Below are 53,782 nucleotides of genomic sequence, written 5' to 3'. Positions count from 1 at the left end.
TGATCGTCTACGGCGAGGTGGCCTACGGGCGGATCGTGCAGTTCAACACGATCTCGAACCTGTTCATCAACAACGCGTACCTGATCATCCTGGCCGTGGGGCTCACCTTCGTCATCCTGACCGGCGGGGTCGACCTCTCGGTCGGTGCGGTGATCGCGATCAGCAGCCTGGTCGGCGTGATGCTGGCGAACGCGGGCTGGAACCCGATCGTGGTGGTCGTGCTGATGATCCTGATCGGATCGGCCTTCGGCGTCGCCTCGGGCGTGCTCGTGCAGTACTTCAACGTGCAACCCTTCATCGCTACCTTGGCCATGATGTTCCTGGCCAGGGGGCTCGCCTCGATGCTCAGCACCACCCCCGAGCGGCTCGGCGACGACTCGCCGCTGCGGAGCCTGTCGACCGAGATCACCGTCATCAACGGAACCAAGATCAACGACCTCGTGGTGACGCCGAACGTGCTGATCGCGGTGCTCGTCGTCGCGGTCGCCGCGTTCGTGCTGCACCGCACCCGCCTCGGCCGCACGGTCTACGCGATCGGCGGATCCGAGTCGTCGGCACTGCTGATGGGCCTGCCGGTGGTGCGCACGAAGCTCACCGTCTACGTCATCAGCGGCACCCTCGCGGGACTTGCGGCGGTCGTCTACACCTCGAAGCTCGGCATCGCGCAGAACATCACAGGTGTCGGGTGGGAGCTGGATGCGATCGCTGCGGTCATCATCGGCGGCACCCTGCTCACGGGTGGTGCCGGGTTCGTGCTCGGCTCGGTGGTCGGCGTGCTGGTGCTCGGACTCATGAACGTGCTGATCACCCGCGACGGGAGCATCCCGCCGGAGGCCACCACGATCATCACCGGGGGCATCCTGCTCGTCTTCGTGCTGCTGCAACGCCTAGTCGTCTCGCGCAAGCGCAAGACCTGATCCGGGGCTGGGGTCACCCGTCGGCGGCGGCGTCGGCCTCGGTGGCGGCGGCGGCGGCGGTCTTGGTGGCGGCGGCGGCGGCGGCGATGTCGATGTCGGCGGCGTCGGACCAAGCGGCCTCGAGGACCTCATCCGATCGCCCGGACTTCAGGAGGTCGGCAGCCGAACTCCCTCCGAAACGCGGGGTCGCCGCGTTCAGCCAGAGGGCCCGTGCCCAGTCGTCGGGCGCGGCGGGACCCAGTGCCGCCTTCACCTCGCGGAGGCGAGGAAGGCCCTCGCCGTGGAGGCCGAACTGCCAGGCCGGGAACACGACCCGGCCGTCGGTGGTCTGCGGGCCGAGCAGGGCTCCGGTCTTGCGCAGCTTGTGCACCTGCTGGCGGGTCACCCCGCGCCAGGCCGCGACATCCGTCGCCGTATAGAAGGGCCCGATCAGGTCTTGCCAGCGGTCGACGACCGGGATGGTCGCGATCATCCGCTCGGCGATCGTCTCTGCCGACTCGGCGACGCCGTGCCCGAGCCTGGCCCGGAGGCGGGGGAGGAGCAGCGCGATGACCTCCGCCTCGAGCGGGGACAGGTCGTCGCCGCTGTCGGTGTGGACTTCACTTGCGCGTGCCTCTGGCTCGGCGCGGGCTGCGGCGTGTGCGGCCATGCTCGAACCTCCTGTCATCCCTGTCATCCATGGTAGCCCTGCGCTGTCATCCCTGTCATCCCTGCGACGGGAATGGGCGGGGAAACGGCGACGCGCGGCCCGGCTGGGGAGCCGGACCGCGCGTCGCGTGGTGGTGGAGGGTGTGCCCCGGTTTAGCGGAGGCTGAGGCGACGGCGGAGGAGCAGGGCTGCTCCGGCCAGGAGGCCGAGGCCGGCCAAGCCCGCCAGGGGCCAGGTGTTCTCGGCTCCCGTCGCGGCCAGGTGGCCGGTGCCGGTTGCGCCGGTACCCGTGCCCGTGCCGCCGGTGCCCGCCGGGACCGAGCCGCCGCCCGTGCCGGGGGCGGCCGGGTCGGTGGGGGCGGGGGTGCCCGTCGCCGCATCCGTCACCACGACCGCGACCTGCACGGTCTGCGGCGCGAATGGGTCTGGAGCGAAGGCCGGCACGTCGGTCGGCGCGATCGTGACCGTCGCGGTGTGCGTCCCGGCCGCGGCGAAGGTCGTCGCGTTCGAGATCGTCCACCGGCCGTCGGCCAGGGTCGCCGTCGCGGGTGTCGCCGCTTCGCCGTCCCAGCTGACGGATGCCGCGATCGGCACCTCGGGCGTACCCGGGGCCGCCGTGGCGAGGATTCCGCTGAACTCCTGGCCGGTGACCGCGGTCAGGCCCTGCGCACCGCTGAGCGCGATGTCGGAGACGGCGGGGTCGGAGACGCTGGGGATCCAGTCCTTCTGCGCGGTGCCCCAGGTGAGGCCGGTCGCGTCGGAGGCCAGGGAGAAGACGACGGTCGCGCCGTCCTGCAGGTCGGAGGCGTCGAGCCAGGTCTTCGTGTGCTCCTGGCCGTCGACCGTCACGCCCGAAATGTACGCCGGGGCGTCACCCGTCGCATCCGGAGCCTGGATCGAGACCGTCGAACCGTTGTCGAGCGCGATGGCCGCCGAGGTCACCCGCGGGGCGTTCAGCGCCATGATGCCCGAGCCCGGCTGCACCGGCTCCATGCCGAGCGAGGCGAGCACGTACCACGACGACAGCGTGCCGAGGTCGTCGTTGCCGACGCCGCCGCCGGGGCTGTCCGGGAACCGGTTGAGGTTCGCCGCGAGCACGTCGTTGGTCTTGGCCGGCTCACCGACGTAGGAGTACAGCCACGCGTCGCCGAGCATGGGCTCGTTGCCGGGGTTGTAGCCGATGCCGCTGTAGTAGTCGCTGCCGCCGCTGGCCCAGTGCGCGGGGGACACCCCAGGGTTCGCCTTGAGGGCGGGCATGTCGAAGTAGTAGTCCAGACGGGTGAGGAACGCGTCGCGGCCGCCCATCTTCGCGGTCAGGCCGGTGACGTCCTGGGGGGCCATCCACTGGTAGTTCCAGGGGGTGCCCTCGTGGAAGCCGGACTCCTGCACGGGCGCCAGCTCGGGAGCCGAGACGAAGGCGCCCTGCGGGTCGACCGCGTTCACGATGCCGGTGAAGCCGCCCGAGAGCTGCACATCCGGGTTCCAGAGTCGCTGCCAGTTGGTGCCGCGGGCGAGGAAGGTGCTCGCGTCGGCCGTGCGACCGGTGCGCTGGGCCGCCGCGCCGATCGAGGCGTCGGCCAGGGCGAACTCCATGGTCGCCGAGCCGCCGTGGCGGTACTCCTCGTACTGGCCGCCGAGCCCGCCACCGTTCTCGGGGTAGTAGGGCACGTGGCCGTTGGCGAGGTAGTAGTCGGCGCTGCGACGGCCGAGGGATGCGACGTCTGCCGGGGGCGTGGTCGTCGCGTTCTCGATCAGGTAGTCCCAGAGCTGGTCGCGGATGTCGTCAGGCACGGTGCCGAGGGCGAAGTTCTCGGAGAGCCACGGGGTGACGGGGTCGCCCGCCATCACGTTCGTCTCGATCGAGCCGAGCGACCACCGGGGCAGCCAGCCGCCCTCGACGCGCGCCTGGTACATCGAGCGCACGATGTCGGTCGCGCGGTCGTGCTCGAACAGGGCGTGAAGGGTGGCCTGCGTGCGGTAGGTGTCCCAGAGGGAGAAGCGCTGGTAATAGGTCCAGCCGTCGGCGGTGTGCACCTGCTGGTCCATGCCGCGGTAGCGGCCGTCGACGTCGCTGCCGATCGTGGGGGAGATCACGCTCTTGTAGAGCTGGGTGTAGAACACGCGCAGCTGGTCCGGGGTCTTCGTGGTCACGTCGAAGCGGCCGAGCTGGGAGTTCCAGGCGTCGGTGGCGCGGGCGCGGATGGTGTCGAAGGTGTCCTGGGTGGGGGCGGCGGTGGCGTTCGTGCCGGTGGTGCCGCTCGTGCCCGCGGTGCCTGCATCCGCATCCGGCCCTGTCTCGGTCTCGGCGATGCGGTTCGCGCGGGCGCCCTCGGTGTCGACGAACGAGACGCCGACGCTCACCTCGACCGTGGTGTCGGTGGTGGTGTCGAAGGTGGCCGCGGCGCCGTTCGCGCCCGAGGTCACGGTGCTACCGGTCGAGCCGGCGACGAAGGCGCCATCCGTTCCCCAGGTGCCGAAGCTCTGGGCGGGGCGGTCGAAGTGGGCGCTGAAGAAGAAGGGCGTGGTGGAGGTTCCGCCGCAGAAGCCGCCGCTGTAGACGTAGCCCTCGAGGGTCGAGGAGTCGACCCAGGTGACCGAGCTCTCGGCCGCCGTGTTGAGGGTCTCGCCGACGTTGAACGAGATGTTGCCGGGGGTGCCGGAGGGGAAGGTGTAACGGTGCTCGCCGACGTGGGTGGTCGCCGTGAGTTCGGCGGTGACCTGGTTGTCGAGGAGGGCCGTGTAGTAGCCGGCCGAGGCCTTCTCGGTGGTGTCGGGATCACTCAGGCCGATGAAGGCGCGCGTGGTCGCGGGCACGGCCGAGGTGGTGGGGGTGACGAGCACCTCGCCGGCGGCGGGGCAGCCGGCGCTGTTGATGTGCTGGTGGCTGAAGCCCCAGACCCGCTTCGCATCCTTGCTGTAGGAGGTCGAGGAGTAGGTGTTCGTGTTGTCGGGGCTGAGCTGCACCATGCCGAAGGGCACGGTGGCGCCGGGGTAGGCGTTGCCCTCGCTCTCGGTGCCGACGAACGGGTTGACGAGCGAGGCGTAGTCGCCGTCGGCGACGGCGGCGCCGGGTGCGGCGGCCGGGGCTGCGGCTGGCGCGCTTCCGGTCGTGGCGGCCATCGCCGGGGCGGCGGCGCCGACCCCGAGGATGCCGGGAACCACGAGGGCTCCGGCGAGCAGGATGCCGGTGGCCCGGCCCCGGGACGAGCCCCGGTCGCGGGCGATCGGGCTGGTTCTGGCGGTCTTCATACGGTGGTGCGCTCCCTTGCGAGCACCCGGCATCGGCGCGCGGGTGCGGTGTGACAACGTTGACACCCGTTGCTGCACCGAGACTACCTGACCCCCGAAGGGGGGTGCAAACGCGAGCCGCGGGCAGGCGGCTCCCGAATCGAATGAGAATCGCACCCCTTGTCGACGTATTGCAGATGAACCCCCGCTTTTTCATTCCGTTCGTCGCTGCCGCCGTTCCGAACGGGCTGAGGATCGCACTCATATCGACGTAGTGCACGCCTGAACGCGATCTTCAGCCCGTTCGGCGCGCACCCCACGCCCGGCGGTACCGCGCCGCCGGCCGATCGCTCCGGCGCCCCGGCGCGGTCGTGCCCTCGGCGCGCTGAATCCCCGGCCGCAGAGGGCCGGCTCTGGGGTTACTCACGGCTGGCACACTGCGAGGGGGTGCACGCTTCGTCTTGCCCTGCCGGCCGGCGCCGCGCGGACCGGCCGGCGCACCCCGCACGGAGAGACGCGAGGAGACCACCCCGTGGGGTGACGAATGAGGAGACCGCGCGCGGCGACGCGCGAGGCGACCACCCCGCGCGGTGACGCACGGACGAACGAGGAGACGACCACGCCCGACATCCTGACCGCCCTGTCGATCTGGCGCTTCGACCCGGTGGCCGCCCTGATCATCCTCGCCCTGGCCGCCGCCTACCTCGCCGCCGTGCGGCGCTTCGAACGGAGCGGCGATCGCTGGCCCCGCCGCCGCACCCTCGGCTTCGTGCTGCTCGGCCTCGGCTCGTTCGCGGTCGTCGAGTTCGGCTTCCCGGGCGCCGAGAGCGCCGACCTGCGCTACGCCTTCAGCACCCGCATCGCGCTACTGCTGTTCCTCGTGCCCGCGATGCTGGCAACCGGCCGCCCGCTCGAGCTCGCCGCCGGCACCCTGCGCGGTCGCCCGCTGGCCCTGCTCACGGGCGCCTCCTCGTCGCGGTTCGCGCGGATCACGGGCAACGCCGTCTTCGGCACGATCCTCGCCCTGGTCGTGTTCGCCGGCTTCCTCACGCCGCTCGCGGGCATCGCCCGCACCACCCCGTGGATCTCCGAATCCCTCGGCCTCCTCATCCCCCTGCTCGGCGCGATCGTCGTCATCCCGCTCGCCGGCGCCGCCGCACTGCAGACCGGCCTGTTCATCGCGGCCGAGTTCCTGCTCGCCTTCGCCGAACTCGTGCTCGACGCCATCCCCGGCATCGTGCTGCGGTTGAGCGGCACGGTGCTCGACGGCGTCGGCCCCCTACTCGGCGGGCCCTCCTGGTTCCCCGACGCGCTGCGCGACCAGCAGCTCTCCGGCGACCTGCTCTGGTTCATCGCCGAGATCGCCGACATCCCGGTGCTGGTGTTCCTCTTCATCCGCTGGTCGCGGCACGACCGCCGCGAGGCCAAGAGCCTCGACGACCTGAGCGACGACGAGATGGATGCGCTCACCGCCGCGCACCTCCGGTCAGGCCGCAGCGGGTCGGGTGACAGCGGGGTTGGCTTCAGTGGGGCGCCGACCGAAAGCCCTTGACAGATCCAGGCCCTCTCCAGCGCGCTCACAGCAGTTCGGGACTAGCTTCCCAGCATGAGCCCATTCCGACGGCGGCGCCCCGCCGCATCCACGCCGCCTGCCCTGCCCGTGATGCCCGCCACGCCGCCGCCCGCCGCGGCAGCCACCGCAACCGCCGACCCGATCCCGCCCGGCCTCAAGGTCGGTGCCGGCTTCGCGTGGCGCCTGCTCGTGATCGGCGCGGCCATCGCCGTGGTGCTGCTGCTCGTGACTCGGCTCTCCGAGATCGTGATCCCGTTCCTGATCGGGCTCATCCTGTCGGCGCTGCTCGTGCCGCTCTCGGCGTTCCTGCAGCGCCACCGCTGGCCCAAGTGGGTCGCGATCATCACGGCCTGGGTGGTCGTGTTCGCGGTGCTGGCGACGCTCGCGCTCGTGGTGACCGAGCAGATCCGCACCCAGCTGCCGTCGCTCAAGACGCAGACCGGCCAGGCCGTGCAGTCGGCGCAGTCGCTGCTCGACACCCAGCCCTTCGGCCTCACGACGGATGCGATCAACGGCTACGTCACCGACGCGACCACGTGGCTGCAGCAGCACGCCTCCGATCTCGGGGCGGGTGCCCTCAAGGTCGGGGATGGTGCGATCCACGTGCTCGAGGGCCTGTTCATCGTGATCTTCGTGACGCTCTTCACGCTGATCGACGGCAAGCGCATCTGGCAGTGGACCACCCGCCTCTTCCCGCGCCGCGCCCAGCCCCGCATCGCCGTCGCGGGCGCGGCGGGCTGGACCACCCTCACCGCCTTTGTGCGCGTGCAGCTCGTGGTCGCCGTCACGGATGCGATCGGCATCGGCGTCGGCGCCGCCATCCTCGGCGTGCCGCTCGCCCTGCCGATCGCGGTCGTGGTGTTGTTCGGAGCCTTCGTGCCGGTCGTCGGCGCGATCGTCGGCGGCGCGATCGCCGTGGTCATCGCCCTGGTGTTCAACGGCTGGGTGCAGGCGCTGATCATGCTCGGCATCGTCATCCTGGTGCAGCAGCTCGAGAGCCACGTGCTGCATCCGCTGCTGACCGGGTCGGCCGTGAAGGTGCATCCGCTCGGCATCGTGCTCGGGGTCACCGCCGGCACCGCGATCGCCGGGGTGGCGGGCGCGTTCTTCGCCGTGCCGCTGATCGCGACGGCCAACGCGATGATCACGGCGGCGAAGCGGGCGCCCGCCAGCGGAACGATTCCGGTCGAGGCAATGGAGTTAGACGACCGGTCTATTCCGGCGTAGGATGGTGCTCATGACCCTGACCGCCAAAGCCGAATCCACCCGTGGGGCGATCCTCGCCGCGGGGGAGGACCTGATCCTCGCCAAGGGATTCACGGGTGTGGGGCTGCAGCAGATCCTCACCGCCTGCGGGGTGCCGAAGGGCTCGTTCTACCACTACTTCTCCTCGAAGGAGGGCTTCGGGGTCGCGGTGCTCGAACGCTACGTCGAGACGTATCTCGAGGCGGTGGAAGGGTTGCTGAGCGGCATGGGCAGCCCGACCGGCACCACCGGCACGGGCGCCACCGCCCGCGACCGGCTCCGGATGCTCGGCGACGCCTGGGCCGGCCACGCAGGCGAGGCGTCAGCCGACCGCTGCCTCGTGGTCAAGCTCGCCGCCGAGGTCTCGAGCTTCTCCGAGCCGATGCGGCTCGCCCTCGCCGACGGCGTGGCCCGGCTGGTCGCGCTGATGGCTGGCGTGGTCGCCGAGGGTCAGCAGGACGGCTCGATCACCTCGCCCTGCCCCGCGGCAGAACTCGCCGAGTCGCTCTACGAGCTCTGGCTCGGAGCAGCCCTGCTCGACCGCATCTCCCGCGACGGCACGCCCTTCGTCTCCGCCCTGCGGACGACGTCCCTCCTCCTCGACTGAACCTTCCATCCACCCGCACCACCCCCAAGGAGCATCATGCGCACCCTCACCCACCCCGTCTTCGGCGAAGCCACCGAGGTCCTCGAGGTCACCGAGCACCCGACCCCCGAGCCGGGCGCGGGCGAGGTGCGCGTCCGCACCCTGCTCTCCCCGATCCACAACCACGACCTCTGGACCATCCGCGGAACCTACGGCTTCAAGCCCGAGCTGCCCGCCGCATCCGGAACCGAGGCCGTCGGCGTCGTCGACGCGCTCGGTGAGGGCGTGACCACCCTGCAGGTCGGCCAGCGCGTCGCCACGGGCGGCACCTTCGGCGCCTGGAGCGAGTTCTTCGTCGCCAAGGCCGCCGGCCTCATCCCTGTTCCCGACGGCATCGACGACCAGACCGCCGCCCAGCTGATCTCGATGCCGTTCAGCGCTTTGAGCCTGCTCGACTACCTCGATGTCGCCGAGGGTGACTGGATCGTGCAGAACACCGCGAACGGCGCGGTCGGCCGCCTCGTCGCCCAGTTCGCCCGGGCCCGCGGTGTGCGCGTGCTCGGTCTCGTGCGCCGCGACGCCGGGGTCGAGGAGCTCGCCGCCATCGGCATCCACGACGTCGTCTCGACCGAGAACGACGGCTGGCAGGATGCCGCGGCCGCACTCCTCGGCGACGCCCACCCCGTGGCGGCCGTCGACTCCGTCGGGGGCTCCTCGGCCGCCGACCTCGTGTCGCTGCTCGGCGAGGACAGCCTGTTCGTCTCCTTCGGCGCGATGGGCTCGGGCGACCTGCAGATCCCGTCCGGTGGCCTGATCTTCAAGAACGTCACCGTCAAGGGCTTCTGGGGCAGCCGGGTCAGCCGCGAGATGGATGCCGCCAAGCGCGGTGCTCTGTTCGGCGAGCTGATCCAGCGCATCGGCTCGGGCGAGGTCGAACTGCCCGTCGAGGCCGTCTTCCCGTTCGAGCAGGCGCGGGATGCGGCCGCCGCGAGCGCGAAGCCCGGTCGCGCCGGCAAGGTGCTGTTGAGCTTCCAGTCCTGATCCCCCGAGGCGCTGTCGGACCTTCGGACTAGGGTCGGAGCATGCAGCAGCGAATCCTCGGCCGTACCGGCCGCCCCGTCTCCATCATCGGCCTCGGCACCTGGCAGCTCGGCGCCGACTGGGGCGACGTCGACGAGAGTGCCGCACTGGACGTGCTCGCCGCATCCGTCGACGCCGGCGTCACGTTCTTCGACACGGCCGACGTCTACGGTGACGGTCGCAGCGAGACGCTGATCGGCACCTTCCGTCGCGAGCATCCGGATGCGGAGGTGTTCGTCGCCACCAAGATGGGCCGCCGCGGCCCGCAGGATCCGGGCGAGTTCACGCTCGCCAACTTCCGGCAGTGGACCGACCGATCGCGCAAGAACCTCGGCGTCGACTCGCTCGACCTGGTGCAGCTGCACTGTCCGCCCACTCCCGTGTTCTCGAACGACGCCGTCTACGACGCGCTCGACACCCTGGTGGAGGAGGGTGCCATCGCGAACTACGGCGTGAGCGTCGAGACGGTCGACGAGGCGCTCGCCGCCATCGCGCGGCCCGGCACGGCGTCGGTGCAGATCATCTTCAACGCCTTCCGCTTGAAGCCGCTCGACGCGGTGCTGCCGGCGGCGCGCGAAGCCGGTGTGGGCATCATCGCCCGGGTTCCGCTGGCCTCGGGCCTGCTCAGCGGCAAGTACACCCGCGACACCACCTTCGCGGCGAACGACCACCGCACCTACAACCGCGACGGCAGCGCCTTCGACGTAGGCGAGACCTTCTCGGGCGTGGACTTCGGCACCGGGGTCGAGGCCGCGCAGGCCTTCGCCGCCGCGCTGCCCGAGGGTGTGGCGCCCTCCGCTGCCGCACTCGCCTGGGTGGCTGCCCAGGATGGCGTGTCCAGCGTCATCCCCGGTGCCCGCAACCGCGCCCAGGCCGAGTCGAATGCGGCCGCGGGCCTGCTCGACCTGCCCGAGGGCCTCGACGAGACGGTGCACGAGATCTACGACCGCTCGTTCCGGGCGGCTGTGCACGACCGCTGGTGACCGGTGCCCCGTCCCCGTCGGTCGACGGGGACGCCGGCGCCTCGTCGTGCGGTCAGCTCGCGCAGGGGGTCAGCGTCTGCACCGTCGCCGTGAGGGTGTTCGGGCCGCCGAGCAGGGTGGCGTTGCTCGCGCGCTCCTGAGTGATCGCGGCAAGGGTGCCCTGCGGGACGCAGGTCGTGTTCACCACGAACAGGGGAGCATCCACGAGGCCCGCCCAGGCGGAGCCGGAGAGCGCGTCGGGGAAGTTCTGTCCGGTCGCGATGAAGGCGTGCGTCGCGGTCGGGAAGGCGCGCAGATTGATGTTCACCGAGGTCGAGTACCGATCGGCGCCGCCGTCGCGCAGCACGGACGTGACCGTCGGCAGCGATCCCAGATCCGACTGGATGCCGGAGGAGACCGAGTTCGGGCCACCGGCGATGATCGCCGTCTTCACCTTCAGGGTGCTGAGGGTCAAGGCCGAGGCCGCGTCGAGAGTGCCCGACGTGCCGTTCACGAGCAGGACGGGGCCGTCGTTCGTCGCCGCCGCCGCGCCGGCACTGAGCGCGTCGGGGAAGTTCGACCCCGTCGCAACGTACGCCGTGGCCGCGCCTGATTCGCCGAAGGCATACACGGCCAGGTTTCGAGACGCCTCATAGCGGTCCGCCCCGCCGATTCGGACGGTGTTCGTCTGCAGACCCTTGAGCTGGTCGAACACGCTCGGGGAGATGGAGTTCGCACCTCCCACCACCACGATCGTCTCTGGGTTCAGACGCTGGATCTCACTCTTCACCGCGGGGTAGAGGGTGTCGGTCGCGGTCAGGAGGAGCGGGCCGCCGAGGCGCGCGGCGGCCGGACCCGCGGAGAGGGCGTCCGGGTAGTTGGCGCCGGTCGCGATGACGACCGTTTCGGCCCGGCGCTCGTACGAGTTCTGGGAGACCTTGACCGCGCTCTCGTAGCGGTCGGCACCGGCCACCCGGTCGACGCCGAAACCTCCGGTGGCGCCGAGGACGGCGCTGGCGTAGAGGGCGTCGGACCCACCGCACCCCACCGGGCCGCCGGTGTTGTCGCAGCCTTGTGTGGCGTACAGGGCGAGGACGTGCGACTCGGCGCGGTCGAGAGCGAAGACGTGGGAGTAGTGGCCTGTCTGTGGTGTCGCCGAGGTCTCGGGGAGGCCGGTGTCGAGGGTCTCGTAGAAGTCGGGCAGCGGGCCGAACACCGGGCTAGCCGGAACCGGTGTGGCGCCCGTGCCGACATAGCCGGTGAGGATGAGGTCGCCGCCGTAGTAGGTGCCGGGAATGGTCGGGCTCGCGACGGACGAGACGTCGAACTCGATCGAGAAGCCGGAAGCCAGCTTCCGCACCTCGAGGTTCTGGATCGTCGGCGTGACGTAGTCCCGCGGCCCGAGCACGGGGGCGTCGGCGTAGTGGAGAGCGACGGTGTCGCCGGGGACCGGTGCGCCGGGAACCGCCGCCCCGGCCGCCGGGCCGGCTCCGATGACGAGAGCGGATGCGACGATGACGGATGCGATACCCGCAGCAGTGCGTGTGAACATGAGAATCCCCCTGATTCGGCCCTACAGTTGTCGAGCTTAGGGGGAAGGGTCATCCGGTTGCTGCCCCCCGTCGAGGGGTGGACGACGACCTCCTCGCGAGGATGCTCTTCAGAAGAGGGCGGCGGGGCCCGATAGGAGGCCCAGGAGGGCTGCTGCCGTGATCACGGCGGCGAGTGTGGCGAGCACTGTTGCGCCGAAGACGAGGTCGAGCGGGGTGACCCGGATGGGGTGCCAGACCGTTCGGGGGGCGAGGCCGAGGCCGCGGGACTCGAGGGACTGCGCCATCCGCTCGCCGCGCCGGATCGAGAGGACGAGCAGCGCGAACGCCGCGCGACCGAACGCGGCGGGGGTGCGGCGGACCGTGCCGTCGCGGCGGAGGGGAGCGCGCACGGATTGGGCGGCGCCGATGGCGGCCCAGTCCTCCGGCAGCTGCTGCAGGAGGCGATACCCCGCCATCAGCGCGTAACTGGGGCGCGCCCCGAGCCTGGCGTTCTGGTGGAGGCTCGTCATGAGGTCGAGGCTGTCGGTGGTGAGGACGAAGCCGATGGCGAGAATACCGATCGCGAGCGTTCTCAGCGCCAGGGCGGCACCGACGACAAGCCCCTCGACGGTGATGCGGATGAACCCCTCCTGCCAGAGCACCGTGCCGGGCCGGCTGAGCACGTTGACCGTGAAGACGCCGAACGCGAAGACCAGGAACGGCAGCTGGGCGCGCAGCACGGTGCGCACGGGCACCCGCCCGCCGACGACCACGCCGATCAGGCCAGCCGCACAGATCAGCGCCGGGGTCACGGGATCGAGCACGAACAGCAGGGCGACGGAGGCGACGAAGAGCACCACGAGCTTCACGGTCGGGTTCCGTCGCGCGAGTGCCGAGTCGCGCACCACCCCTGGGCCGAGCATCACCGTGCCACCGCCGTGTGCGGGTCGCCGACGCCGTCCGCGCCGACAGCGCCGGCAGTGCCGCCAGTGCCGCCAGCACCGCCAGCGATCGATTGATGCGACGTCGCCACATAGAGACTCCGAAGCGCGCGCGCCATGCCGGCTCCCGCATCCGGCTGTGTGCCGAAGGGTGGCTCGGGGGTCGTGAGGAGCCAGGCGACGAGGGGCGGCAGCTCGAGGCCGGCGCGGCGGAGCAGGGCCGCATCCTGGAGCACCTCGGCGGTCGGACCGTCGGCCGCCACGACCCCGTCGGCGAGCACGATCACGCGGTCGGCGACGGCCGCCACGAAGCGCAGGTCGTGGCTCGAGAAGAGCACGGCGCGACCCCGCGCGGCCTCGTCACGGAACACCCGCGCCGTCGCCACCGTGTCACGCCGGTCGAGGCCGAAGGCCGGCTCGTCGGCCAGCAGCACCGGGCGGTCGTCGTGCGCGAGCATCGCGGCGAGGCTGAGCCGCCGCTTCTCCCCGCCCGAGAGGCGGTGCGGGTCGCGGTCGGCGACATGCTCGAGACGATGGATGCGCAGCTGCCGGTCGACGATCCCCGCCACCTCGGCGGCGGGCGCGGTAAGCCCCACAGCGATCTCATCGCGCACGCGGTGGGCGAGGAACTGCAGCTCCGGGTACTGGAACACCATGCTCGGCCGCGGCCCCACGATCTCGCCGGCGCCGGCGGGGAGGAGGCCGGCGAGGGTGAGGAGGAGGGAGGACTTGCCGGATCCGTTGGCTCCGAGCAGGGCGACCACCTCGCCGGCACGCAGCTCGAGGTCGCCCCCCGACACCACCGGTTCGACCTCGATCACGGGTCGCTTCCGGCCGTTTCCGCGTCGCCCGATCCAGCGGCGCCCGATCCCGTCTTGCCCGGTCCCGCGACGCTCCGGCCGTGCGCCCGGGGCCGGCCGCCCCACGGTCACGCCCTGCGCCGCTAGCACCACTTCGCGGTCGTGGGGTGGCATTCCGCCACGCGACCCGCGGTCCTCGTGAGAGGCGGCGTCCGCTCCCGAAGTGGTGGAGGGGAACGCGCTGAGCCGGCGGGAGCGCTTGGAGGTGGGCGAGGGACGTGAGGACGGAGCGGGGGCGGCCTTCACGTCATCCGCGGGCGCCGGCGCGGCCGCCGCGGCGCGGAGCCATTCGCGCACGGCGGGAGACGCGAGGCCACCGGGGTGGCCCGTGATCGCGAGGAGCTCGGCGTCGAGCGGCAGCCAGCAGCCCGCGTCGTGCAGCCGCACCGCGTTCTCGGACAGGACCTGCGCGGTCGGGCCGCTCGCGAGCATCCGCCCGCCCTCGTCGAGCACGATCGCCTGGCCCGGGAGGCGCGCCGCGCCCTCAGGCCCCGCGAACTCGTCGAGGCGGTGCTCGACGAGGAGGACGGCGGTGCGTCCGTCGGCGACCACCGCATCCACCGCCGACCGCACCGCGCGAACGCCTGCCGGGTCGAGCATCGACGTCGGCTCGTCGAGCAGCAGCACCGCGGGCCGGGCGGCGAGGGCCGCCGCGAGGGCGACGCGCTGCACCTCGCCGCCCGAGAGCCCGGCGGTGGCGCGCTCGCGGAGGCGGCCCGCGGCGGCCAGGCCGAGGGCCTCGTCGATGCGCGCCGAGATCTGCTCGGGCGGAACGCCGTGGTTCTCGAGCGGCAGCGCCACCTCCTCGTCGACGCGGGCGAGGCAGATCGCGGCCGACGGATCCTGCGCCACGACCCCCAGCGACCGCGACCGCTCGATCACGGGCCGGTCGGTCACGTCGTCTCCGTCGAGGTGCACCGTGCCCTCGGCGTCGAGGTTCTGCGAGAACGGGATGACGCCGGTGAGCACCTGCAGCAGGCTCGACTTGCCCGATCCGGAGGGGCCGAGCACGAGCATCCGCTCGCCCGGAGCGAGGCGCAGCGACACGTCGGCCAGGAGGGGAGCCTCCCGGCCGGGGGCGCGCACGCCGACGCCGGCGGCCTCGACCGCCGCGCTTGCGACTGAAGCGTCCGCAGCAGCCGAAGCCGCAGGCGCACCCGCCGCGCGCGCATCCGCGGCGTCCGCGCCGCCTGCGTCCGCCGCATCCGCACCGCCCGCATCCACCGCCCGAACCCCGAACACCTCAGGCACCGACGCGGGCCCGACCGATCGCGAAGTTGTCGACGACGCCGGTGCGGGCCAGCGCATCCACGATCACCTTCGCCAGCAGCCCGCCGAGCACCACGCCCGAGACCAGCTGGATGGCGAGACGCACGAGGAACAGGTCGGTGCCGTACCAGCCCGACCGGAACGCCGAGTAGAAGAACACCAGCCCCGCCCCGAGCAAGCCCGAGAGTGCGTAGACCGGCCAGCTGAAGCGGCGGTAGCGGGTGAGTGCGAACGGCAGCTCGCTCCCGGCCCCCTGGATTGCGGCCGCGACGAACAGCAACGGCCCCACCGCCGAGCCGAGGAACACCACCTCGATCACCGACGCGATGATCTCGGCGATCACGCCGGCGAAGGGCCTCCGGATGATCGCCACCGCGATCGGCGCCACCAGCAACCAGCCGCCGAGGAGCACGTGCTGGGTGAGGTCGCCGAAAGGTCCGGTGGCGACGGAGAGGGCGATCCAGCCCTGCACGAGCGCCCAGTAGAGGAACCCGAAGACGGCGCCGAGCACCACGACGAGCATGATGTCCTTCAGCTGCCAGGCGAAGAGCGATCGGCTGCGGGGGCCGGGCGTCGTGGGGGTCGAGGTGGGACGGGTGTGGATGCTCATGGTTCAGACCTCCGTCGGGCTGGCGATCGAGATCACGGCGTGGCTCGTGACGTGCTGAACGGTGCGCCCCACGAGCACCCAGCCGGCGGCGATCGTGGCGAGCACGTCGGCGAGGTCGCCCTCGAGCAGGGTGGCGTAGTGCTCGCCGCGCACGTAGGTGCCGAGCTCTTTCGCGTGGTCGATGGCGGCGTAGATGTCGCGCAGGTGGTCGGGGGCCATCCCGGGCCGGCCGGTGTCGTCGAGCGGGTAGAGCGACCAGTGCGCCGAGGCGCGGATGCCGGTCGGCGCCAGCACGGGCACCTCGGCCGCCTCGGCGAGCAGGCCGGGGGTCGTCGTGCAGGTGACCTCGCCGGGGCAGCCGCGCGAGAGCAGAACGGATGCGCTGACGTGGTGCCCGCTGCGGGCTGCGGCGGCGATGGCGGCGGTGAGGTACTCGAGCACCTGCTGCTCGGGGCCGCGGACGAGGGTGCTGACGGGGTCGGTCTGGACCTCGAGGGTCGGGTCGGTCGCGTCGGTGTCGGCTGCCGCGTCGGCTTCGGCGAGGGCGCCGAGGATGATCGCCGCGAAGTCGCTGTCCATCACCGAGAGCGTGAAGCGGGCTCCGACGCCGAGGTCGGCGGGGGAGAGGGCGGGCTGGGCGGATGCGGCTGCTTTCGCTTGGGTTGCGGCTGTGGCTGCGGCTGATGCCGGCTCTGCGGCTGGGGTCGTCGTGGTGGGTGGCGCGGTCGTGGACATCGGGGCGTTCTGCCTTTCACTGCGGGTGCAGGCGGGCGCGCTCGCCGGCGGCGGGCGCAGAGCTGCCGACCGATCAGGGGCGATGCCGGGGCGTGAAGACGATCCGGGATCCTCCCGGCACCGACCCGCCACAGCGCGTCGCGACGACCTCGCCGACCGGCTCGGCCGCGGGGGCCGATGCGGTGGGGCGGTCGCGGCGGATGCTGCGGTGATCGACGATGAGCATGACGCTCTCACTCTCCCTGCGCTGGCATTATCCAGATCAAGTTCGACGGTCGAAGCGTGGTTCGCTTCCTCTCAGCCCGGCTCACCGGGCTCCCGTGTGTTTGCTCCGACTCTACCTCGGGGCGCCGGTCTGGGCGTTGCTCGTTCGGTCGGAAGTCTTGATCGGGTCTGCTCGGGGTGCCGAGGCGGGGCTGGGTTTTCCGCTCGAGTCATATCCCGCATCCGCTGCGCGGACGCCCGCCAGGCCCGGCCAATGACTCGAGCGAAAAACCCAGCCCCGCCTCGGCGGATCGCTCGGGACATCCGAGCTCGTTCCGAGCCGGACGCAGCAGTCGCTGGTGGGCGGGGGTGGGGAGTTGGGGGGGCTAGAGGATGGCGGAGGCGCTTGCCAGGCCTACGATCAGGCCGCCGAGGGCCAGAACGAGGGCCGTGATGGCGCCGACGCGGAAAGGGGTGCTGTCGATGATCCGCTCGCGCCGGCTGTAGAGCTCGGGGCGGTAGAAGCGGCCTTTCGGGTGGTGCTTGGCGGCCGCATCCGGTTCGACGAACTGCCCCGGGCGCACGCTCTCGAGATTGATGCGGAAGGCCTCGTCGCTGTCCACCGTTGCACCCGCCGTTCCCCTACGCACCTGCAGCCCCCGAAAGAGGGGCATCCCGCCACTTTATCCTGACTTCCCACATCTGCACCGCCGCAGGCCCGGCTCGGTAGAACCTCGGTAGCGCGCTCTGCACCGGACAGCACCAAAGCGGATGATTAAATCTCAGTTACGGTACGCTGACGTGATGCGCGTGGGAGTCTATGTCGACGGCTTCAACCTCTATTACGGGGCGAAGAGTCAGCTCGGGAGCATTCCCGGGTGGCGCTGGCTCGATCTGCGCGCGCTTTCGTCGTCGTACGCGAAATGGGCGGGCTCGTCGGTTGAGCGAGTGATTTTCTGCACGGCTCGAGTGAACGATCCGGCTGATCCGGGCATGACCCAGCGCCAGGACTTCTATCTGCGGGCGCTTCAGGAGTCGAACTCGGTGGACGTGATCGAGGAGGGCTATTACGCGTCGTGGTCGAAAGGGGCGGTGATGACTCCGGACCGCTCTGGTACCCGAGCGCCTAAGGCGCTCGTCGATCTGCTCGCCAGGTTGTCGTGGTCGCCGGGCCTGCCCGTGCGCCGCACTGCCGACGGTCTCGTGCTCGCCACGGTACGCAAGAGAGAAGAAAAGGGGTCCGATGTGAATGTCGCGACTCACCTGCTCACCGATGTACTCCAGGCGCGGGTCGACGCCGCGATCGTCGTCTCGAACGACTCCGACCTCGCCTTGCCCGTCCGGGTCGCACGCGAGCATGTTCCAGTGGGGCTCATCAATCCCCAATCCAAGCCGCTGAGCGACGCACTGAAAGGCGTGTCGACGGATGGGGTCGGTGGTCACTGGTGGCGTCGGCTCGACCCCGCCGACCTGCTTCGCACGCAGCTGCCCGAACGGGTCGGATCGATCTCGAAGCCGCTGGGGTGGTGAGGCGGTCGCGTGTTATCGTTGTGGCACCAACCCGTCCTCCATGTGAGGGCGGGTCTTTTTTTGCCTCAAATGCTCGTGTTCTGGCCGAAGTCGGCTCCGTCAGTCGCTCGACACGGCGGCGGATGTGGGCCAGGGTGGCTGCAGGGGGACGGAGTGGTCCCGAGATCGGCGCGGGGGCGCCTCGACAGGCAGGATCACGATCGCCATGAGCCCCCGTCCTCGCTCCACCCCGGCCGGCCCTCCGAGCCCAGAGACCCCCGCCGCCCCGCCGAACCCGCCCAGCGAGAACGCCGATGCCGGCCGCGAAGAGCCGTGGTGGGAGAGGCCGCTCGTCGCCCGGCGCGGGTGGCGGTGGCTCTCGGTGCGCACCGCCTACCGGGGCGGCGCCATCCTCATCACCCTCGTGGTCGCCGCCTTCGCGGTCGGCAACTGGACGAAGGGCGCCTTCGACCAGGTCTTCCCGAACGAGAAGGTCTACACCCAGCTGCGCGAGCTCTCGGCCGGCATCGCGGTGTCGAACTTCGAGGCGGCGCTCGGCCCGGCGAGCATCGAGCGGATGCAGTCGGTCACGCAATACTCCGGCAGCGGGTTCGTCCGCGAGCAGTACGTGCTGCGCATCTACCTCGAGGACCAGTTCGTCGTCACCACCCTCGCCACCGAGGCCGGGTCGACGGTGCTGTACACGGTGCTCGCCTGCAATCCGCAGTTCGAGCCGGCGTTCGTCACGCCCGCCCGCTCGACGCTTCGGCTCCAGCGCGAGCCGCTCGAGATCGCCGACGTCGGGGCCCTCCCTCCCGAGGACCTCTCGAACGTCTACCTCTTCGCCGCCGGAACCGTCTCGTCTCCTGACCTCTACGTCGAGATCCCGATCACCGTCCCCTCGAACCAGACTGGCGGGCGGACCTACGGCTTCGGGGTGAACGGCGCCTGCGGGGACGTATCCATGACCACATCGAACGACACCCCGGTCTACCAGTTCAACACCTCGGCCCTGGGTGCGTCGTCGTCCGACCAGCCGTCGGGTGAGGATGCGGCCGCGGCCGTGAGGCGGTACCGCGCCGCCACCGCGCCCGACTTCTACTTCGAGACAGCCTCGGACTTCACGCCGCCCAGCAGCTTCGCGGGCAACCCCGACGTCGATTCGGCCGGGGTGTTCATCGAGATGCTCTCGATCGTCTCCCCCGTATCGGCCGAGTTCCCGCCCCGCTACGCGGTCGACGAACTCGACTGACCTGCGACGAGACGGGGACATCCTCGCAGTCGAGTCATCGGTGATCGCGCGGATTCTCGGGCTTCGCGAGACCTCGCCAGTAGGTGTCGTTCGAGGCATAGCGCTCGGAGAGCGTCGGCAGGATGGGCGTCGCGCCCATGCCGCGGGCGAGGACGTCATCGAGTGAGGCGATGACGTCCACGATCGACCTCGGGTCGAACTGGCCCGCGAGACGCTTCGCCTTGACACGCACGTTGTTCGGGGTGGGCCCGGCGTCGATCACCGAGTGATTCCAGAGCCGGCTGTGGTGCGCGCATCGGTTCCGCAGATACACGAGCGAGCGCACCCGGTAGGGAAATCCAGCGAGCGCGACCCCGAGGCTGGTCGCCACCGCTTCGGAGAGAGCACCCCGGGCGCCTCGCTCGATGCACTTGGAGAGGGTTCCGAACGACCACGCCTCGACCGCCGACCAGACGGGAAGCCTGTCAAGCTCCGCCGATCCCGTATCCCCGGCGTCGGTTCGGAATCGCAGGATGTGGCGTTCGCGGCTGCGCGCGATGTCGCGCACGCACGACGCCGCCGTGGGTTCGGAATTCGGCGCATCCGAGTAGAAGTCCTCGCGAAGGTACGTCGCGTACGGCCCATGTGTCGCGGCGATGGTGTGTGCGACATGGCTCCTCAGCAGGATCTCCGCTCGGGCGAGTTGAGGGATGAGCGATTCGCGCACCTCCCGATCCGCGTCGTAGACGGCCCGGATCTCGTCGAAGGATGTCCCAGGATGAAACGCGTCGTCCCCGTCATGCGGCGCTCGCTGGAAGTAGCGGGCGTAGCCGGAGAACCGGTAGTAGTTCTCGGCGGCCAGAAAGCGAGAACACTCGTCGTCGTTCGGCACGTGGAGGCCGCGACTTCTCAGGAGTTCGACCTGCCGCCCCCACGACAAATAGGGCTTCATGCCGACCTCGACCCCTCACGATTCCCGAAAAGAAAAAGGCCCCTCCCATTTGAGCATCGTGGAGAGGCTTGGGAGGGGGTCGATTGGTTCTGAGTTTACCCGATTTCGGGGGAAAGTCCCTGGCTTCGGCTCGACCTCAACCACTTCAGTGAATATGGCGGACTAGGGGCGGGGGTTGAGGTGGTCGACAAGCAGATCGGCGACCGCCGCCATGCCTGCGGCCGTGGGGTGGAAGGGCGCACCACCGCGGAGGGAGAGGTGAAAGCGCCTGGTCCAGGGCTCGGCCGACCAGGCGTGGTGGTCTCGTGAGAGCTCACCGACGGGCAGGAAGTCGCAGCCCTCGGCGGTGGCCGCCGCGGCGAAGGTCGAGCTCAGGCGTTGTGCGACGTGCCGCCCCCACGCGGTGAGGTCGGCCGCCGGGGATTCGCGCAGCACCGCGAGCTGCCGGTCCGTAGCCAGAGCAGCGGATGCCGCGGGCGGGAGGATCGTCAGGTAGTCGACGAGCACGATGGTGGCCTCAGGGGCCCGGCTCCGTAGGGTGCGCAGGAGGCCGGCGAGGTCGTGCGCGAGCTGGTCGAACCTCTGCTCGGTCGCGTTCGGATCCGTGAAGGCGGCGACCCGGCGGCGTAGCTGGGGCAGCATCCGGATCGGGCGGGGCAGGCTCGCGAGGGTCAGCGCGGGCAGGTAGCCGACGTCGTTGCCGCCGGCGGTGATGGTGACCAGCCTGGTCGACCGCCCGACCGCATCCACTTGTGCCGCTCGCGCCCTGGTGCCCTTCAGGATGTCGGCCGTCGTCGCGCCGGAGAAGGTCACGTCACGCAGGTCGAGATCGAGGTCCAGGCCGAGCCGGGTCGCGGCGAGGTGCGCGTAGTTGCGGTCGGACCGCCCCGAGGCCCGTGGTGCCCCGGCGGCCCTCGGCTTCAGGCCGGGGCCCGCACCGAAGGAGCTGCCGAGGGCGACGTATTCGCCGCCTGACGTCACATCCATCCGACTGCCCTCCTCCTCCGAACGAACCGGTGGGCGAAAGAACCCGTGGGCCCGCGGACCGAACCGGCCCCGCGAGCCCACGCGCTCACTCCGCTACTTCTTGATGAACTCCAGGATGTCCCGGTCGAGCTCGACCTGGTACGCCCCGTGGATCCCGTGGGGCGCCCCCGGGTACACCTTCAGCGTCCCGTTCTTCAGCAGCTTGATCGCCTTCTCGGCCGCCGCCACGATCGGCACGATCTGGTCGTCGTCGCCGTGCGCGATGAAGAAGGGCGCGTCGATCGCCTTGAGATCCTCGGTCAGGTCGGTCTCCGAGAAGACGGTGATGCAGTCGTACGCCGCGGCCACGCTCGCCTCCATGCTCTGCCGCCAGAAGTCCTCGACGAGGCCCTCGGACACCGACGACCCCTCGCGGTTCCCGCCGAAGAACGGCTGGGCGAGGTCGCGATAGTACTGCGAGCGGTCACCGAGCACACCCTCGCGGATGGCGTCGAACACCTCGATCGGCGCCCCCTCGGGGTTGGCCGGCGTCTTCAGCATCAGCGGCGGGATCGCTCCGGCCGTGATCACCTTCGCGACGCGGTCCTTCCCGTACTTCGCCGCGTAGCGCACGACCTCGCCGCCGCCGGTCGAGTGCCCGATGAGGATGAGGTCGCGCAGGTCGAGCGCCTCGACCAGGTCGTTGAGGTCGGCGGCGTAGTGGTCCATGTCGTTGCCGGTGTAGGTCTTGCTCGAGCGGCCGTGGCCGCGCCGGTCGTGGGCGATCGCCCGGTAGCCGGCGTCGGCGAAGAGCTTCAGCTCGAGCGCCCAGGCGTCCGAGTTGAGCGGCCAGCCGTGACTCAGGATGATCGGCTGCCCCTCTCCCTGCTCGATGTAGTAGATCTCGACTCCGTCGGAGGTGGTGATGTACGGCATTGTCTTCTCGCTTTCAGTGGGGTGGTGCGGTGGGTGAAGAGTGGGTGGTGGTGGTGGGGGTGTGGATGTCGCGGCGCGCGTCACTCGCCGAGGAACGCGAGCGCATCCCGGGCCGCCTCGTCGGCGTGCTGGAAGATCGAGCCGTGCGAGGCATCCGGGTAGATGCGGATACGGGCGTCCGGCAGCAGGCCGGCCAGCGTGTAGCTCGCCTTGGTGGGGATCATGATGTCGTCGTCGCCCTGGAGCACGAGCACGGGCTGGCGGAGCTCGGTGAGCCGCGCCACCGCATCCCAATCGCGCACGCCCCAGTTGAGGACTGCCTCGTATTGGGCGTTCTTGGTCTCGAGCGAGGGCTGCTCGTCGCGGCCCTCGGCCCAGCCGTAGATGCGGCCGAGCGACTCCTGGCCGGCCGCCTGGCTGCTGTCGGTGTGGGCGTAGAAGACGTAGAGCACGCCGGCCGGGCCGGTCTCGTCGGCGACCACCGCATCCTCGACGTCCTTCGTCCACCGCTCCATGCCCGGTGCACCCTTCGGGCCGGTGCCGGCGAGCACCACGCGGCGCACGAGGGAGGGCTGGGAGAGCGCGATGTCCTGGGCGACGAAGCCGCCGAGCGAGAAGCCGAAGAGGTCGACCTGGTCGAGGCCGAGGGCGAGGATGAACGCGATCGCGTCGTCGGCCATCTGCTCGACCGTGTTCGGGGTGGTGCCGGTGGTGGCGCCGACGCCGGTGTTGTCGAAGAGGATGACGTCGCGTGCGGCGGCGATGCGGTCGACGAGCGCCGGATCCCAGTTGTCGATGTTGCCGCGGAAGTGCTGGAGGAAGACGAGGGGGACGGCGGTCGAGGTGGCGGTGCCGGCTTCGGTGCCTGTGCCAGCTTCGGTGCCTGTGCCTGTGCCTGTGCCGGATGCCGTGCCTGTGCCGGCTGCAGCGCCGAAGCGGCGGTAGGCGTAGGTCACGCCGTTCGCCGCCTCGACGAAGGCGAGGGGGGTGTCGACGAGGCCGGGATTCGTGGTCATGATGAGGTGCCTTTCGAAGAGGAGTGGGTCGTTGGTGACGGTCTCCACATTCCTCTCAGCGAGGCACCCTCGGCCCCGCTGGGGCGGCCGTCAATGCCACGGATCCGGACCTGTCCGGCCCACGGCTCGGCGCGGTCGAGAGGAACCGCCGCTGGTACCGCTGCGGCGACATCTGCAGCCGGTTCACGAAGACGCGACGGAGCGACTCGGAGGAGCCGAACCCCGCCAGCTCGGCCGCCATCGTGACCGACAGGCCGGCATCCAGTCGGGCCTTCGCCAGCTCGAAGCGCACGAGTTCGACGTAGCGCCCGGGGGTCGTGCCGAGCTCTTCGTGGAACAGGCGGGTCAGGTGCCGGGGGCTCACGCGCGCGATGCGGGCGAGGGCGTCGAGCGAGTACTCGCCGGTGGGGTCGGCGGTCACCTGATCGATCACGGCGCGCAGGGCGGGGGTGCGGGGGCCCGGGCCCTCGAGGGCGGCCGAGAACTGCGACTGCCCGCCGGCGCGCTGCAGGTAGACGACCAGCGAGCGCGCGACCGTGCGGGCGAGGTCGGCGCCGTGATCCTCCTCGACCAGGGAGAGGGCGAGGTCGATGCCGGCGGTGACACCCGCGGAGGAGTACGTGGCGTGATCCTTCACGAAGATGAGGTCGGGTTCGACGGTCGATTCGGGATGACGCCGGGCCAGCTCGGCGGTGTGCTTCCAGTGCGTCGTCGACCGCCGTCCGTCGAGGAGGCCCGCCGCGCCGAGTACGAAGGCGCCGGTGCAGATCGAGGCCACTCGTCCCGCACGCTCGGCGAGGTGCCGGGCGGCCCGGGCGAGCTCGTCGGGCACCGGATGCGCGGGGAACGGCTCGCCGCCGGCGATCAGCACCGTGTCCCAGTGCGTCTCGTCGAAGGCCGAGGCGTCGGGGGTGATGCGGACGCCGATCGAGGTGCGGACCTCACGACCGTCGGTGGTGAGCATAGCGATGCGGTAGTCGGCGCCGGAGAGGTTCGCCTCGGCGAAGACCTCGGAGGGGCCGGCGATGTCGAGCATCTTCGCGCCCTCGAAGATGAGGAAGCCGATGGTGTGGGGACGGGTGGGGGTGGTGGGCATCGGCGGGTTCCGTTGCGGGTCGGGCGTGAGGTCGGCGGTGCGGCTGCGCTGGTGGGCGGTATCGGTGTCGGTCGTGGCGGTCTCGACGGGGTGACAGGCGGCCGGCCCGCCGTCAGTTCCCGGCCTGCAGCCGGCCGATCTCGGCGCGGGCGGCCCCCACGATCTCGTCGTTGGTCTGCGCGTGTCCCCAGAGCCCCCATCCGCCCGGAACCGCCTCGGTCAGCAGCACCCAGGTGCGCTCGCCGAGCCCGGGGTCGCCCGCGGCGGCGGCGACGATCGCCGTGACCTGCGAGACGACGGCGAGCTGCTTCTCGCGATCGAGAGCGCCCGCGTTCGTGAGGACCTGCACGCGCACGTAATCCGTGTCGCCGTCGACGTTCGAGAGGTCGCCCGCCGGGAGCTGGTGGATGAAGGCGGCGGTGTTCTTGTGGAACATCGGGATGTCGGGCACCTCCTCGATCTCCTTCACGGCGGTGGCGAGGTCGATCGCGAGCTGGTGGGTGTCGGCGAACGTTCCGGTGGTGGCGTAGACGTCGATCATCGGCATGGTGGGGCTCCTTCGGGGTTGCGGTGCGCCCAGCCTGGACTATGCAGGTCGTCATAGTCAAGGGCGATTTATGATGGTTTTCATACCCGCCGCACGAATCGTCGCCGGCGGGGGAGAGGTCCGCCGTGGCGAATGACACCCGTCAGCAGATGATCGACGGCACCGTGCACCTGCTGGCGCGCGGTGGCCTGCAGCAGACCTCGTTCGCCACGGTGCTCGAGCGCACCGGCGCCCCGCGGGGGTCGATCTACCATCACTTCCCGGAGGGTAAGGATCAGCTGGTCTCGGAGGCGGTCGCCGCATCCGGAGCCCGTTCGATCGCGATGATCGAGGCCTGGCGCGGCGAGCCGGCCGACGTGATCGCCGAGCGGTTCTTCACGGCCTGGCGCTACCTCCTGACCGTGACCGAGTTCCGGGCCGGATGCGCGGTGCTGGCCGTGACGACCGCGACCGAGTCGGCCGACGTGCTCGGCGACACGGCGAAAGTCTTCCGTGACTGGCGTGCGGTGCTCGCCGAGCTGCTCGCCGAGGGTGGCCTGCCGGGTGCCCACGCAGACGGGATCGCGGCGATGCTCATCGCGGCGGCCGAGGGTGCGGTCGTGATGAGTCGTGCCGAGCGCCGCATCGACCCCTTCGACCTCGTGGCGGGGGAGGTGCTCGCCTACGTGCGAACCCTCGTCCCGCCCCCGTCCGCGCCTGCTCCCTCGAATGCGACGGGCGCAGAGAGCCCGACCGGCCCGGCCTAGTCGGGCGGCGCCGCCTAGTCGGGCAGTGCCGCCTGATCCGGCGATGCCGCGTCGGCCTGCGGGTCGGTGAGGGTTTGCAGGAGGCGGAGGAGGGTGGCGCGGTCGGGCTCGGGGAGGGGGGTGAAGAGGTCGTCGAGCACGTCGCCGGCGATCGCGTGACCGTCGGCGAGCACCTGCCGGCCATCATCCGTCAGCACGTGCTCGAGGCGCCGGCCGCGCCCGGCCGTCCGCGCGACCAGCCCGCGATCCACGAGTCGGTTCGCCAGGGTGCCGAACGCCTGATCGCTCTGGAACGTCACCACCGCGAGGTCGTGACCGGATGCCCCGGGCATCCGCTCGATCGCCCGCAGCGCATCCCACTGCACGAGCGAGACCCCGATGTCACGCAGGGCCGCATCCATCGTGCGGTGGTTGCGGTACTGAGCGCGCTTGATCGCCTGCCCGAGGAGTTCCAGTGGGGTCGCCATCGTGCTACCGTATCAACGTTCGTATATAAACATGTTGAGTTAGGCGGTACGCCATGAATTCCCTCCCCACCGACGCCCGGGTCGCACTCGTTCTGCACGGGGGCGGGGGGCCGCGGACCGTGGCGCCGATCGTCGCGCATCTCGAGCCGGCGTTCCGGGTCGTGGCGCCGACGCATCCCGGGTGGGACGGCACGCCCCGCCCTTCCGAGATCGATTCGGTCGCCGCTCTGGCGACGCTCTATCTCGATCGTCTGGTGGCCGATGGTGATCACGGCGTCGTCCTGGTCGGTTCCTCGATCGGAGGCTGGATCGCCCTTGAGATGGCGACGCAGGCCGCCGCCTCGCCGGCCGTCTACGCGGGCGTCATCGCCGCCGTGATCGACATCGACGGCGTCGGTGCCCTCGTCGATGGCGAGCCGATCGCCGACTTCTTCGCCCTCGATGCCCGTGGCCTCGCGGAGGTCGCCTGGCACGACCCCGACCGCGGCTACCTCGACCCGGAAGGCTTCACCGCCGAGCAGCGCGCGATCCAGGCCTCGAACGGCCAGACCATGGCCGCGATCGCGGGGCGCGGGATGAGCGATCCGACCCTGCTCGGCCGCCTCGCGACGATCGACGTGCCGACCCTCGTCCTCTACGGCGAGAGCGACCGGGTCGTCACCCCCGCCTACGGCCGCGCCGTCGCGTCAGCGGTCCCCGGCGCCGAGTTCGCCGAGGTCCCCGCCGCCGGCCACCTCCCCCACCTCGAGAACCCCGCCGCGACCTGGCTCCTCCTCGACCCCTTCCTCGCCCGCCTGCCCTGACGCGCGCGCCTCCATCGAAGCGCGAGTCAGTCTCGCGCGGGATCGAGGCGATCCGCGAGCATCGGCAATCCGGAGGCCTGCAGGCGTCTGACGAGTTCGGCGACTGTCCGGTGGGGATTCCTGGTCGCCGCTGAGATCCGATCGAGGGCCTCCGTGACGACCGCCGGGTCCTCATCGAATCGCTCGGTCAGGAAGGCATCGGGATGCTGCGCCACGACTCCCCGGGCACGCAGGGCGTCGTCGGGGAAATCCTTGAGGTTGAAGGTGACGATCACCTCCGCGTGCGCGTGCACCGCGGCGGCGAGCACGTGGCGATCGTTCTCATCCGGTAGCTGGAGTTCGTCGATGAGGTGTTCGAAGTCGCTGACCAGCACATCGCGGATGGCGTCGTTCATCAGCGAACGGGTTCGGATCAGCAGGCCGAAATCGAGATCGGGGCGGTCAGCGCGGAGGTTGCGGAATACCTCGTCGAGTATCAGGTCCGTCCATCGGGCGCGCACGGCGCCGGCGACGGCGATCCGAATGAGGAGATCGCGGAGGAGCGAGGGGTAGAGGACGTTCGCGTCATAGACCGCGGTGACGGTCACTGATCGATGCCCATCTCCTGACTCAGCTGCACGAGCGCATCCGCCGAGGTGTGCGCGCGGGCATCGTCCTGCGCCTTGAATTCCAGCAGGGATCCGGTGCTGATCCGCCGGTGCGTGCCCACCATCCGGTAGTCGATCCGACCCTCCTCGAGGAGTTTGATCAGATAGGGACGGGACACGTTCAGGACCTCGGCGGCCTGCACAGTCGTCAACTCCGAGTCTCTCGGCAGGACGCTGACGTGATGACCCGCGGCGAGATTCACGAGCGCAGCCATCACCACGTCGGAGAGTTCGGCCGGAATCTCGACCGGCGTCTTCTCGCCCGCGATCGAGAGGGCGACGACGTTCGTGCCGGGGGCTGCTTCGGCGGCACGCCTGACCCGCTCGAGTGCACGCTGCGCGACGCGCTCGGCCTCTGCTCCCGGGCCACCGCTCATAGCAATCGACATGCCACCAGTATCCCGCACCAAGTGCAATAGGTGCAATAAGTGAAGCGAAACATGTAGCTCAATAGCGCGCCCGGGCGGGCGACGTCGCGCTCGGGGGTGGGGGTTAATCGGGGGATGGACATCCTCGCGATCTGGGCCGGCACCGTCGGAGCGTGGCTGCTGTTCGCGGGGCCGCTGTTCCAGGGGTCGCTCGAACTGTGGGAGGTCGCCCGCACGGGTCCGGCGTGGCCCGACCGCAAGCGGATCGACAGGGCGCTCTGGCTGGTGCCGCCCGTCATGTACCTCGTGCAGCGGGCCCGGTTCCGGCGCGCGGGTTCGTCGGCGACGGCGGTCTCCACGGCGTTCGCGAGCCGCGCCACGGGGTGGTTCGGGGTGGCGGCCGGTGGGCTGCTCGTCGCGGTCAAGGAGACGTGGGAGCTCGCCGAGACCTACGAGCTCCCGGCTCTTGCGTACTGGGCGATCGTCGTCCTGGTGTCCCTCGCGAGCCAGGCGAACGTGACCATCCGGATGCTCCGCCTCAGCAGAGAGCCCGTTTAGTCCTTCGGAGTCGAGCCGGGCGTAACCGCGTCGGCACTGCCCCCGCCCGAGCTGCTCAGTGGGTGCCGCCCCTGCCCGTCGCCTCGACCGCGGCCACGTTGCATCCTGCGTCCTGCCTGCGATAGGCGGCGCCCGCGCCGGTGGCCCCGACCAGGGCGAGCCAGGCACCATCCTGCGGTAGCGAGCACGAGAAGCGCCGCCCGCGAGGGGCGCATGCCTATTCGGATGCCCACAAGCCTTGCGCGTGCAGGTCGGAGACCAGCGCGTCCGGGAATCAGTGATGCTCACGGCGGAACTACTCCGCAATATTGAAGCCAAATATTTCAACTGAGCACGTGAGTATAAGAGCCGGCAAGTCTGGCATCACCGGGCGAACGAGACTCTTTGTCTCGAATGTGATCCTAGACAACTGTAGATAAGAAGGTCTAACGTGGCCCCCAAACTAGGTACGGTGCCTACGGAGGAGGGAGCGTCATGAACAAGACCGCAACAAAGGGTGGGGCTCGACGCCGGCTATTCGCATCGTTGATGCTGGGAGCGTTGCTCGTCGGGGGATCAGTAGCTGCGGCCGCTCCTGCCTAAGCGGCAGTGATAGGCGTGTGCACTATGCAGGCCCAAAATCCGCACCCCTCTACTCACGTCGACGGCACTATCAATGGCGTTGGCACAGCGTCATGCTCAGTCGTCATGGACGAAATCTACGTGCACACCGTACTGGAACGCGCCGACGGCGCGACCTGGGCCGGAAACACGAATGACTACTACAACACCAACTACGAATCGAGCAATTCGGCGGCTCCGCGCAGCGCCGGCCCCGCGACCTTCCGTCTCCGGTTGAGCTACGTGCTTCGCGCACCAGCTGGCGTTGACCCGGCCTATGCGGCAAACACGGTGTACTCGCCCTGGATCTCGGTCGCTTGTGGCGCGTCCAAGTCGCTCACCCCCGATGAGCAGGCCGTCATCGAACAGCAGCTGTACCCGACCACCGAGACCGTGACCTTCGAAACTATTCAGTAGAACGTCAAAGCACCACCTGGCGCGGCCCCTCCTCGAGGGGCCGCGCGTTACTCGTTCGTCGTGAGAACCACCGTCTCCATCGAACCATCATCGTGAGCAGGCTGACCGTACAGTCTCGTAAATCGACGTCGCACCACCGTCTCGCCGTCGCGATTTTCCGCGTGGTCATCCCATTGAAGGAAGACCTCAACGCTGTCGGCAACTTGCGCCTCGGCCCAGGCGATCACCGCGTCAACGCCCGGAGCGTCGGAGACATCCCACTCGTCTACCATCCACGCGTTTTCCGGAGATGCGGGCCTCGTCCAGGCCCGCACTCGATATCGAGGAATCTCTCCGAAACGCACGGAAACGGCGTCGAGGGGTTCCGCTTGAGACACGTCCATGATGCTCCTAGGTTCTGAGTAGATGAGAGCCTCGACGGCCCTGTGCCGGACCGGGAAAACTCGGCTACGTCCCGCTACTTCTGTCGCCTGCTCATGACCCTATGGCAGTCCCCCTGGCACTACAACGCAGGTGGGTGGGCTCGGATTTACCTGATGAGATGCGTAGGCGATCGGACACTCGAAGCGACAGCGGTGACGACGACGATTCAGCCGCGACCGGCTCGGCGAAGCGGATGCACCGCGATGCCCGCCGCGACCGCGGCCTCTCGGTACGCGGCCGCGAGTGACGCCACGGACTCGTGCGCGTTGAGGCCGCTCGGGTTCGGGACGACCCACAGCTCCGCCCCCTCGAGGCCGTCGGGCTGCCGCCCCACCAAGGCCCGCGGCCGCGCGAAGGCGACGCGGAAGCTGGTGATGCCGAGCATCGCCACGACCTTCGGCTGCAGCGAGCGCACGCGCGCCGTCAGCGAAGCGGCGCCGTCCTTCAGTTGCAGCGCGCTCAGCTCGTCGGCGCGGGCGGTGGCGCCCTCGACGAGCGTGGTGATCCCGATGCCGCGCGAGATCAGCTGGTCGCGGTCTTCGTCCAGAAGCCCGTCCGACGCGTCGATCACCCGATCCACGATCCCCGCCTCGAACAGCGCGGGGTAGAACCGGTTGCCCCGCCGGCCGAACGGCGCTCGCACTGCGGCGCTCCAAAGGCCCGGGTTGATGCCGACGAACAGCAGTCGTGGGTGCTCGCCCACCACGTCGGGAACGGGCTGCCCCCGGTACCCCTGCAATTCATCCCGAGTGAACGAGACGGCAGCGGCAGCGGCAGGTGCGGCGTCCGGATCCATCGTCCTCAGCCGAGCTCGGTGACGAAGCCGATCGCGTTGCCGTCGAGGTCGGTCAGCTCGAAGAACTCAACGACCCCCTCGATGCGCTGCACCTCGGTGACCCGCAGCCCCTTCGACGAGAAGCCCTGCTGCACCGCCGAGGCGTCGTCGACGCTGATGTTCACCGAGATGCCCTCCTGGCCCGCGAGCCGGGGATCGGCGGCCAGCTGCAGCCAGAACGCGCCCAGATCGAACTCGACGAGGCCGTCCATCGGAACCTGGTCCGCCTCACCGAGGTCGAACGCCGCCTGGTACCAGGCGATGGCGGCGGGCAGGTCGCGGACGGGGACCCCCACGGTCACGGCTTTCGCTCTCATGCCACCACGGTACTGAATCTCCGGCTGTCGCCCTAGGCCGCGACGCGGTCGTGCGCCTGGGCCAGCAGCTCGACCGAGCGGAGGCGGGCGGCGGTCGCGAGCGACGCGTGCGCCACGATGACCTCGTCGACCTGGGCCGCGCGCGCGAAGTCCTCGACGTAGTCGGAGACGTCGGCGCCCGTACCGATCCCGGTGTACGTGGTCATGCTCTGCACGTGCGCTCCGGCCGGCGTGGTCAGCAGGTAGTCGAGCTCGTCGTCGCCGAAGGTGCGCTCGAGCGAGACGCGGCCGCTCTGGCGCAGCAGCATCATCAGCCGGGCGCGCTTGACCTGCACGAGCTGCTGCTCCGCATCCTCACGGTCGTCGGCGGCGATCGCGTTCACGCCGGCAATGACATACGGATGCTCGAGCTGCGCCGACGGGGTGAACTCGCGACGGTAGGTGGCGACCGCGTCGTGCAGCGCATCCGGAGCGAAGTGCGAGGCGAAGGCGTAGGGCAGCCCGAAGGCGGCCGCCAGGCGGGCCCCGAACAGCGACGACCCCAGGATGTACAGCGGCACGCGCGACCCCGCACCCGGCGTGGCGTTCACGCCGGGTATGCGGGACTCGCCCGCCAGGAAGCCCTGCAGCTCGAGCACGTCGTCGGGGAATCGCTCCGAGGAGGCCGGATCACGGCGCAGCGCCCGGAAGGTCGCCTGGTCGCTGCCGGGCGCGCGGCCGAGCCCCAGGTCGATGCGGCCGGGGTGCAGCGCCTCGAGGGTTCCGAACTGCTCGGCGATCGTCAGCGGCGCGTGGTTCGGCAGCATCACGCCACCGGCGCCGAGACGGATGCTCGAGGTCTGCGCGGCCACATGGGCGATCAGCACCGCGGTGGCGCTCGACGCGATCGACGGCATGTTGTGGTGCTCGGCGTACCAGACGCGGCGGTAGCCGTTCGCCTCGGCCTTCTGCGCCAGGGCGACGGAGGCGGCGAAGCTCTCGCGCGCCGTCTCGCCGGGTGCGATCGGGGCTAGGTCGAGAATCGAGAGGGGAACAGTCATCTAAAGGACAACGCGCACACCGGGCTCCGTGTTCCCGGCTCGTTCCCGCTACCATCTACCCGGTCTCCTGCTGCCGCAGCGACGCCTCCCAGCACCGGCGGGTAAGCTGACTGCACTTGAGATTCGGGCCTGGATTTGGGCTCGCGGCATCCGATCAAATGCCACCCCTCCGTCGAGCCCGAAAGCTGCGCCGTGACGTCCACCGAATCCTCTGCCGTTCCTTCTCCCCGCGAAGCCCTCGACCTGATCGAGGGCGGCGAAGCCGTCTCGCTTGCCACGGCCACCGCCCTGATGGGCGCCCGCGGTGACGACCTCGAGCGGATGCTCACCCGCGCATCCGAGATCCGCGACGACGGGCTGCAGCGGGCCGGGCGCCCCGGCGTCATCACCTACTCGAAGAAGGTGTTCCTGCCGATCACGCGGCTCTGCCAGGACCGCTGCCACTACTGCACCTTCGTCGACACCCCGGGCGGCCTCGCGAAGAACGGCATCACCACCTTCATGGAGCCCGACGAGATCATCCAGATCGCCCAGGTCGGCGCGGGCATGGGCTGCAAGGAGGCGCTGTTCACGCTCGGCGACCGGCCCGAGAACCGCTGGCCGGCCGCCCGCGCGTGGCTCGCGCGCCACGGCTACAGCTCGACCCTCGACTACGTGGCGGCGATGGCCCAGCGGGTGCTCGACGAGACCGGCCTCATCCCGCACCTGAACCCGGGCGTGATGTCGTGGAACGAGCTGCAGCGGCTGCGCCCGCTCGCGGGCTCGATGGGCATGATGCTCGAGACCACGGCGACGCGGCTCTGGTCGGAGCCGGGCGGCGCGCACTTCGGCTCACCCGACAAAGACCCGGCGCTGCGGCTGCGGGTGATCGAGGATGCCGGGCGTTCCCGCATCCCGTTCACCTCGGGGGTGCTGCTGGGCATCGGCGAGAACCACGCCGAACGTGCCGAGGCCCTCTTCGCGCTGCGCGAGCTGCACGAGCGCTTCGGGCACCTGCAGGAGACGATCGTGCAGAACTTCCGCTCGAAGCCGCGCACGGCGATGCAGAACGACCCCGACCTCGGGCTCGACGAGTACATCGCGGCCGTGGCCACGGCTCGCCTGATCATGGGCCCGGATGCGACGGTGCAGGCGCCGCCGAACCTCACCGACCTATCGGAGCTGGGCCTCCTCCTGCGAGCGGGCATCAACGACTGGGGCGGGGTCAGCCCGCTCACCGCCGATCACGTGAACCCCGAGCGGCCCTGGCCCGACATCGACCTGCTCGCCGAGCTCACCGGCCACGGGGGCTTCACGCTGAAGGAGCGGCTCACCGCCTACCCCGAGTACCTCGGCGACGCCGACCGGTGGCTCGACCCGAACGTGACCCCGGCGCTGCGGGCGCTGATGGACCCGGCGACGTTGCTCGCGGACGAGTCGGCGCGGGTCGCGCCGCGGGGTTCGGCGGTGGCAGGTTCGGAAGGCGCCGCTCGCGCTGGCGGCGCCATCCGCACCGGCCGCGTCGGCAGCGACCTCCGTGCCGCTCTCGACGCCGCGGCCCGGGGCTCCGGCGACGCGATCAGCGACGACCACGCCATCCTCCTGCTCGGGGCCCGCGGCGAAGCCCTCGACGAACTCGTGCAACTCGCGGATGCGGCGCGCGAGACGAGCGGCAACCGGGCCGTCACGTACGTGGTCAACCGCAACGTCGACACGAGCCTGCTGAGGATGGGCGACGAGAGCGACGACGGCGACGAGGGGGACGTGCGCGACGAGCGCGATGGATCCCCGGCGAAGCCCGCCCGCGAGCTCACCCTCGACCTGGTGCAGGAGCTCGCCGCCGAGGCGGCCGCGCTCGGCGCCAGCGAGCTCTGCCTGCAGGGCCGGCCCGCGGCGCATCTGCCCGGCACGATCTACCTCGACGTCGTGCGCGCGATCCGCGATGCGGCACCCGAGTTGAGCATCCACGGCTTCCGCCCCACCGAGCTGCAGGACGGCGCCCGCCGCACCGGCCTCAGCCTCCCGCGCTACCTCGACGAGCTGCGCGAGGCAGGTCTCGGCAGCGTGCCCGGCACGGCCGCGGTCGTGCTCGACGACGGCGTGCGCGCGCTCTACAGCCAGGGTCAGCTGCCGCCGGCCGCCGAGTGGATCGCCACCATCGAGGCCGCGCACCGCGCCGGCCTGGGCTCCACGTCGACCCTCGTCTTCGGCCACGTCGAGACGCCCGCCCAGATCGTGGCGCACCTGCGGACGCTCGCCGCCCTGCAGGAGCGCACGGGCGGGTTCACCGAGTTCATCCCGATGCCGTTCGTGCCCGGCGACGCTCCTCGCGAGCTGGCCGCCCTGGCGGGTCGCGGCCCCTCGCCCGAGGCCTCCCGCGCGGTCATCGCGGTCTCCCGGCTGCTGCTGGCCGGCCGGATCGACCACGTGCAGGCCGCCTGGACCAAGCTCGGCCTCGGCACCACCGGCCAGGTGCTCCGCGGCGGTGCCGACGACATCGGCGGCGTGCTCCTCGACGGCTCGATCTGGCCCGAGGCCGGTCCCGAGGCGCGCCTCACGCTCACCGACGCCGACGTCGAGTCGCTGGCCCGTGCATCCGGTCGCCCCGCCCGCCGCCGCGACACCGCCTACCGGCCCCTCGCGGAGGCGCCGGCCGTGGCCGGGCGATGACAGCGGCGTCGCCGGCACCCTCGCCGGCACCGTCGGGCCGGCAGCACGCGCCGGTGGCGGATGCCCCGTCGGGCCGGCAGCACGCGCCGGTCGCGGATGCCCCGCCGCGCGAGGTCGACACGATCGTGGTGGGGGCCGGCATCGCGGGCATCGCGGCCGCGGCCCGGCTGCGCCGCAGCGGCGTCACCGACGTGCTGGTCGTCGAGCGTGCCGACGACGTGGGCGGCACCTGGCGCGACAACGTCTACCCGGGCGTGGCCTGCGACATCCCGGCGCACCTGTACTCGTATTCGTTCCGGCCGAACCCGGGGTGGAGTCGTCGGTTCGCGCCCGGGTCCGAGATCCAGGAGTACCTGCGGAGCGTGGTGCGCGACGAGGGTCTGACCCCGCAGCTGCTGCTCGGCACCGACGTCATCGACATGGCCTGGGACGACGACGCAGAGCGCTGGCGGCTGTCGACCAGCCGGGGCGGGCTGGTCTGCCGGGTGCTGATCCTCGCGGCGGGCCGGCTCTCCGAGCCCGTGATCCCGCAGTTGCCGGGGCGCGAATCCTTCGTCGGCCCGGTGATGCACAGCAGCGCGTGGATGCCCGGGTCGGATTTCGCGGGCGCGCGGGTGGGCGTGGTCGGCACCGGGGCATCCGCTGTGCAGTTGGTGCCGCGGCTGGCCGAGCAGGGCGCCGAGGTGACGGTGTTCCAGCGCTCTGCGCCGTGGGTGGTGCCGCGGGCGGATGCGCCGATCCCGTCGTCCGCGCGCGCGGCCTTCGCGAGCGACCCGGCGGCGATGCAGGCGCACCGGGAGTCGCTCTTCCGCGAGTTCGAGGCCGGTCACGCCGCCCGGGTCGCCGACGGACCCGAGCGGGAGTCGCTGCGGCAGCTGGCCCTCAGCCACCTTGCGGCCCAGGTGTCCGACGAAGCGCTGCGCGCCCGCCTCACCCCCGACTACGAGATCGGCTGCAAGCGCGTGCTGCTCTCGGACGACTGGTACCCGGCCATCGCGTCGGGCGCCGTCGCCCTGGAGCCCTCGGCGATCGTGGCGCTCGAGGGCGGTCGCGCCGTGGCGGCCTCCGGTGCCCGCCACGAGGTCGACGCCCTGGTCTTCGCCACCGGCTTCGCGGCGACGCGTCCTCCGTTCGCCGACCGGGTGCGCGGCCGGGGCGGGCGCCTGCTCGCCGACCACTGGGCCGAGGGGATGACGGCGTACGCGTCGATCCTGATGGCGGGCTTTCCGAACCTGATGGTGCTCGACGGCCCGAATGCGGCGCTCGGCCACAACTCGGCCTTCGCGATGATCGAGGCGCAGGCCGAGCTCGCCGCAACGCTGGTCACGCGGATGCGCGCCGAGGGCGCGGACGTGATCGAGGCGTCGCCGCTTGCCGAGCAGACCTGGACCGCCGAGCTCGACGCCGCTAGCCGCGGCACGGTCTGGCTCAGCGGCTGCCGCTCCTGGTACGTCGACGACCGCAGCAACCGCCTCACCCTCCTCTGGCCCGGCAACGCCACGGCCTTCCGTGCGGCGCTCGGTGCCGTGGGCGAGCAGCCCCTGCCCCTCCCGTCGCCCGTCCCTGCGTCAGCCCTGCAGAGCTAGGCCGCGAGAGGCGCGATCCTCACCGCCCCTCAGGCCGACAACGCCCGAACCGTGAAGACCACGAGCAAGATCGCTCCCATCACGAGGGAGCAGCAGCCGACGGCCGTCATCCCACGAACACTGACGTTCTGTGACTGCTGGCGAGGGTTCCAGCCGCACTACCGAAGGTCGAGGAGGACTTCTTTCTCTTCGCGCGGGGTGAGACCGGACCGTCGCTGTCGATCCATACCGCGGAAGCGCTCGTCGGCAAGCACGTCGGTCACCGTGTCCTTCCACGGTCGCACCCGTCCCCCCGCGTTCCGGAAGGCGCGGCCGGAGCGTTGCGCGAATGCCGCATCCGAGAGCGGAAGCCACAGCGGAAGAGACCGTGGGCCCGCCCAATAGCGCACGCCACGTGCGAGCAGCACATCATCCTCGACCTCGACTGATTCACCATCGAACTCCGTGACCTCGGCCACGGTGCGGAAGAAGTCCGCCATGGGCAGAGCATCTCCCACCGCATTGACGATGCCGACCCGCTCCGCGTGCGCCGCTCGTGCGATCCAGGCAGCCAGGTCGACCACGTCGATGACCTGAACGAAGCGATCCTCGGTCGTCGGTACCAAGACCGGTCCACTCCGGCCGAACCGTGCCGGCCAGTACCCGAACCGGTCGCTCGGATCCCCAGGTCCGACGATGAGCCCAGGCCGCACGATCAGAAGGCGCGGCCCGAGTTGGGCAGCGGTGGCACGCTCTGCGGTAACCTTCGCGTCGGCGTACTCCGACACATCAGACGGCTCCACGAGGGTAGCTGATTCGTCAGCGCCCGGCTCATCGTTGCGGGCGTAGACGGAGACGCTGGACACAAGGGTCCAGTGAGCCGCAGTGTGCGCAAGCGCCTCGAGCGCGGTCTCGACGAAATCGGACTCGTACGCGAGCTCTATCACCTCGTCCCAGTCGCCGCGGACCTCGTCGTATGCACCAGTGGTTCGACGGTCGACCCGCACCAGGCGTGCGCCGTTCGGGACAGCACCGGAGTCTCCTCGAGCCAGGCACGTGACCTCGGCGCCCTCCGCGATCAGGTCACGGACAATCGCTCGTCCCAGCCATCCAGTTCCACCCAGCACCAAGACTCTTCGCATTCGGCCAGTCAACCGGTCGCGGCGTGGCACAGCATCCCCTGTCCGCTTCAAGCAGAGCACTCGACTCCTTTGGCCGCGCCCACCAATCTGCTCGCGCGGAGATCGCGTGCCGCGGCTTCGCTATCGTGAGAGCGACGATCGGAGCAGGCCCATGTTCGTGAGACACCGTGACCACGAGCCCTCGATTCACGCGACGGCGTACGTGGCGCCGTCGGCGGTGATCGCGGGTGACGTCCGGATCGGCGCGGGCGCGCGCATCCTGCACGGAGCCGTGCTCACCGCCGAGGACGGCGCCGTCACGATCGGCGAGAACACGATCGTCATGGAGCACGTCCTGATCCGCGGTCGCGGGGGTCACCCGGCCATGATCGGGTCGTCGGTCATGATCGGACCGCACACCCACGTGAACGGCGCCGTCGTCGAAGACGAGGTCTTCATCGCGACCGGCGCCTCGCTCTTCCCCGGCAGCCGGATCGGCCGCGGGGCGGAGGTGCGGATCAACGGCGTCGTGCAGGTCAATACGACGCTGGCGCCGGGAGCCGTCGTGCCGATCGGGTGGGTGGCGGTGGGCTCGCCCGCGTCGATCCTCCCGCCGGAGCGCCACGAGGAGATCTGGGCCATCCAGCGCGACCTCGACTTCACCGGCACGGTCTACGGCGTCGGTCGCGATGTCTCGATGCCCGAGCTCATGCAGGCCCAGTCCGACTACTACGGCGCCCACGCCTCCGACCAGCCCCTCGAGTCCTGACCGGGACGCCTGCCTCACGGAGTCGGCCCCGGCCTCACCGAGCGGCGGCCGGCTCCGACTCGGCGCGGTCGCGGGCACGGAGCCAGTCCTCGAAGCGGGTGCTGAAGCGGTAGGCGTCCGGGCCGGGCAGCAGCTCGTCGGGCGCGAGGGTGTTGCCGAAGTAGCGGGCCAGGGGGTCGGCCTCGACCTCCCGCGGATCCTGCCGGGCACGCAGCTCCAGCCGCACGAGGTCGCGCAGCGCGAAGATCTCAGGGCCGGTGAACTCCCGCGTCGCATTCGTCGGCTCGCCGAGTGTCGTCTCCGTCACCGCCGCCGCGACGTCGTCGCCCGCGATCGGCTGCACCGACGCCTCGGCGAGCCGCAGCCGGCCCTGACGAGCGGATGCGGCGGACCGGCCACGAGACAGCGACGCAACCGACGCATCAGGCCCAACCGACCCGCTCGACCCGCCCGCCGCATCCGCGATGCTTCGCACGAACTCGAAGAACTGCGTCGCGTGCACCAGCGAATAGGGCACCGACGACCGGCGGATCAGCGTCTCCTGCGCATCCTTCGCGAAGAAGTAGCCGCGTTCGGTCTGGGCCAGGCGATCTGTGCCGACGACCGACAGCGCCACATGGTGGCCCACCCCGGCGGCACGGCCGTAGGTGAGCAGGTTGAGGGTCGAGGAGTAGAAGAACTCGAGCGCGCCGGCCTGATCGGTGTACGACGAGTTCGAGAGGTCGATCACGGTCTCGGCCCCGTTGAGGGCCGCCTCGAGTCCCTCTCCGGTGTAGGAGTTCACGCCGGTGCTGCGGGCGGCCGGGGTCACCTCGTGCCCCGCATCCTGCAGCCGGGCGACGACCTTCGATCCGATCAGTCCGGTTCCTCCGACGACGACGATTCTCATGACGGTCCTCCCGTTGTGCGCGGCCCGACGGGCGGCGTCTCGGCAGCTACGACCGGGCGCGGAACCTTTTTGTGACATCGGTCACAGAACGGATGCCTCGCCGGTCACAGCTGTCGACGGGTCTGAACCGGCGGCCCGCAGCTCGAAGGGAGACCCATGTCGCACGTCATCCGGGACACGGATGCCCGGCCCGGCCTACTGTGGAGCCACTCCGACCACCGCACCGATCTCTCCCGCGCGCAGAAGGGCCCCGCCGTGACGAAGCGAACCGCTGGCCCGGACGCCGACGACGCCGCCGACGCCGCCGCACCCGTCAGCCCCGCATCCGCCGACGACCTGGCCCAGGCCACCGAGGTCTTCTCCGCCGTCCGCCGCCGCCTCTTCGGCATCGCGTACCGGATGCTCGGCACCGTCTCCGAGGCCGAGGACATCGTGCAAGACGTCTGGCTGCGCTGGCAGACCTGCGACCGAAGCGCGGTCCTCGACCCGCCCGCCTTCCTCGCGACCGCCACCACGCGCCTGGCCATCAACGTGCTGCAGTCGGCCCGCAGCCGCCGCGAGACCTACATCGGCCCCTGGCTGCCCGAACCCGTCAACACCGACGACGACCCTGCGCTCGGTGCCGAACGCGGCGAGGCGCTGGGCTTCGCGATGTTGCTCCTGCTCGAGAAGCTCACCCCCACCGAGCGTGCGGCCTACGTGCTGCGCGAGGCCTTCGACTACCCGTACCCGCAGATCGCCCAGATCGTGCAGCTCAAGGAGCCCGCGACCCGCCAGCTCGTGAGCCGTGCCCGCAAGCACCTCGCCGGCGAGAAGCGCATCGCCGTCGAGTCGGCCGAGCAGCGCCGGCTGCTGACCGCGTTCCTCCAGGCGGCGCAGCAGGGTGACGTCACGGCCCTCGAGGCCCTGTTCGCCTCGGATGTCGTCAGCTACTCCGACGGCAACGGGGTCAAGCTGGCCGCCCGCATCCCGATCCTCGGCCGCCACCGCGTCGCCCAGTTCATCGCCGCCTTCTCGAGCCATTTCTGGCAGGGGAAGACGATCGAGTGGGTGGAGCTGAACGGCCAGCCGGCAGTGGCCCTCGCGGAGGACGGGGTCGTGACGACCGCCCTCACGCTCACCCCCGGCGACGAGGGCATCCGTCAGGTGATGTGGATGATGAGCCCCGCGAAGCTCACGCGCGTCACCGCGGCCTCCGCGTGAGCCGGGGGAGTGGGTCTGGTCGTATCGGGCTCTGCGGCAGGCGTGTGCTCGGGCCGCGGATGGAGCGCATCACCATCACCCGCGATGACCAGCGCATCACCCCCGATGACCAGTGGATGGGCCCCGGCCACGAGCGCGTGGACCCCGACCACCGCCGCCTCGTCCTGGCGCTCGGCGCAGCGTGCGAGTCCGGCGATCCGGTTGCTGTCGCGGCGACCCTCCATCCGGCCGTCACGCTCATCATCGACCGAGGCCGCCACGCCGATCCGCTCCCGGCCACGGCGCGCGGTGTCGCCGCCTCGACGGCTCTCCTGCTCGCGCTGTTCGACGACCTGGCCGCGGGCGGTCCCGCGACTCGGCCCGCCACTCGGCCCCCGACTGTTCCCGCGACTCGGCCCGCCCTGTCGATCCGCGAGCGGTCGGTGAACGGATGCGCCGGCCTACTCGTCACTCGCGACGCCCGCGCGGTCGCGGTCCTCACCGCCGCAACCGCGCCCACCGCTGCCGGCCCCGCGATCCGCACCCTCTGGATCGTCACGTCCCCCGCCAAGCTCCAGCACTGGAACGCTCCCTGACCCCTTCGGGCTGTTGGCTCAGCGTGCCTGTCTCATCCGAAGCAATTCGATGACCTGCGCCAACACCGCCGCCAGTTCGCCCCAGGTATGGAAGCCCCGCGCCATCTAGTGGTTGCCGAGAAGCTGCGTTCTGACGAGAGCCGCAGCTTCGTCACCAGTGATCTCACCCGCCGCGACACGACGGCTGATCGCTCGCAATTCCGGGTCGCTGACCTCGTGGCCGGCCGCGCCGAGCGCGGCATCGCCGAAAGCCATCCGACGCTCGATCTCGGTTTCGGACTCGGCGACGGAGGGTGAGGTGCGTGCATGGGCGATGCTCATCACGTCTTCGATCTGGTCAACGACAGTCTATCCGACCCACCCAGGCGGCTCGAGGAAATGATTCCATCGAGCGCGGCTGGGTGGGCGAGTGGATCGTGACGCAGTCGTGGTCACGCAGTCGACGTCACGCAGCCATCGTCACCGGCCGGCGGGGGCGGGGGTCGTCGCGAGCCACTCCTCGAAGCGCGTCGTGAAGAGCGTGGCGTCGGCACCCGGCACCAGCGTCTCGGCGGTCGGCCGGCCTCCGAAGTAGGGCGCCTCGGGGTCGGCGACCACCGTGCGCAGGTCGCCGTGGAAGGCGAGCCCCGTGCGCACGAACTCGTCGAGCCCGAACCGCTCCGGCCCGCCGACCTCGATCGTGCGGTTCAGCGGCTCGCCGGCGGTGGTGCGCGCGACCGCGGTCGCGACATCCTCGGCGGCCATCGGCTGCATCGGGGCGTTGGGCAGGCGCACGACGCCGTCGATCGTCGCGCTGTCGGCGATGCTCCTCGCGAACTCGAAGAACTGGGTGGCGCGCACGATCGAGTAAGGCAGCGAGGAGGCGAGGATGAGGTCCTCCTGCGCGACCTTGGCCCGCATGTAGCCGCTGTCCAGCATCCGCTCGGCGCCGACGACCGAGAGGGCGACGTAGTGGCCGACGCCGGCCGCCTTCGCGGCGGTGAGGATGTTGGTGGTCGCGGTGGTGAAGAACCGCATCACGTCGTCGTCGGCGAACGACGGCGAGTTCGAGACGTCGAGCACGGTGGCGGCGCCGATGAGCACCTCGGCGAGGCCTTCGCCGGTGAGCGTGTTGACGCCCGTGTTCGGAGACGCAGCGACGGCCAGGTGGCCGTGCTCGGAGAGCTTCGCGACGACCTTGGATCCGATGAGGCCCGTGCCTCCGACGACGACGATCTTGGACATTGTCAACCTTCCGTAGAGTGCGGCCGCGGTCCGTCCCGCGCCCGTCCCCAACTACGACCGGATGCGCCGCCGCCCTGTGACGTCGCGCCTGATCGGGAAGCGATTCAAGGTCGTACCAACCTCACCACCTCAGCCGCGATGAGGCTGAGTTCTTCGCCGGGTTCACAGAAATGGTCGAGCGCGCACCCCAGCCGTCGACTCCGGCAGCGTTATCTCAGCCTGACGGATGGGTCAGCCATCGACCTTTGTGACCGAAGCTCGATAAAATGGAGAGCATGACCGAGGCGACGCGCGCGACGGAGGATCCCCGGGTGTTCTACCGGGACATCAAGCCGTACGAGGCGCCCGCGGAGCTCGACGAGCTGCGGGGTCCGCGTGACGGCAGTGTCGAGCTGCCGATCACCGTCTACTGGGGCCCGGCTCACACGTTCGATCTCGCAAACGAGTCCGATGTGGTCGAGGCCTATCAGGCCACGCTCCGCGAGGGACGCACGGTCGACCAGGTCGAGCTCCTGAACCGTGATCTGCTCATGCGTGTCTGGCCCGAGCTGCTGTTGCCCGTGCGCGTCCGCTCGCTCTGGGAGGGGCGCTTCCCCGAACTGAGCGCCGCTTGAGCGACGACCGTGAGCTGCAGCGGGAGCTCACTCGGTTAGCTCTTGAGGTTCTCGACGGCCGCTCCTTCGCTCTCGCCGGCTCCGGTGCCATCCGTGAGCACGGAATCGTCGACCGGGCGACCCAGGACGTCGACCTGTTCACCGACGATCTGGACCCAGTGGCGTTCGATGCGGCTGTGGATGCGCTGGTCGATGACCTCCTCCGCTCCGGTTTCGGCGTCGAACCGGTGCGCCGCAGCCGGCAGTTCGCGCAGCTGCGAATCACCGCCGCCGACGGGCGCTCCGTCGACATGGACCTCGCCGTCGACTGGCGCGAGCGCGAGCCGGTCATGCTCGCCGTCGGCCCCGTCCTGAGCCTCGGTGATGCCGTCGGCAACAAGATCAGTGCCCTGTACACGCGAGCCGAGGCGCGCGACTATCTCGATGTCGACGCGATCCGCGCCTCAGGCCGCTTCACCGACGAGCAGCTCGTCGATGCGGCGGCCGACCGGGATGCGGGATTCGATCGCTCCATGTTCGCCGGCCAGCTCGACCAGGTTCATCGCATCCGTCCCGAGCGCGTGGCTCGCTATGGCGTCGATGCCGAGCAGCTCGACGCCATGAAGCAACGGTTCACGGAGTGGGCCTCGCGGCTGCGTGATCCCGAGGCGGGGTCGACAGGGCGATGAACCTTCAGGCGACTACGCGTTGCTCGCGCCGCGCTCGAAGGTGACTACCTGGGCGTCGAAGGGGCCGCTGATCGAGCAGAAGGTGCCCACGGAGAGGTCGCTCGTGTCGGACTGCCAGAAGACGTGCATCATCAGCGCATTCGGGTCGTCCGCCACACTCGAGTTGATCTTCTCCTCGGCGATCGGGTTGGTGTCGGCGGGGTCGAACGGCTTGAACGTGCCGGTCAGGCCCGCCAGGTCGTCGATCGCGTACTGCTTGCAGATGGAGTAGGCCGCCTCGAGGTCGTACGCGGCCGGAGCCGCCGGCTCGGCACCGGGGGCGGGCTCCGGGGCGGGCGTGGCCGGAGCAACGGGCGTGGGCGTGGCGGTGGGTGCCGGCGTGGCGGACTCCGTCGGTCGCGGGGTCACGGTGGCCGAAGTGGTCGGCGTGGGCGACGGCGTCGGCGCGGCTGTGCAGCCCGCCAGCAGGATGCCCGCGGTCACGATCGCGGCGACGAAGGCGGGTCGAGCGGCACGTCGAGTTCTCATGCTGCCAGCGTACGACGACTGTCGATCTCCGCCCGGCCGGCCCGATAACGATCACGACCTCAGCTGGCTCCCGACGGCTCAGTCGGTGATCCCGGCCACCACCGTGATGTGGCTCAGCCACTTCGAGGGGAAGATCTCCAAAGGCTCGATCAGCACCGGGCCCTGTCGCATCTGTAAGAGTGCGAAACCGTCTCGGGTCCAGATCTTCGTCACGTCGTCGTAACGGATCGTGGCCTCCCTTCCTCCGACGCCCAACCAGAAGTGCTCCGGGCCGAAGCCGGAACTGATCTGCGTGCGAGGCGGGACCTGCCTCGTCATCCGGATGGCAGTCGGAGCGAAAAGGAGGAGCGCACTCAGGAGGCAGATCCCCAGGAAGACGGCTTCGATCGCCAGCACGATCGTATGGACGTCATAGAAGGACAGGCCGAACATCCCCTTGTAGTCGAAAGAGGCCGACCTGACCTGCCCCGCCACCAGCCAGATCCCGAGCATCAGGAGGAAACCGAGCATCAGGCCGAGGAGCGCGGATGCTTTCGGGCCGCGGGCGCGAACGTGGGCACGTGCCGCCCGCACTCCGTAGCCCCTGGTGGCGACGTAATGGTACTTCGGCGCGTCGCGCGCAGCGGCGATCAGAAGGTCTTCCCCCGAATCCATGACCCGAGCGTAGCGGCCGGTGTGCTGCCGGTCAGGGCAGGTCCTTCGGCGTGCGGAACGCGACCACTCCCGAGATGACCGTCGACGCTAGCAAGCCCACGAACATCGCGGTGAGCGCCCACAAGAGCGGGTACCCGGCGATCGCGAGAAGCGCACAGACCGAACCGCCGAGGATGCTCGCGAGACCGGTGACGACGAACATCGCCGCTGACAGTCGCGGCTGCGCATTCGCGGAGAGCCATTCGTCCCGGCGCCGTTCACGCGTCCGCAGCCTTCGCACGGTGAGGATCGGCGCGACAACCGCGACGACAATCGCAAGCATCACGACGATCACCACCGCGAACTGCTGCCCTGGCTCGGTCACAGACCCAACCCAAGCACAGCCCGCTGCACTCTGCTCCCGCGTCGCGTTCGACGATCGTCGCAAGAGGGGGCGACAGGCGGTCGGCGGCGGGCGCACCTGCGACGATGGATTCGACGGCTGGAGGACGGATGGCCCGGAGCGAGAAGCACGCGAACAGCGGGAAGAGCACGAACGGCGCGAAGCGCAGCACGAGCGCGACCAGGAGTCCGAGCGAAAGCACGAGCACGAGCACGAGCACGAGCACAAGCCCCCCACCCCACCTCGCCCGCGCCGGCGCCTACTGGACGGCGGCCGCCGTCGCCCTCATCGCCCTCTGGACCAGCGGCGCCCCCAGCACCTCCTACCCCCTCTACTCGGCCGAGTGGGCCCTGACCCCCGTCGTCATCACCGCCGTCTTCGGCACGTACCCCGTCGCCCTCGTCATCACCCTGCTGGCCACCGGCAGCCTCAGCGACTTCGTCGGCCGCCGCGTCGCGATCCTGCTCGGGGTCGGCGGGATGCTCGTGGGCACCCTGCTCTTCGCCCTCGCCTCCGACGTGGTGATGCTGTTCATCGGCCGCGCCTTCATGGGCATCGGCGTCGGCCTCGCCCTGAGCCCCGCGAGCGCCGCCGTGCTGGAGTTCAGCAAGCCGGGGCGCGCCCGGGTCGCCGCATCCACCACCACCGCTGCGACCGCGCTCGGAGTCGTGCTCTCGGCCCTGACCGGCGGCGCCCTCGTGCAGTACGGGCCGCTGCCGCTGGCCCTCGACTACTGGGTGCTCGTGGCGGTGATCACGGTCGTCGGGGTGCTCGCGTGGTTCCTGCCCGAGCCGGCAAAGAGCGCGACGAGCGCAACCGCACGCCCCGCCCGCTGGCGCCCCGAGATCAACATCGCCATCCCACCCGGCCAGTCCCTGATCTTCGCCACCGCCGCCCTGGCCGCGAGCATCGCGTACATGACCGGCGGCATCGTGCTCGCCCTCGGCGCGAGCATCGCCCGCCAGCTGCTCGAGACCCAGAACTCCCTCGTCGTCGGAGCCCTGCTCGCCACCATGTTCGTCGTCGCCGGCGTGCTGGCCGTCGCGACCCGCCTGCTGGGCCCGCGGCTCTCGATGCGGCTCGGCGGGTTCCTCGCGATCGGCGCCTTCGTGCTCTTCGCCGCCTCGGCGAGCCTCGGATCGGTCATCCTCTTCCTTCTCGCTGCGGCCTTCGCCGGCGGAGCCTACGCGACCGCGTTCTCGGGCGGCCTCGGCTACGTCAGCCTGCACGCCCCGCCCCACCACCGCGCTGGCGCGATCTCAGCCTTCTACCTCGCCGCCTACGCCGCGCAGGGGGCGATCGCCGTCGCGCTCGGCCTGATCGCGACGCTCGCGAGCCTCCTCACCGCAGTCATGATCGGCTCGGCAATCATGATCGGGCTCTCGGCGGTGCTCGTCGTGCTGACCTTCCTCCGCGGCCGCCGCACGGGCGCTCCCACGACCCGGGCCCTCGCCGCCGCGCGCGACAGCCCAGCGGATGCTCCGCCGAGGACCGCGAAATGACCCTCCCGTCCGGCGCACCCGACACGCCCATCTCACCCGGCACGCCCATCCCATCGGCCACGCCGTCACAGACCACGCCGCCCCCGGCGAAGCGGATGCCCGCCCCGCCGTCCGTCCACGTCCGCGCCTTCCTGACGTGGCTGGTCATCTTCCCCGAGGTCGCCCTGGTCAACTGGGCCCTGTCGCCGACCGACCCGCTCGGCCCGATCGTGCTGCGCTCGCTGATCGTCACCCTCGTGGTCATCCCGCCGGCGGTCTACCTCTTCGTCCCGGCCCTCCTCCGCCTCTGGACCCGCCACATCCCGCCCCATCCGAAACCGGATGCACCCGCGCCGCAACGAGAACCCTGACGTCGTTCTCGCGTGCCGACCCGGCGGAACCCGGCTCGTCGTGCAGGGAGAGGCTCGCGGCATTCTCGCGGAAGATGCTCGATTGGACGATCCAGACCCCGGCGTCCTGCACGCCACCCAAGAACGCGTCGACCAGCCGGCGACCGAAGCGCATTCGGATGGACATCCTCACCCGCCCGCCCGCCCGCCCGCCCGCCGCCGCGATCGCCGTCTGCGTCGCGGTACTCAGCTGACAAGGGTGCGCGTCGTCTTTCGTTGGCCAATCGGCTAATGAAATGTATTATGGAGTCCATGACGCGAGCTGAACAGGCGGCACGAACACGGCAAGCAGTGCTGGATGCCGCGCGGGCGCTTTTCGCGGAGCGAGGTTTCGCCGCCACGTCGCTGCAGGACATCGCCGACGCAATGGGGGTGCGCAAGGCGAACGTGTACTACTACTTCCCAACGAAGGCCGCGATCCTCGATGCTCTTCTGGACGAGCGGACGAGTCGTCTCGACGCGTTGCTGGCTGCTGCCGAGTCGGAGGCCTCGGTTGAGGCGCGTCGAGATCTGGTCATCGCGGGATTCACGGAAGAGGTCGTCAGGGCGTACCGCACCGTTGCGCCGATCGACTTCGCCGACCCCTCGGTGCGTTCGGTACCGGGGGTGGCCGAGCGTCTGGAGGCGTTCACGCGCAGAGCTGCGAAAGCGCTGTTCGGTCCTCACCCCAGCGTCGATCAGCTGGCCGGCCTAGCGGTCATGCACGACCTGAAACCCGTCATGCGAACGCTGGATCGATTGCCGGACGACGAACTGGTGCGAGCGCTCCAGCGGCTCTGTCGACGGTTGATTGCCTGACGGCCGAGTTGAGAGCACGACTGAGAGAGAAAGAAGGACGATGTCCAACGCAATCGTGATCACTGAGTTCGGCGGCCCTGAGGTGCTGCAGTGGCGTGCGGTGCAGGCCCCGGTGCCGCGGGAGGGGGAGGTCCTCATCCGCGTCAGGGCCGCCGGCGTCGGGCCGACCGACCTCCACATCCGGGCCGGCCACCTCGCGGCGGTGTTCCCGCAGCGCCCCGGCGACGTGCTGGGGTTCGAGGCAGCTGGTGTCATCGAGGAAGTCGGGGAGGGGGCTGATGCCCAGGTGGGTGACGAGGTTGCCGCGCTACTCCTCGCGCAGGGGGGATACGGCGAGCTCGTCACCGCTAACTCGTGGTATACAAAGCCCGCAGCCGTGACCTGGGAAGCGGCGGCCGCTCTCCCGGCAGCTGCCGAGGCCGCAGTGGGAGCCTTGCGCCAAAGCGGCGTGAAGTCAGGGCAGACGTTGGTGGTACTCGGCGCGGCAGGGTCGGTCGGGTCCGTGATCGTCCAAGTCGCGCGTTCGCAAGGCATCCGCGTCATCGGAGTGGCGAGTGACCGAGACGCGGGTCTCGTGGCAGAACTCGGGGGCGAGTTCGTCGCCCACGGAGATCGGGTCTTCGACCGGATCGTCACATCCATCGACGCGGTCATCGATGCCGCGGGGCACGGGGGGCTGGTCGAGGCGGTTGCGGCGGCCGGCGACCCCAGCAGGGTCGTGACACTCACCGGAGGCCCGGAAGTCGCATCATCTGGTGCACTCATGTCCGTGCCGAGCCCCGACCGGGCACCGGATGCCCTGGCGATCGCGATGCCCTTGCTCGCCAGTGGGGAGCTGCGCCTGAAAGAACGCCGTAGCCTGCCGATCCGCGACGCTGCCGAAGCGCACAGGCTCCTCGAATCGGGGGAGACGCGCGACAAGATCGTGCTCACCTTCGAGTAAGCATCTGGAACGCCGCCGCCGCGCTGTCGTGAGCGGCAGCATTCCGTTCACCCCACACCCGCGCTCAGTCGAAGAATGGATAGTGCAATGACCAACTACCAGGTGCTCGTCACCGGCGGTACCGGCTTCCTCGGCACTCACGTGATCGCCCAGCTGCTCACGTCCGGATACGACGTCCGGACCACCGTCCGCGACCTTGAACGTGAAGGTGAGCTCCGCGGCGCCCTTTCTCGCGCCGGTGTGCATGGCGATATGCACCTCACTCTCCTGCGTGCCGATCTGTCGGACGACGCAGGCTGGTCCGACGCCGTCGCGGGCACCCGCTACGTCGTGCACGTGGCGTCCCCGTTTCCGCCGGCAATGCCCGACAGTGATGACGACGTGATCCGCCCGGCCCGCGAGGGCGCGTTGCGGGTGCTGCGCGCATCCCGTGACGCGGGCGTTGAGCGAGTGGTGATGACCTCGTCGTTCGCTGCAGTCGGCTACGGGCACCCACCGACCGACGAAGAATTCGACGAGCGCACCTGGACCAACGTGGAGGCGCCGCTCAGCGCCTACATTCGCTCAAAGGCCATCGCGGAACGAGCGGCGTGGGACTTCATGGATGCCGAGGGCAGCGAGCTCGAGCTCGCGGTCGTCAATCCCGTCGGCATCTTCGGTCCACCCCTGACAGTCGATCTATCGGCATCCGTCGGATTGGCTCACCAGATGATCACCGCCATGCCGGCCGTTCCGCGACTCGCGACGACCGTGGTCGACGTCCGAGACGCCGCAGACCTGCACCTGCGTGCGATGACGAATCCGGCGGCAGCGGGGGAGCGGTTCCTGGCGTCGACGGGCGAACCACTTTCCTTCCAGGAGGTCGCGGCGGTGCTGCGCGCCGCCGTCGGCCACGAACCCGTGAAATTGCCCATCTTGCCCGACGAGGTGGTGACAGAAGCCGCCAAGACCGACCCCGGGATGGCGGGAATGGTGGGCGAGCTGGGCAAGGTCCGCCGTGTGTCCAGCAACAAGGCTCGATCCATTCTCGGGTGGGAGCCGCGATCCAACACCGAAGCGCTGCAGGCGACCGCCCGCGCGCTCAAAGACCTTGGCGCGGTGAAGTGACCCCAGCGGGCTGACGTCGCTTCGGTGATCACAGGGCCCTCGTCGGCCGGCCGAACTCCGCGGTCTAGTCCGCCCGTCGGTACTCGATGAGCACGGTGTCGCGCCACCGGCCGGCCCACGGGCCGTAGGTCATGAGCGCGATGCGTTCCCGCGTGCCGACGCGGCGGAATCCGGCCCGGTCGTGCAGGGCGAGGCTCGCAGCGTTCTCCGGGAAGATGCTCGACTGGATGGTCCAGACCCCGGCGTCTTGCACGGCACTCAGGAACGCTTCGACCAGCCGGCGACCGACGCCCCGCCCGGCTGCAGCGGGGTCGACATAGACGGAATGTTCGACCACGCCCCGGTAGACCTCCCGGGTCGACACGGGCGAAGCGGCCACCCACCCGGAGATGACGTCACGATCGTCCACGGCGACGAGCCGCCCGACGTCGAGCTTGCCCGCATCGAACTGCCCCCAGCTCGGCGGCTCCGCCTCGAATGTCGCGTTGCCGGTCGCGATCCCGGCGCGATAGATGGCCTCGACCGCGGCCCAGTCGTTCGCCCTCATCGGCCGGATGCGGACGTCCGAGGTCACGGCCGGAGTGCCTGAGCGGCGCGGTCGAGTGCGGCGTCGACGACACGGAAGTACGCCCAGCGGCCACGCTGCTCTCGCTCCGCCAGGCCGGCGTCGACCAGCTGCTTCATGTGGTGCGAGACGGTCGGCTGAGAGAGTCCCACGGGCTCGGTGAGGTCGCAGATACAGGCCTCGCCGCCCTCGCTCGCCGCGATCAGCGACAGCAGGCGGATGCGCGTCGGGTCGCCCAGCGCCTTGAATGTGCGGGCGAGCTGCTCGGCCTCCTCGGCGCTCAGCACGCCGTCGGTCACGGGGCTGCAGCACGCGCCGGCTTCGGCGTTCAGGAGCGGAAGAGCGATGGTCATGCGCCGATCATCTCACGACGTATTGACTTCTGTCGATACATCGATCACTCTCGGTACATCGAAGACCATCGATCGATCAGGAGTACCCGTGCCGAACATTGAGCTGCCCGTCGTCGTGATCGGAGCGGGCCCCCAGGGTCTCGCCGCCGCCGCTCACCTGGTCGAGCGCGATCAGGCCGTGCTGGTGCTCGAGGCCGGCGCGAGCGCGGCCGCCGCGGTCAGCGAATGGGGGCACGTCCGTCTGTTCTCCGAATGGAGCGAGCTCGTCGACGCCGCAGCGGCCCGGATGCTCGAGCCCACGGGCTGGGGTGCCCCGACGACGGGCTACCCGACCGGAGCCCAGTGGATCAGCGGGTACCTCGCGCCCCTCGCCGCAGCCCTCGGCGACCGCATCCGGTACGAGTCTCGCGTCGTGGGTGTCTCCCGCAGAGGCCGAGACCGCCTGGTGGACGCCGGCCGGGCCGAGCAGCCCTTCACCGTCCACGTCGCATCCGCCGACGGCACCGAGCACCGTGTGGATGCGCGGGCGGTCATCGACGCGTCCGGCACCTGGTCGACCCCGAACCCGGCCGGCGCCGACGGCCTGCCCGCTCTCGGAGAACGTGCGGTCGCAGATCTGCTGGACTACCGCATCCCGGACTACCGGGCTCGCACGAAGTACGAGGGCTCGCACAGTGTCGTCGTCGGGTCCGGCCATTCGGCGGTGACTGCGGTGATCGCCCTCGGCCGGATCGCCCGACGCGACCCGTCGACGAAGGTCACCTGGGTGCTGCGACGGGGCGCGGTCGGAAACACCTTCGGAGGCGGAGCGGCCGACGAGCTGCCGGCGCGCGGCCAGCTCGGGATGAGGGCCGAGGAGTTCGTCGACGCCGGCCTGATCGACCTGGTCACCGGATTCCGGGTCGAGAAGATCGATCGGGATGGCGAGCGCATCGTGCTCACCAGCGAGGACGGACGCACCCTCGCGCCCGCGGATCACGTCGCCGTGCTGACCGGGTTCCGGCCCGATCTCTCGTTCCTGTCCGAGCTGCGCCTCGAGCTGGATGCGACGCTGCAGGCCCCGGTGCGGATCGCGGCCGAGGTCGACCCGAACCTGCATTCCTGCGGTTCGGTCGCCGCAACCGGAGCCCGGGATCTCGCGCAGCCCGAACCCGACTTCTACCTCGTGGGCGCGAAGTCCTACGGCCGTGCACCGACCTTCCTGGCGATGACCGGGTACGAGCAGGTGCGTTCTGTGGTGGCCGAGCTCGCGGGCGACCACGAGGCCGCGGCGCGGGTCGAGTTGCAGCTGCCCGACACCGGCGTGTGCGGGGGAGCGGGCCTGTTCGACTCAACCGGAACCGCGATCGGCGCGAGCTGCTGCGCCCTGCCCGATCGGCAGCTCATCCAGATCGGTCGCCCAATCGCGAGCGTCTGACCGCGTCCAGATGGGCCGCGGCGGGTCGGGCCCAGAGCCTCATCGCCGGCGTTCTCGACGCTTCGAAAAGGGGCTCGGCCTCGGTGCCGTCAGAGCCGGTCGCGAAGCTCCACCACGCGGGAACGGATGTCGTCCCGGACCAGCCGCATCCGCTCCATTCCCTCGATGCCCCGTTCCGACGGTTCGTCCGTGATCCACGTCTCGAAGCGCACACCAGGAATCCGATCCACCTGGGCTTCTGCGCCCAGCACGACGACGATGTCGGCCGACTCCACCATGTCTGCCGTCAGAGCTTTGGGGTGCTCGTCGCCCACGTCGATGCCCAGCTCGTCGAGCGACTGAACCGACTGCGCATTCAGGCTCGTGCCCGGCTTCGTCCCGGCAGAGACGACATCGACCGTACCGCCGGCGAGCTCACGCATGAGTGCGGCAGCCATCTGCGACTTGCCACCATTCTTCTGGCAGACGAAGACGACCGTGGGGCGAGATGCGCTCATGCCGCGAACTCTACCTCGCCTTCCCACCACGGCACTCGCGACGAGGAGGATGACGGCCACGGCGGCGAGCCACGCCGACGCGGCCGGCACCGAGGTGGCCTGGATCAGCACACCGGCGACGGCGCTCCCGGCCGACGCCCCGACGTTGTGGCTGGTGTTGACCCAGGTCGTCGCCGAGTTCTGACGGTGCTCGCCTCCCGCATGGTGGGCGGCGAGGTAGGCGACGATCATGACGGGGGAGAAGAACAGCCCGGCCGCGGCCAGCACGATGCACACCGCGACGGCTCCGGTGACGACGGCGACGAGAGAGCTGACGACGACGAGCGCGGCGGCGAGCGCGACGAGCTGACGAAGTGGGGAGCCCGGGACGCGCAGCGCTCCGAAGAGGAGCCCTCCGAGCGCACTCCCGCCGGCGAACAGACCCAGGGCGATCCCGGCAGTGGCCGGCCCGCCGTGCTCGCCCAGCACGACCGGCACGCTGATGCTGATGCTCCCCGAGATCGCCCCGGCGACCAGTGTGGGCAGAAGGATGCTGACGAACCGAGGATCCAGGAGCAACGGCCGGCCTCGAGCCGAGTCGGTCGCGGCCGCGTGGCGGGGTCTCATCTCGCCGACCGCGCGGGTCGACACGAAAAGCAGGCCACCCACGAGCACGAGGCCGGCGGGCACGAGCAGGGCTGCTCCCGGTTCGATGAAGGCCAGGGCGATGCCGGCGACGGCCGGCCCCGCGAGGTAGAGGAGTTCTTCGACGACGGCGTCCAGGCTGAGGCTCTTGCGCACGAGCTCGTCCGTGGGCGCGAGCTTCCCCCAGGCGACGCGCATGGTCGGGCCGAGCGGTGGCGCGAAGGCGCCGGCGACGGCCGCGAGCACGATGAGGACGGTCCCCTCAGCGCGCAGGAGCGACGCAACCGCGATCGCGGTCAGTACTGCACCGAAGACGATGACGAGCACCGAGAGCGCGCGGCGGGCGCCGAACCGGTCGATGAACCAGGCGCGGACGGGTGCGAGGAAGCTCGCCCCTGCTCCGTAGAGGCCGACGGCGAGACCGGCCAGCGCGACCGAGCCCGTCGCATCCGTGACGGCGTAGAGAAGGGGGAGGAAGACCAGCGCGTAGGCGCTCCGGCCGATGAGCGCGGTGCCGAAGGTGGCAGGGACGCGCGGCAGAGTGAGCACGTCGAGATAACGTGCCGACTGCATGGGTGAATGACTCCAGGCGAAAGGGCGCGCCGACGGCACGCAGGTGAGAGGGATCGGGAGAAGCGCGACGCAGAAGTGTCGCGTCTACCGATCAGTCACGGCCATGAAGCATGCCCACACCCTATTGGACGGTCAGGGCCGCGACGAAGTCGGCAGCCAGCTCCTCGACGAAGGCGCCGTGGTCGAGGCCGGGGGTGGGGGTGACGGACGGGGGGAGCGTGGTGAGGAAATCGAGGTGCCCGACGCCCGGATAGGTGTGCACGCTCACCTCAGCGGGCGCCGCGCGGAGGAGCTCGGCGGTCGCCGGCG

At 70.4% G+C, this 53,782-nt stretch carries 59 protein-coding genes, 1 pseudogene and 1 riboswitch (2 of these 61 only partly in view); of the genes and pseudogenes, 26 read left to right on the top strand and 34 right to left on the bottom strand.

Annotated features, from left to right (window positions below):
- A protein-coding gene (locus tag HSO01S_RS04015) for an ABC transporter permease subunit (RefSeq protein WP_084361284.1) crosses the window boundary here: on the top strand, positions 1–917 show its 3' portion. It extends 163 nt beyond the left edge of the window; the window shows 917 of its 1,080 coding nt (coding positions 164–1,080); the start codon falls outside the window, past its left edge; it ends in the stop codon at positions 915–917.
- 13 nt (positions 918–930) lie between these two features.
- Here HSO01S_RS04015 and HSO01S_RS18985 read toward each other — a convergent pair whose 3' ends face one another.
- Both HSO01S_RS18985 and HSO01S_RS19415 read right to left on the bottom strand, forming a co-directional pair.
- Complete coding sequence (locus HSO01S_RS18985; RefSeq protein ID WP_066039290.1) at positions 931–1,566, bottom strand: hypothetical protein; 636 nt, start codon at positions 1,564–1,566, stop codon at positions 931–933.
- Between the two features lie 152 nt (positions 1,567–1,718).
- A complete protein-coding gene (locus tag HSO01S_RS19415) occupies positions 1,719–4,814 on the bottom strand; it encodes a GH92 family glycosyl hydrolase (protein ID WP_066039289.1) in 3,096 nt (1,031 codons plus the stop codon).
- A gap of 523 nt (positions 4,815–5,337) precedes the next feature.
- Between HSO01S_RS19415 and HSO01S_RS04000 the strand changes: the two genes are divergently transcribed.
- The 5 genes from HSO01S_RS04000 to HSO01S_RS03980 are packed head-to-tail and all read left to right on the top strand — an operon-like array spanning position 5,338 to position 10,260.
- A complete protein-coding gene (locus HSO01S_RS04000) occupies positions 5,338–6,345 on the top strand; it encodes a cytochrome c oxidase assembly protein (protein ID WP_084361282.1) in 1,008 nt (335 codons plus the stop codon).
- A 54-nt stretch (positions 6,346–6,399) separates the two neighbouring features.
- Positions 6,400–7,593: an AI-2E family transporter gene (locus tag HSO01S_RS03995; protein WP_066039288.1), complete on the top strand. Its 1,194-nt coding sequence runs from the start codon at positions 6,400–6,402 to the stop codon at positions 7,591–7,593.
- Between the two features lie 10 nt (positions 7,594–7,603).
- A complete protein-coding gene (locus HSO01S_RS03990; RefSeq protein ID WP_066039605.1) occupies positions 7,604–8,218 on the top strand; it encodes a TetR/AcrR family transcriptional regulator in 615 nt (204 codons plus the stop codon).
- Between the two features lie 36 nt (positions 8,219–8,254).
- Positions 8,255–9,238: a zinc-binding dehydrogenase gene (locus HSO01S_RS03985; protein ID WP_066039287.1), complete on the top strand. Its 984-nt coding sequence runs from the start codon at positions 8,255–8,257 to the stop codon at positions 9,236–9,238.
- A gap of 41 nt (positions 9,239–9,279) precedes the next feature.
- On the top strand, positions 9,280–10,260 hold the full coding sequence (locus tag HSO01S_RS03980) for an aldo/keto reductase (RefSeq protein ID WP_066039286.1): 981 nt from the start codon (positions 9,280–9,282) through the stop codon (positions 10,258–10,260).
- A gap of 52 nt (positions 10,261–10,312) precedes the next feature.
- Here the strand turns inward: HSO01S_RS03980 and HSO01S_RS03975 are convergent, their stop codons facing one another.
- The 7 genes from HSO01S_RS03975 to HSO01S_RS03950 form a co-directional block, all read right to left on the bottom strand.
- The gene (locus HSO01S_RS03975; RefSeq protein ID WP_066039285.1) at positions 10,313–11,791 is read right to left on the bottom strand and encodes a cell wall-binding repeat-containing protein; all 1,479 of its coding nucleotides are present in this window, start codon (positions 11,789–11,791) and stop codon (positions 10,313–10,315) included.
- Between the two features lie 108 nt (positions 11,792–11,899).
- A complete protein-coding gene (locus tag HSO01S_RS03970; RefSeq protein ID WP_066039284.1) occupies positions 11,900–12,694 on the bottom strand; it encodes an energy-coupling factor transporter transmembrane component T family protein in 795 nt (264 codons plus the stop codon).
- Positions 12,694–14,823: an ABC transporter ATP-binding protein gene (locus HSO01S_RS03965; RefSeq protein ID WP_169799926.1), complete on the bottom strand. Its 2,130-nt coding sequence runs from the start codon at positions 14,821–14,823 to the stop codon at positions 12,694–12,696. Before HSO01S_RS03965 ends, HSO01S_RS03970 begins: the two co-directional genes overlap by 1 nt.
- Positions 14,816–15,451, bottom strand: a complete 636-nt coding sequence (locus tag HSO01S_RS03960) for an ECF transporter S component (protein WP_066039282.1) — start codon at positions 15,449–15,451, stop codon at positions 14,816–14,818. Before HSO01S_RS03960 ends, HSO01S_RS03965 begins: the two co-directional genes overlap by 8 nt.
- Before the next feature lie 3 nt (positions 15,452–15,454).
- The gene (locus tag HSO01S_RS03955; RefSeq protein WP_084361281.1) at positions 15,455–16,186 is read right to left on the bottom strand and encodes a YkoF family thiamine/hydroxymethylpyrimidine-binding protein; all 732 of its coding nucleotides are present in this window, start codon (positions 16,184–16,186) and stop codon (positions 15,455–15,457) included.
- A gap of 73 nt (positions 16,187–16,259) precedes the next feature.
- Entirely contained in the window at positions 16,260–16,412 is a 153-nt protein-coding gene (locus HSO01S_RS18620; protein ID WP_157078895.1) for a hypothetical protein, read from the bottom strand.
- Positions 16,409–16,518, bottom strand: a riboswitch (TPP riboswitch). Its footprint overlaps the gene before it by 4 nt.
- A 258-nt stretch (positions 16,519–16,776) precedes the next feature.
- Positions 16,777–17,013: a hypothetical protein gene (locus HSO01S_RS03950; protein WP_066039281.1), complete on the bottom strand. Its 237-nt coding sequence runs from the start codon at positions 17,011–17,013 to the stop codon at positions 16,777–16,779.
- Between the two features lie 181 nt (positions 17,014–17,194).
- Between HSO01S_RS03950 and HSO01S_RS03945 the strand changes: the two genes are divergently transcribed.
- Both HSO01S_RS03945 and HSO01S_RS03940 read left to right on the top strand, forming a co-directional pair.
- The gene (locus HSO01S_RS03945; protein ID WP_066039280.1) at positions 17,195–17,920 is read left to right on the top strand and encodes an NYN domain-containing protein; all 726 of its coding nucleotides are present in this window, start codon (positions 17,195–17,197) and stop codon (positions 17,918–17,920) included.
- 205 nt (positions 17,921–18,125) lie between these two features.
- A complete protein-coding gene (locus tag HSO01S_RS03940; RefSeq protein ID WP_066039279.1) occupies positions 18,126–19,151 on the top strand; it encodes a hypothetical protein in 1,026 nt (341 codons plus the stop codon).
- A 34-nt stretch (positions 19,152–19,185) separates the two neighbouring features.
- On the opposite strand, the gene HSO01S_RS03935 is transcribed toward HSO01S_RS03940, so the two are convergent.
- From HSO01S_RS03935 to HSO01S_RS03910, 6 genes are all read right to left on the bottom strand, one after another.
- On the bottom strand, positions 19,186–20,022 hold the full coding sequence (locus HSO01S_RS03935; protein ID WP_245635881.1) for an Abi family protein: 837 nt from the start codon (positions 20,020–20,022) through the stop codon (positions 19,186–19,188).
- Positions 20,023–20,244: 222 nt separating this feature from the next.
- Positions 20,245–21,069, bottom strand: a complete 825-nt coding sequence (locus HSO01S_RS03930) for an SGNH/GDSL hydrolase family protein (protein ID WP_066039277.1) — start codon at positions 21,067–21,069, stop codon at positions 20,245–20,247.
- A gap of 93 nt (positions 21,070–21,162) precedes the next feature.
- A complete protein-coding gene (locus HSO01S_RS03925; RefSeq protein WP_066039276.1) occupies positions 21,163–21,984 on the bottom strand; it encodes an alpha/beta fold hydrolase in 822 nt (273 codons plus the stop codon).
- A gap of 80 nt (positions 21,985–22,064) precedes the next feature.
- Positions 22,065–23,000 carry an alpha/beta fold hydrolase gene (locus tag HSO01S_RS03920; protein ID WP_066039604.1) on the bottom strand — a complete coding sequence of 312 codons (936 nt, stop codon included), beginning with the start codon at positions 22,998–23,000 and terminating at the stop codon, positions 22,065–22,067.
- 55 nt (positions 23,001–23,055) lie between these two features.
- Positions 23,056–24,096 carry a GlxA family transcriptional regulator gene (locus HSO01S_RS03915; RefSeq protein ID WP_066039275.1) on the bottom strand — a complete coding sequence of 347 codons (1,041 nt, stop codon included), beginning with the start codon at positions 24,094–24,096 and terminating at the stop codon, positions 23,056–23,058.
- A 112-nt stretch (positions 24,097–24,208) separates the two neighbouring features.
- Positions 24,209–24,643: a tautomerase family protein gene (locus HSO01S_RS03910; RefSeq protein WP_066039274.1), complete on the bottom strand. Its 435-nt coding sequence runs from the start codon at positions 24,641–24,643 to the stop codon at positions 24,209–24,211.
- A gap of 125 nt (positions 24,644–24,768) precedes the next feature.
- Between HSO01S_RS03910 and HSO01S_RS03905 the strand changes: the two genes are divergently transcribed.
- The gene (locus HSO01S_RS03905; RefSeq protein WP_084361280.1) at positions 24,769–25,389 is read left to right on the top strand and encodes a TetR/AcrR family transcriptional regulator; all 621 of its coding nucleotides are present in this window, start codon (positions 24,769–24,771) and stop codon (positions 25,387–25,389) included.
- 14 nt (positions 25,390–25,403) lie between these two features.
- Here HSO01S_RS03905 and HSO01S_RS03900 read toward each other — a convergent pair whose 3' ends face one another.
- On the bottom strand, positions 25,404–25,856 hold the full coding sequence (locus HSO01S_RS03900; protein WP_066039273.1) for a MarR family winged helix-turn-helix transcriptional regulator: 453 nt from the start codon (positions 25,854–25,856) through the stop codon (positions 25,404–25,406).
- Between the two features lie 53 nt (positions 25,857–25,909).
- On the opposite strand from HSO01S_RS03900, the gene HSO01S_RS03895 reads away from it, so the two are divergent.
- Positions 25,910–26,659 carry an alpha/beta fold hydrolase gene (locus HSO01S_RS03895; RefSeq protein WP_066039272.1) on the top strand — a complete coding sequence of 250 codons (750 nt, stop codon included), beginning with the start codon at positions 25,910–25,912 and terminating at the stop codon, positions 26,657–26,659.
- Between the two features lie 26 nt (positions 26,660–26,685).
- Here HSO01S_RS03895 and HSO01S_RS03890 read toward each other — a convergent pair whose 3' ends face one another.
- Both HSO01S_RS03890 and HSO01S_RS18980 read right to left on the bottom strand, forming a co-directional pair.
- Positions 26,686–27,246 (bottom strand): VapC50 family PIN domain-containing toxin, encoded by a 561-nt coding sequence (locus HSO01S_RS03890; protein ID WP_066039271.1) that lies wholly within the window; start codon positions 27,244–27,246, stop codon positions 26,686–26,688.
- Positions 27,243–27,695 carry an excisionase family DNA-binding protein gene (locus tag HSO01S_RS18980; protein WP_169799925.1) on the bottom strand — a complete coding sequence of 151 codons (453 nt, stop codon included), beginning with the start codon at positions 27,693–27,695 and terminating at the stop codon, positions 27,243–27,245. Before HSO01S_RS18980 ends, HSO01S_RS03890 begins: the two co-directional genes overlap by 4 nt.
- Before the next feature lie 114 nt (positions 27,696–27,809).
- On the opposite strand from HSO01S_RS18980, the gene HSO01S_RS18975 reads away from it, so the two are divergent.
- Together HSO01S_RS18975 and HSO01S_RS03875 are read left to right on the top strand one after the other, a co-directional pair.
- Positions 27,810–28,232: a hypothetical protein gene (locus HSO01S_RS18975; protein ID WP_066039269.1), complete on the top strand. Its 423-nt coding sequence runs from the start codon at positions 27,810–27,812 to the stop codon at positions 28,230–28,232.
- Positions 28,233–28,919: 687 nt separating this feature from the next.
- Entirely contained in the window at positions 28,920–29,249 is a 330-nt protein-coding gene (locus tag HSO01S_RS03875) for a hypothetical protein (protein WP_066039268.1), read from the top strand.
- Positions 29,250–29,296: 47 nt separating this feature from the next.
- On the opposite strand, the gene HSO01S_RS03870 is transcribed toward HSO01S_RS03875, so the two are convergent.
- From HSO01S_RS03870 to HSO01S_RS03855, 4 genes are all read right to left on the bottom strand, one after another.
- Positions 29,297–29,521 carry a hypothetical protein gene (locus HSO01S_RS03870; RefSeq protein WP_066039267.1) on the bottom strand — a complete coding sequence of 75 codons (225 nt, stop codon included), beginning with the start codon at positions 29,519–29,521 and terminating at the stop codon, positions 29,297–29,299.
- Between the two features lie 317 nt (positions 29,522–29,838).
- Positions 29,839–30,468, bottom strand: coding sequence for a mismatch-specific DNA-glycosylase (locus HSO01S_RS03865; RefSeq protein ID WP_066039266.1), 630 nt, complete (start codon positions 30,466–30,468; stop codon positions 29,839–29,841).
- 5 nt (positions 30,469–30,473) lie between these two features.
- Positions 30,474–30,824 carry a VOC family protein gene (locus tag HSO01S_RS03860; protein ID WP_157078894.1) on the bottom strand — a complete coding sequence of 117 codons (351 nt, stop codon included), beginning with the start codon at positions 30,822–30,824 and terminating at the stop codon, positions 30,474–30,476.
- 32 nt (positions 30,825–30,856) lie between these two features.
- Positions 30,857–31,864 carry an LLM class flavin-dependent oxidoreductase gene (locus HSO01S_RS03855; RefSeq protein ID WP_066039264.1) on the bottom strand — a complete coding sequence of 336 codons (1,008 nt, stop codon included), beginning with the start codon at positions 31,862–31,864 and terminating at the stop codon, positions 30,857–30,859.
- 192 nt (positions 31,865–32,056) lie between these two features.
- Here HSO01S_RS03855 and cofG point away from each other — a divergent pair, with 192 nt between their 5' ends.
- Together cofG and HSO01S_RS03845 are read left to right on the top strand one after the other, a co-directional pair.
- Positions 32,057–34,513: a 7,8-didemethyl-8-hydroxy-5-deazariboflavin synthase CofG gene (cofG, locus tag HSO01S_RS03850; RefSeq protein WP_245635880.1), complete on the top strand. Its 2,457-nt coding sequence runs from the start codon at positions 32,057–32,059 to the stop codon at positions 34,511–34,513.
- Between the two features lie 53 nt (positions 34,514–34,566).
- Positions 34,567–36,099: a flavin-containing monooxygenase gene (locus HSO01S_RS03845; RefSeq protein WP_066039602.1), complete on the top strand. Its 1,533-nt coding sequence runs from the start codon at positions 34,567–34,569 to the stop codon at positions 36,097–36,099.
- Positions 36,100–36,257: 158 nt separating this feature from the next.
- Here HSO01S_RS03845 and HSO01S_RS03840 read toward each other — a convergent pair whose 3' ends face one another.
- Positions 36,258–37,220, bottom strand: a complete 963-nt coding sequence (locus tag HSO01S_RS03840; RefSeq protein ID WP_066039263.1) for an NAD-dependent epimerase/dehydratase family protein — start codon at positions 37,218–37,220, stop codon at positions 36,258–36,260.
- Positions 37,221–37,371: 151 nt separating this feature from the next.
- Here HSO01S_RS03840 and HSO01S_RS03835 point away from each other — a divergent pair, with 151 nt between their 5' ends.
- Entirely contained in the window at positions 37,372–37,968 is a 597-nt protein-coding gene (locus HSO01S_RS03835; RefSeq protein WP_066039262.1) for a gamma carbonic anhydrase family protein, read from the top strand.
- Positions 37,969–38,002: 34 nt separating this feature from the next.
- Here the strand turns inward: HSO01S_RS03835 and HSO01S_RS03830 are convergent, their stop codons facing one another.
- Positions 38,003–38,857: an SDR family oxidoreductase gene (locus tag HSO01S_RS03830; protein ID WP_066039261.1), complete on the bottom strand. Its 855-nt coding sequence runs from the start codon at positions 38,855–38,857 to the stop codon at positions 38,003–38,005.
- A gap of 156 nt (positions 38,858–39,013) precedes the next feature.
- Between HSO01S_RS03830 and HSO01S_RS03825 the strand changes: the two genes are divergently transcribed.
- Together HSO01S_RS03825 and HSO01S_RS03820 are read left to right on the top strand one after the other, a co-directional pair.
- On the top strand, positions 39,014–40,060 hold the full coding sequence (locus HSO01S_RS03825; RefSeq protein WP_084361277.1) for an RNA polymerase sigma-70 factor: 1,047 nt from the start codon (positions 39,014–39,016) through the stop codon (positions 40,058–40,060).
- Between the two features lie 59 nt (positions 40,061–40,119).
- Positions 40,120–40,635 (top strand): hypothetical protein, encoded by a 516-nt coding sequence (locus HSO01S_RS03820; protein ID WP_066039260.1) that lies wholly within the window; start codon positions 40,120–40,122, stop codon positions 40,633–40,635.
- Between the two features lie 105 nt (positions 40,636–40,740).
- On the opposite strand, the gene HSO01S_RS18170 is transcribed toward HSO01S_RS03820, so the two are convergent.
- Entirely contained in the window at positions 40,741–40,956 is a 216-nt protein-coding gene (locus HSO01S_RS18170) for an antitoxin VbhA family protein (protein WP_157078893.1), read from the bottom strand.
- A gap of 138 nt (positions 40,957–41,094) precedes the next feature.
- Complete coding sequence (locus HSO01S_RS03810) at positions 41,095–41,859, bottom strand: SDR family oxidoreductase (RefSeq protein WP_066039258.1); 765 nt, start codon at positions 41,857–41,859, stop codon at positions 41,095–41,097.
- Positions 41,860–42,134: 275 nt separating this feature from the next.
- Between HSO01S_RS03810 and HSO01S_RS03805 the strand changes: the two genes are divergently transcribed.
- Both HSO01S_RS03805 and HSO01S_RS03800 read left to right on the top strand, forming a co-directional pair.
- Positions 42,135–42,473: a hypothetical protein gene (locus tag HSO01S_RS03805; protein ID WP_066039600.1), complete on the top strand. Its 339-nt coding sequence runs from the start codon at positions 42,135–42,137 to the stop codon at positions 42,471–42,473.
- Positions 42,470–43,141, top strand: a complete 672-nt coding sequence (locus tag HSO01S_RS03800; RefSeq protein WP_066039257.1) for a nucleotidyl transferase AbiEii/AbiGii toxin family protein — start codon at positions 42,470–42,472, stop codon at positions 43,139–43,141. Before HSO01S_RS03805 ends, HSO01S_RS03800 begins: the two co-directional genes overlap by 4 nt.
- A 12-nt stretch (positions 43,142–43,153) precedes the next feature.
- Here HSO01S_RS03800 and HSO01S_RS19180 read toward each other — a convergent pair whose 3' ends face one another.
- From HSO01S_RS19180 to HSO01S_RS03785, 3 genes are all read right to left on the bottom strand, one after another.
- A complete protein-coding gene (locus tag HSO01S_RS19180; protein ID WP_066039256.1) occupies positions 43,154–43,669 on the bottom strand; it encodes a hypothetical protein in 516 nt (171 codons plus the stop codon).
- A gap of 78 nt (positions 43,670–43,747) precedes the next feature.
- Entirely contained in the window at positions 43,748–44,323 is a 576-nt protein-coding gene (locus HSO01S_RS03790; RefSeq protein ID WP_066039255.1) for a hypothetical protein, read from the bottom strand.
- A 31-nt stretch (positions 44,324–44,354) separates the two neighbouring features.
- The gene (locus HSO01S_RS03785; RefSeq protein ID WP_157078892.1) at positions 44,355–44,660 is read right to left on the bottom strand and encodes a hypothetical protein; all 306 of its coding nucleotides are present in this window, start codon (positions 44,658–44,660) and stop codon (positions 44,355–44,357) included.
- Positions 44,661–44,791: 131 nt separating this feature from the next.
- Between HSO01S_RS03785 and HSO01S_RS03780 the strand changes: the two genes are divergently transcribed.
- The 6 genes from HSO01S_RS03780 (at position 44,792) to HSO01S_RS03760 (ending at position 49,444) form a co-directional block, all read left to right on the top strand.
- Positions 44,792–46,207, top strand: a complete 1,416-nt coding sequence (locus HSO01S_RS03780) for an MFS transporter (RefSeq protein WP_084361275.1) — start codon at positions 44,792–44,794, stop codon at positions 46,205–46,207.
- Entirely contained in the window at positions 46,204–46,557 is a 354-nt protein-coding gene (locus HSO01S_RS03775) for a putative antibiotic biosynthesis monooxygenase (protein ID WP_066039252.1), read from the top strand. The genes HSO01S_RS03780 and HSO01S_RS03775 overlap by 4 nt, the downstream gene beginning before the upstream one ends.
- Before the next feature lie 74 nt (positions 46,558–46,631).
- Positions 46,632–46,790, top strand: a complete 159-nt coding sequence (locus HSO01S_RS18615) for a hypothetical protein (RefSeq protein WP_157078891.1) — start codon at positions 46,632–46,634, stop codon at positions 46,788–46,790.
- Positions 46,791–46,848: 58 nt separating this feature from the next.
- Positions 46,849–47,394, top strand: a complete 546-nt coding sequence (locus HSO01S_RS03770; RefSeq protein WP_169799924.1) for a TetR/AcrR family transcriptional regulator — start codon at positions 46,849–46,851, stop codon at positions 47,392–47,394.
- 40 nt (positions 47,395–47,434) lie between these two features.
- Positions 47,435–48,337 carry an NADP-dependent oxidoreductase gene (locus tag HSO01S_RS03765; RefSeq protein WP_066039250.1) on the top strand — a complete coding sequence of 301 codons (903 nt, stop codon included), beginning with the start codon at positions 47,435–47,437 and terminating at the stop codon, positions 48,335–48,337.
- Positions 48,338–48,424: 87 nt separating this feature from the next.
- Positions 48,425–49,444 carry an NAD-dependent epimerase/dehydratase family protein gene (locus tag HSO01S_RS03760; protein WP_066039249.1) on the top strand — a complete coding sequence of 340 codons (1,020 nt, stop codon included), beginning with the start codon at positions 48,425–48,427 and terminating at the stop codon, positions 49,442–49,444.
- A gap of 64 nt (positions 49,445–49,508) precedes the next feature.
- Here the strand turns inward: HSO01S_RS03760 and HSO01S_RS03755 are convergent, their stop codons facing one another.
- Positions 49,509–49,991 carry a GNAT family N-acetyltransferase gene (locus HSO01S_RS03755; protein WP_066039599.1) on the bottom strand — a complete coding sequence of 161 codons (483 nt, stop codon included), beginning with the start codon at positions 49,989–49,991 and terminating at the stop codon, positions 49,509–49,511.
- A 23-nt stretch (positions 49,992–50,014) separates the two neighbouring features.
- Positions 50,015–50,362, bottom strand: a complete 348-nt coding sequence (locus HSO01S_RS03750) for an ArsR/SmtB family transcription factor (protein ID WP_174522965.1) — start codon at positions 50,360–50,362, stop codon at positions 50,015–50,017.
- 97 nt (positions 50,363–50,459) lie between these two features.
- On the opposite strand from HSO01S_RS03750, the gene HSO01S_RS03745 reads away from it, so the two are divergent.
- Positions 50,460–51,779, top strand: coding sequence for an NAD(P)-binding domain-containing protein (locus HSO01S_RS03745; protein WP_066039597.1), 1,320 nt, complete (start codon positions 50,460–50,462; stop codon positions 51,777–51,779).
- 89 nt (positions 51,780–51,868) lie between these two features.
- Here HSO01S_RS03745 and HSO01S_RS19405 read toward each other — a convergent pair whose 3' ends face one another.
- The 3 genes and pseudogenes from HSO01S_RS19405 to HSO01S_RS03735 form a co-directional block, all read right to left on the bottom strand.
- The gene (locus HSO01S_RS19405; RefSeq protein WP_245635900.1) at positions 51,869–52,276 is read right to left on the bottom strand and encodes an arsenate-mycothiol transferase ArsC; all 408 of its coding nucleotides are present in this window, start codon (positions 52,274–52,276) and stop codon (positions 51,869–51,871) included.
- Between the two features lie 138 nt (positions 52,277–52,414).
- Positions 52,415–53,473, bottom strand: a pseudogene (locus HSO01S_RS19400) (MFS transporter); the annotation flags it as partial.
- 121 nt (positions 53,474–53,594) lie between these two features.
- Positions 53,595–53,782: the end of an alpha/beta hydrolase family protein gene (locus HSO01S_RS03735; protein ID WP_066039247.1), read on the bottom strand. 517 nt of this gene lie beyond the right edge of the window; the window shows 188 of its 705 coding nt (coding positions 518–705); its start codon lies beyond the right edge, outside the window; the stop codon is at positions 53,595–53,597.

Origin of the sequence: Herbiconiux solani NBRC 106740 (assembly GCF_001571005.1) — a bacterium.
In the GTDB taxonomy this organism is placed as follows: Bacteria; Actinomycetota; Actinomycetes; order Actinomycetales; family Microbacteriaceae; genus Herbiconiux; species Herbiconiux solani.
Note: the sequence above shows the minus strand (reverse complement) of the source record. Positions and strands in the feature narration are given on the sequence as shown.

Bases quoted from the DNA above. Each gene is read 5' to 3' on its own strand.
- HSO01S_RS03985 (WP_066039287.1), top strand. From the start codon at position 8,255: ATGCGCACCCTCACCCACCCCGTCTTCGGCGAAGCCACCGAGGTCCTC.
- HSO01S_RS03995 (WP_066039288.1), top strand. From the start codon at position 6,400: ATGAGCCCATTCCGACGGCGGCGCCCCGCCGCATCCACGCCGCCTGCC.
- HSO01S_RS03960 (WP_066039282.1), bottom strand. From the start codon at position 15,451: ATGAGCATCCACACCCGTCCCACCTCGACCCCCACGACGCCCGGCCCC.
- HSO01S_RS03945 (WP_066039280.1), top strand. From the start codon at position 17,195: ATGCGCGTGGGAGTCTATGTCGACGGCTTCAACCTCTATTACGGGGCG.
- HSO01S_RS03860 (WP_157078894.1), bottom strand. From the start codon at position 30,824: ATGAGAGCGAAAGCCGTGACCGTGGGGGTCCCCGTCCGCGACCTGCCC.
- HSO01S_RS03775 (WP_066039252.1), top strand. From the start codon at position 46,204: ATGACCCTCCCGTCCGGCGCACCCGACACGCCCATCTCACCCGGCACG.
- HSO01S_RS03830 (WP_066039261.1), bottom strand. From the start codon at position 38,857: ATGAGAATCGTCGTCGTCGGAGGAACCGGACTGATCGGATCGAAGGTC.
- HSO01S_RS03955 (WP_084361281.1), bottom strand. From the start codon at position 16,186: ATGTCCACGACCGCGCCACCCACCACGACGACCCCAGCCGCAGAGCCG.
- HSO01S_RS03770 (WP_169799924.1), top strand. From the start codon at position 46,849: ATGACGCGAGCTGAACAGGCGGCACGAACACGGCAAGCAGTGCTGGAT.
- HSO01S_RS03755 (WP_066039599.1), bottom strand. From the start codon at position 49,991: ATGAGGGCGAACGACTGGGCCGCGGTCGAGGCCATCTATCGCGCCGGG.
- HSO01S_RS03825 (WP_084361277.1), top strand. From the start codon at position 39,014: ATGTCGCACGTCATCCGGGACACGGATGCCCGGCCCGGCCTACTGTGG.
- HSO01S_RS03805 (WP_066039600.1), top strand. From the start codon at position 42,135: ATGACCGAGGCGACGCGCGCGACGGAGGATCCCCGGGTGTTCTACCGG.
- HSO01S_RS18170 (WP_157078893.1), bottom strand. From the start codon at position 40,956: ATGAGCATCGCCCATGCACGCACCTCACCCTCCGTCGCCGAGTCCGAA.
- HSO01S_RS03760 (WP_066039249.1), top strand. From the start codon at position 48,425: ATGACCAACTACCAGGTGCTCGTCACCGGCGGTACCGGCTTCCTCGGC.
- HSO01S_RS03855 (WP_066039264.1), bottom strand. From the start codon at position 31,864: ATGACTGTTCCCCTCTCGATTCTCGACCTAGCCCCGATCGCACCCGGC.
- HSO01S_RS04000 (WP_084361282.1), top strand. From the start codon at position 5,338: ATGAGGAGACCGCGCGCGGCGACGCGCGAGGCGACCACCCCGCGCGGT.
- HSO01S_RS19180 (WP_066039256.1), bottom strand. From the start codon at position 43,669: ATGAGAACTCGACGTGCCGCTCGACCCGCCTTCGTCGCCGCGATCGTG.
- HSO01S_RS18620 (WP_157078895.1), bottom strand. From the start codon at position 16,412: ATGCTCATCGTCGATCACCGCAGCATCCGCCGCGACCGCCCCACCGCA.
- HSO01S_RS03865 (WP_066039266.1), bottom strand. From the start codon at position 30,468: ATGGATCCGGACGCCGCACCTGCCGCTGCCGCTGCCGTCTCGTTCACT.
- HSO01S_RS03765 (WP_066039250.1), top strand. From the start codon at position 47,435: ATGTCCAACGCAATCGTGATCACTGAGTTCGGCGGCCCTGAGGTGCTG.
- HSO01S_RS03990 (WP_066039605.1), top strand. From the start codon at position 7,604: ATGACCCTGACCGCCAAAGCCGAATCCACCCGTGGGGCGATCCTCGCC.
- HSO01S_RS03900 (WP_066039273.1), bottom strand. From the start codon at position 25,856: ATGGCGACCCCACTGGAACTCCTCGGGCAGGCGATCAAGCGCGCTCAG.
- HSO01S_RS19405 (WP_245635900.1), bottom strand. From the start codon at position 52,276: ATGAGCGCATCTCGCCCCACGGTCGTCTTCGTCTGCCAGAAGAATGGT.
- HSO01S_RS03820 (WP_066039260.1), top strand. From the start codon at position 40,120: ATGGAGCGCATCACCATCACCCGCGATGACCAGCGCATCACCCCCGAT.
- HSO01S_RS03835 (WP_066039262.1), top strand. From the start codon at position 37,372: ATGTTCGTGAGACACCGTGACCACGAGCCCTCGATTCACGCGACGGCG.
- HSO01S_RS03915 (WP_066039275.1), bottom strand. From the start codon at position 24,096: ATGCCCACCACCCCCACCCGTCCCCACACCATCGGCTTCCTCATCTTC.
- HSO01S_RS03975 (WP_066039285.1), bottom strand. From the start codon at position 11,791: ATGTTCACACGCACTGCTGCGGGTATCGCATCCGTCATCGTCGCATCC.
- HSO01S_RS03870 (WP_066039267.1), bottom strand. From the start codon at position 29,521: ATGGTAGACGAGTGGGATGTCTCCGACGCTCCGGGCGTTGACGCGGTG.
- HSO01S_RS18975 (WP_066039269.1), top strand. From the start codon at position 27,810: ATGGACATCCTCGCGATCTGGGCCGGCACCGTCGGAGCGTGGCTGCTG.
- HSO01S_RS03940 (WP_066039279.1), top strand. From the start codon at position 18,126: ATGAGCCCCCGTCCTCGCTCCACCCCGGCCGGCCCTCCGAGCCCAGAG.
- HSO01S_RS03895 (WP_066039272.1), top strand. From the start codon at position 25,910: ATGAATTCCCTCCCCACCGACGCCCGGGTCGCACTCGTTCTGCACGGG.
- HSO01S_RS03780 (WP_084361275.1), top strand. From the start codon at position 44,792: ATGGATTCGACGGCTGGAGGACGGATGGCCCGGAGCGAGAAGCACGCG.
- HSO01S_RS03790 (WP_066039255.1), bottom strand. From the start codon at position 44,323: ATGGATTCGGGGGAAGACCTTCTGATCGCCGCTGCGCGCGACGCGCCG.
- HSO01S_RS03970 (WP_066039284.1), bottom strand. From the start codon at position 12,694: ATGCTCGGCCCAGGGGTGGTGCGCGACTCGGCACTCGCGCGACGGAAC.
- HSO01S_RS03930 (WP_066039277.1), bottom strand. From the start codon at position 21,069: ATGGATGTGACGTCAGGCGGCGAATACGTCGCCCTCGGCAGCTCCTTC.
- HSO01S_RS03750 (WP_174522965.1), bottom strand. From the start codon at position 50,362: ATGACCATCGCTCTTCCGCTCCTGAACGCCGAAGCCGGCGCGTGCTGC.
- HSO01S_RS03840 (WP_066039263.1), bottom strand. From the start codon at position 37,220: ATGCGAAGAGTCTTGGTGCTGGGTGGAACTGGATGGCTGGGACGAGCG.
- HSO01S_RS19415 (WP_066039289.1), bottom strand. From the start codon at position 4,814: ATGAAGACCGCCAGAACCAGCCCGATCGCCCGCGACCGGGGCTCGTCC.
- HSO01S_RS03980 (WP_066039286.1), top strand. From the start codon at position 9,280: ATGCAGCAGCGAATCCTCGGCCGTACCGGCCGCCCCGTCTCCATCATC.
- HSO01S_RS03920 (WP_066039604.1), bottom strand. From the start codon at position 23,000: ATGACCACGAATCCCGGCCTCGTCGACACCCCCCTCGCCTTCGTCGAG.
- HSO01S_RS18980 (WP_169799925.1), bottom strand. From the start codon at position 27,695: ATGTCGATTGCTATGAGCGGTGGCCCGGGAGCAGAGGCCGAGCGCGTC.
- HSO01S_RS18615 (WP_157078891.1), top strand. From the start codon at position 46,632: ATGCTCGATTGGACGATCCAGACCCCGGCGTCCTGCACGCCACCCAAG.
- HSO01S_RS03910 (WP_066039274.1), bottom strand. From the start codon at position 24,643: ATGCCGATGATCGACGTCTACGCCACCACCGGAACGTTCGCCGACACC.
- HSO01S_RS03810 (WP_066039258.1), bottom strand. From the start codon at position 41,859: ATGTCCAAGATCGTCGTCGTCGGAGGCACGGGCCTCATCGGATCCAAG.
- HSO01S_RS03925 (WP_066039276.1), bottom strand. From the start codon at position 21,984: ATGCCGTACATCACCACCTCCGACGGAGTCGAGATCTACTACATCGAG.
- HSO01S_RS03875 (WP_066039268.1), top strand. From the start codon at position 28,920: ATGGACGAAATCTACGTGCACACCGTACTGGAACGCGCCGACGGCGCG.
- HSO01S_RS18985 (WP_066039290.1), bottom strand. From the start codon at position 1,566: ATGGCCGCACACGCCGCAGCCCGCGCCGAGCCAGAGGCACGCGCAAGT.